The sequence below is a fragment of the Leptospira biflexa serovar Patoc strain 'Patoc 1 (Paris)' genome, assembly GCF_000017685.1.
In the GTDB taxonomy this organism is placed as follows: domain Bacteria; phylum Spirochaetota; class Leptospiria; order Leptospirales; family Leptospiraceae; genus Leptospira_A; species Leptospira_A biflexa.
On the sequence record NC_010602.1, the window covers coordinates 632,675 to 690,345 of the forward strand.

Annotated in this window: 51 protein-coding genes and 2 tRNA genes (2 of these 53 running past the window's edge); 25 read left to right on the forward strand and 28 right to left on the reverse strand. The window is 38.9% G+C overall.

Annotated features, from left to right (window positions below):
• The 4 genes in view from LEPBI_RS03095 to LEPBI_RS03110 are tightly spaced (at most 50 nt apart) and all read right to left on the reverse strand, a layout consistent with a single transcriptional unit that may run on beyond the window.
• On the reverse strand, window positions 1-2,003 hold the 5' portion of the coding sequence (locus tag LEPBI_RS03095) for an adenylate/guanylate cyclase domain-containing protein (RefSeq protein WP_012387651.1). 85 nt of this gene lie to the left of the window's left edge; the window shows 2,003 of its 2,088 coding nt (coding positions 1-2,003); it begins with the start codon at window positions 2,001-2,003; the stop codon falls past the left edge of the window.
• Complete coding sequence (locus tag LEPBI_RS03100; RefSeq protein ID WP_012387652.1) at window positions 2,000-5,737, reverse strand: adenylate/guanylate cyclase domain-containing protein; 3,738 nt, start codon at window positions 5,735-5,737, stop codon at window positions 2,000-2,002. Before LEPBI_RS03100 ends, LEPBI_RS03095 begins: the two co-directional genes overlap by 4 nt.
• A gap of 50 nt (window positions 5,738-5,787) precedes the next feature.
• The gene (locus tag LEPBI_RS03105; RefSeq protein WP_012387653.1) at window positions 5,788-6,786 is read right to left on the reverse strand and encodes an SPL family radical SAM protein; all 999 of its coding nucleotides are present in this window, start codon (window positions 6,784-6,786) and stop codon (window positions 5,788-5,790) included.
• The gene (locus tag LEPBI_RS03110) at window positions 6,779-7,645 is read right to left on the reverse strand and encodes a nucleoside phosphorylase-I family protein (protein ID WP_012387654.1); all 867 of its coding nucleotides are present in this window, start codon (window positions 7,643-7,645) and stop codon (window positions 6,779-6,781) included. Before LEPBI_RS03110 ends, LEPBI_RS03105 begins: the two co-directional genes overlap by 8 nt.
• Window positions 7,646-7,672: 27 nt before the next feature.
• Here LEPBI_RS03110 and LEPBI_RS03115 point away from each other — a divergent pair, with 27 nt between their 5' ends.
• The 8 genes from LEPBI_RS03115 to LEPBI_RS03150 all read left to right on the forward strand — a co-directional run bounded on the left by LEPBI_RS03115 (window position 7,673) and on the right by LEPBI_RS03150 (window position 15,009).
• Entirely contained in the window at window positions 7,673-8,215 is a 543-nt protein-coding gene (locus tag LEPBI_RS03115) for a glutathione peroxidase (RefSeq protein WP_012476137.1), read from the forward strand.
• Entirely contained in the window at window positions 8,199-9,074 is an 876-nt protein-coding gene (locus LEPBI_RS03120; protein WP_012476138.1) for a ChaN family lipoprotein, read from the forward strand. Before LEPBI_RS03115 ends, LEPBI_RS03120 begins: the two co-directional genes overlap by 17 nt.
• Before the next feature lie 15 nt (window positions 9,075-9,089).
• A complete protein-coding gene (locus LEPBI_RS03125) occupies window positions 9,090-11,672 on the forward strand; it encodes a transglycosylase domain-containing protein (RefSeq protein WP_012387657.1) in 2,583 nt (860 codons plus the stop codon).
• Window positions 11,673-12,659 (forward strand): hypothetical protein, encoded by a 987-nt coding sequence (locus LEPBI_RS03130; RefSeq protein ID WP_012387658.1) that lies wholly within the window; start codon window positions 11,673-11,675, stop codon window positions 12,657-12,659.
• Window positions 12,659-13,129, forward strand: coding sequence for a hypothetical protein (locus tag LEPBI_RS03135; RefSeq protein ID WP_012387659.1), 471 nt, complete (start codon window positions 12,659-12,661; stop codon window positions 13,127-13,129). Before LEPBI_RS03130 ends, LEPBI_RS03135 begins: the two co-directional genes overlap by 1 nt.
• Window positions 13,130-13,592: 463 nt before the next feature.
• Complete coding sequence (locus LEPBI_RS03140; protein ID WP_226992869.1) at window positions 13,593-13,868, forward strand: hypothetical protein; 276 nt, start codon at window positions 13,593-13,595, stop codon at window positions 13,866-13,868.
• A 486-nt stretch (window positions 13,869-14,354) separates the two neighbouring features.
• Window positions 14,355-14,669, forward strand: coding sequence for a nucleotidyltransferase family protein (locus tag LEPBI_RS03145; RefSeq protein ID WP_012476139.1), 315 nt, complete (start codon window positions 14,355-14,357; stop codon window positions 14,667-14,669).
• Window positions 14,659-15,009 (forward strand): HepT-like ribonuclease domain-containing protein, encoded by a 351-nt coding sequence (locus LEPBI_RS03150; RefSeq protein ID WP_012387662.1) that lies wholly within the window; start codon window positions 14,659-14,661, stop codon window positions 15,007-15,009. Before LEPBI_RS03145 ends, LEPBI_RS03150 begins: the two co-directional genes overlap by 11 nt.
• A gap of 411 nt (window positions 15,010-15,420) precedes the next feature.
• Here LEPBI_RS03150 and LEPBI_RS03155 read toward each other — a convergent pair.
• Window positions 15,421-15,502, reverse strand: a tRNA-Tyr gene (locus LEPBI_RS03155).
• Window positions 15,503-15,514: 12 nt separating this feature from the next.
• Window positions 15,515-15,589, reverse strand: a tRNA-Thr gene (locus tag LEPBI_RS03160).
• A gap of 84 nt (window positions 15,590-15,673) precedes the next feature.
• On the opposite strand from LEPBI_RS03160, the gene LEPBI_RS03165 reads away from it, so the two are divergent.
• Genes LEPBI_RS03165 through LEPBI_RS03180 form a run of 4 tightly spaced genes read left to right on the forward strand, consistent with a single transcriptional unit; the run spans window position 15,674 to window position 18,784 of the window.
• On the forward strand, window positions 15,674-16,063 hold the full coding sequence (locus tag LEPBI_RS03165) for a hypothetical protein (RefSeq protein ID WP_012387663.1): 390 nt from the start codon (window positions 15,674-15,676) through the stop codon (window positions 16,061-16,063).
• Window positions 16,064-16,072: 9 nt separating this feature from the next.
• Complete coding sequence (locus LEPBI_RS03170) at window positions 16,073-16,885, forward strand: transketolase (RefSeq protein ID WP_012387664.1); 813 nt, start codon at window positions 16,073-16,075, stop codon at window positions 16,883-16,885.
• A gap of 48 nt (window positions 16,886-16,933) precedes the next feature.
• Window positions 16,934-17,827, forward strand: a complete 894-nt coding sequence (locus LEPBI_RS03175; RefSeq protein ID WP_012387665.1) for a transglutaminase-like domain-containing protein — start codon at window positions 16,934-16,936, stop codon at window positions 17,825-17,827.
• A 3-nt stretch (window positions 17,828-17,830) separates the two neighbouring features.
• A complete protein-coding gene (locus LEPBI_RS03180) occupies window positions 17,831-18,784 on the forward strand; it encodes a polyprenyl synthetase family protein (RefSeq protein WP_012387666.1) in 954 nt (317 codons plus the stop codon).
• Window positions 18,785-18,808: 24 nt separating this feature from the next.
• Here the strand turns inward: LEPBI_RS03180 and LEPBI_RS03185 are convergent, their stop codons facing one another.
• On the reverse strand, window positions 18,809-20,995 hold the full coding sequence (locus LEPBI_RS03185; RefSeq protein WP_012387667.1) for an ATP-binding protein: 2,187 nt from the start codon (window positions 20,993-20,995) through the stop codon (window positions 18,809-18,811).
• Window positions 20,996-21,017: 22 nt separating this feature from the next.
• Window positions 21,018-21,728, reverse strand: coding sequence for an LIC10920 family plasminogen-binding lipoprotein (locus LEPBI_RS03190; protein WP_012476140.1), 711 nt, complete (start codon window positions 21,726-21,728; stop codon window positions 21,018-21,020).
• 88 nt (window positions 21,729-21,816) lie between these two features.
• Between LEPBI_RS03190 and LEPBI_RS03195 the strand changes: the two genes are divergently transcribed.
• From LEPBI_RS03195 to LEPBI_RS03210, 4 genes are read left to right on the forward strand one after another with little or no spacing between them, the layout of a single operon-like run.
• Entirely contained in the window at window positions 21,817-23,631 is a 1,815-nt protein-coding gene (locus LEPBI_RS03195; protein WP_012387669.1) for a chloride channel protein, read from the forward strand.
• Window positions 23,628-24,212, forward strand: coding sequence for an ATP-dependent zinc protease family protein (locus LEPBI_RS03200; RefSeq protein ID WP_012387670.1), 585 nt, complete (start codon window positions 23,628-23,630; stop codon window positions 24,210-24,212). The genes LEPBI_RS03195 and LEPBI_RS03200 overlap by 4 nt, the downstream gene beginning before the upstream one ends.
• A 1-nt stretch (window position 24,213) precedes the next feature.
• Window positions 24,214-25,800: a 7TM domain-containing protein gene (locus tag LEPBI_RS03205; RefSeq protein ID WP_012387671.1), complete on the forward strand. Its 1,587-nt coding sequence runs from the start codon at window positions 24,214-24,216 to the stop codon at window positions 25,798-25,800.
• Entirely contained in the window at window positions 25,797-26,747 is a 951-nt protein-coding gene (locus LEPBI_RS03210) for an alpha-L-glutamate ligase-like protein (protein WP_012387672.1), read from the forward strand. Before LEPBI_RS03205 ends, LEPBI_RS03210 begins: the two co-directional genes overlap by 4 nt.
• A gap of 9 nt (window positions 26,748-26,756) precedes the next feature.
• Here the strand turns inward: LEPBI_RS03210 and LEPBI_RS03215 are convergent, their stop codons facing one another.
• Complete coding sequence (locus LEPBI_RS03215) at window positions 26,757-27,269, reverse strand: DUF6580 family putative transport protein (protein WP_012387673.1); 513 nt, start codon at window positions 27,267-27,269, stop codon at window positions 26,757-26,759.
• 84 nt (window positions 27,270-27,353) lie between these two features.
• Here LEPBI_RS03215 and mazG point away from each other — a divergent pair, with 84 nt between their 5' ends.
• The 3 genes from mazG to LEPBI_RS03230 are packed head-to-tail and all read left to right on the forward strand — an operon-like array spanning window position 27,354 to window position 29,126.
• Window positions 27,354-28,226 (forward strand): nucleoside triphosphate pyrophosphohydrolase, encoded by an 873-nt coding sequence (mazG, locus tag LEPBI_RS03220; protein ID WP_012387674.1) that lies wholly within the window; start codon window positions 27,354-27,356, stop codon window positions 28,224-28,226.
• A gap of 36 nt (window positions 28,227-28,262) precedes the next feature.
• Window positions 28,263-28,655 (forward strand): LIC_13241 domain-containing protein, encoded by a 393-nt coding sequence (locus LEPBI_RS03225; protein ID WP_012387675.1) that lies wholly within the window; start codon window positions 28,263-28,265, stop codon window positions 28,653-28,655.
• Window positions 28,656-29,126 (forward strand): hypothetical protein, encoded by a 471-nt coding sequence (locus LEPBI_RS03230; protein WP_012387676.1) that lies wholly within the window; start codon window positions 28,656-28,658, stop codon window positions 29,124-29,126. It begins immediately after the preceding gene.
• A 133-nt stretch (window positions 29,127-29,259) separates the two neighbouring features.
• Here the strand turns inward: LEPBI_RS03230 and lpxD are convergent, their stop codons facing one another.
• From lpxD to LEPBI_RS18855, 4 genes are all read right to left on the reverse strand, one after another.
• Window positions 29,260-30,318: a UDP-3-O-(3-hydroxymyristoyl)glucosamine N-acyltransferase gene (gene lpxD, locus LEPBI_RS03235; RefSeq protein WP_012387677.1), complete on the reverse strand. Its 1,059-nt coding sequence runs from the start codon at window positions 30,316-30,318 to the stop codon at window positions 29,260-29,262.
• Window positions 30,319-30,411: 93 nt separating this feature from the next.
• Window positions 30,412-30,849: a DoxX family protein gene (locus LEPBI_RS03240; protein ID WP_012387678.1), complete on the reverse strand. Its 438-nt coding sequence runs from the start codon at window positions 30,847-30,849 to the stop codon at window positions 30,412-30,414.
• An 81-nt stretch (window positions 30,850-30,930) separates the two neighbouring features.
• Window positions 30,931-31,572: a RibD family protein gene (locus tag LEPBI_RS03245; protein WP_012387679.1), complete on the reverse strand. Its 642-nt coding sequence runs from the start codon at window positions 31,570-31,572 to the stop codon at window positions 30,931-30,933.
• The gene (locus LEPBI_RS18855) at window positions 31,569-31,808 is read right to left on the reverse strand and encodes a (2Fe-2S)-binding protein (RefSeq protein WP_325053133.1); all 240 of its coding nucleotides are present in this window, start codon (window positions 31,806-31,808) and stop codon (window positions 31,569-31,571) included. The genes LEPBI_RS03245 and LEPBI_RS18855 overlap by 4 nt, the downstream gene beginning before the upstream one ends.
• Window positions 31,809-31,877: 69 nt before the next feature.
• On the opposite strand from LEPBI_RS18855, the gene LEPBI_RS03250 reads away from it, so the two are divergent.
• Window positions 31,878-33,233, forward strand: a complete 1,356-nt coding sequence (locus LEPBI_RS03250; protein ID WP_012387680.1) for an MFS transporter — start codon at window positions 31,878-31,880, stop codon at window positions 33,231-33,233.
• Window positions 33,230-33,457, forward strand: coding sequence for a hypothetical protein (locus LEPBI_RS03255; RefSeq protein ID WP_012387681.1), 228 nt, complete (start codon window positions 33,230-33,232; stop codon window positions 33,455-33,457). Before LEPBI_RS03250 ends, LEPBI_RS03255 begins: the two co-directional genes overlap by 4 nt.
• A gap of 24 nt (window positions 33,458-33,481) precedes the next feature.
• On the opposite strand, the gene LEPBI_RS03260 is transcribed toward LEPBI_RS03255, so the two are convergent.
• The 4 genes from LEPBI_RS03260 to LEPBI_RS03275 form a co-directional block, all read right to left on the reverse strand.
• On the reverse strand, window positions 33,482-34,291 hold the full coding sequence (locus LEPBI_RS03260) for an LIC13212 family protein (RefSeq protein WP_012387682.1): 810 nt from the start codon (window positions 34,289-34,291) through the stop codon (window positions 33,482-33,484).
• A gap of 68 nt (window positions 34,292-34,359) precedes the next feature.
• Window positions 34,360-35,406: an alpha/beta hydrolase gene (locus tag LEPBI_RS03265; RefSeq protein ID WP_012387683.1), complete on the reverse strand. Its 1,047-nt coding sequence runs from the start codon at window positions 35,404-35,406 to the stop codon at window positions 34,360-34,362.
• Window positions 35,406-36,896 (reverse strand): DUF2779 domain-containing protein, encoded by a 1,491-nt coding sequence (locus tag LEPBI_RS03270; protein ID WP_012387684.1) that lies wholly within the window; start codon window positions 36,894-36,896, stop codon window positions 35,406-35,408. The genes LEPBI_RS03265 and LEPBI_RS03270 overlap by 1 nt, the downstream gene beginning before the upstream one ends.
• A 7-nt stretch (window positions 36,897-36,903) precedes the next feature.
• Window positions 36,904-37,893, reverse strand: a complete 990-nt coding sequence (locus LEPBI_RS03275; RefSeq protein WP_012387685.1) for a helix-turn-helix transcriptional regulator — start codon at window positions 37,891-37,893, stop codon at window positions 36,904-36,906.
• Window positions 37,894-37,956: 63 nt separating this feature from the next.
• On the opposite strand from LEPBI_RS03275, the gene LEPBI_RS03280 reads away from it, so the two are divergent.
• Window positions 37,957-38,739 carry an LIC13411 family adhesin gene (locus LEPBI_RS03280; protein WP_012387686.1) on the forward strand — a complete coding sequence of 261 codons (783 nt, stop codon included), beginning with the start codon at window positions 37,957-37,959 and terminating at the stop codon, window positions 38,737-38,739.
• Window positions 38,740-38,741: 2 nt separating this feature from the next.
• On the opposite strand, the gene LEPBI_RS03285 is transcribed toward LEPBI_RS03280, so the two are convergent.
• The 11 genes from LEPBI_RS03285 to LEPBI_RS03335 all read right to left on the reverse strand — a co-directional run bounded on the left by LEPBI_RS03285 (window position 38,742) and on the right by LEPBI_RS03335 (window position 52,044).
• Window positions 38,742-39,104: an LIC13410 family lipoprotein gene (locus LEPBI_RS03285; protein ID WP_012387687.1), complete on the reverse strand. Its 363-nt coding sequence runs from the start codon at window positions 39,102-39,104 to the stop codon at window positions 38,742-38,744.
• Between the two features lie 31 nt (window positions 39,105-39,135).
• Entirely contained in the window at window positions 39,136-40,389 is a 1,254-nt protein-coding gene (locus LEPBI_RS03290) for an MFS transporter (protein WP_012387688.1), read from the reverse strand.
• Between the two features lie 3 nt (window positions 40,390-40,392).
• Complete coding sequence (locus LEPBI_RS03295; RefSeq protein ID WP_012387689.1) at window positions 40,393-41,073, reverse strand: biliverdin-producing heme oxygenase; 681 nt, start codon at window positions 41,071-41,073, stop codon at window positions 40,393-40,395.
• An 80-nt stretch (window positions 41,074-41,153) separates the two neighbouring features.
• Window positions 41,154-42,284 (reverse strand): hypothetical protein, encoded by a 1,131-nt coding sequence (locus LEPBI_RS03300; protein WP_012387690.1) that lies wholly within the window; start codon window positions 42,282-42,284, stop codon window positions 41,154-41,156.
• Window positions 42,281-43,057, reverse strand: coding sequence for a GNAT family N-acetyltransferase (locus LEPBI_RS03305; protein ID WP_012387691.1), 777 nt, complete (start codon window positions 43,055-43,057; stop codon window positions 42,281-42,283). The genes LEPBI_RS03300 and LEPBI_RS03305 overlap by 4 nt, the downstream gene beginning before the upstream one ends.
• Before the next feature lie 242 nt (window positions 43,058-43,299).
• Window positions 43,300-45,006, reverse strand: coding sequence for a hypothetical protein (locus LEPBI_RS03310; RefSeq protein ID WP_012476141.1), 1,707 nt, complete (start codon window positions 45,004-45,006; stop codon window positions 43,300-43,302).
• Entirely contained in the window at window positions 44,993-47,821 is a 2,829-nt protein-coding gene (polA, locus tag LEPBI_RS03315; RefSeq protein WP_012387693.1) for a DNA polymerase I, read from the reverse strand. Before polA ends, LEPBI_RS03310 begins: the two co-directional genes overlap by 14 nt.
• On the reverse strand, window positions 47,818-48,924 hold the full coding sequence (locus LEPBI_RS03320; RefSeq protein WP_012387694.1) for a glycosyltransferase: 1,107 nt from the start codon (window positions 48,922-48,924) through the stop codon (window positions 47,818-47,820). Before LEPBI_RS03320 ends, polA begins: the two co-directional genes overlap by 4 nt.
• Before the next feature lies 1 nt (window position 48,925).
• A complete protein-coding gene (locus LEPBI_RS03325) occupies window positions 48,926-49,528 on the reverse strand; it encodes an ATP-binding protein (protein WP_226992870.1) in 603 nt (200 codons plus the stop codon).
• A gap of 93 nt (window positions 49,529-49,621) precedes the next feature.
• Entirely contained in the window at window positions 49,622-51,175 is a 1,554-nt protein-coding gene (gene gltX / locus LEPBI_RS03330) for a glutamate--tRNA ligase (protein WP_012387696.1), read from the reverse strand.
• Complete coding sequence (locus tag LEPBI_RS03335) at window positions 51,172-52,044, reverse strand: hypothetical protein (protein WP_012387697.1); 873 nt, start codon at window positions 52,042-52,044, stop codon at window positions 51,172-51,174. Before LEPBI_RS03335 ends, gltX begins: the two co-directional genes overlap by 4 nt.
• A gap of 80 nt (window positions 52,045-52,124) precedes the next feature.
• On the opposite strand from LEPBI_RS03335, the gene LEPBI_RS03340 reads away from it, so the two are divergent.
• From LEPBI_RS03340 to LEPBI_RS03350, 3 genes are all read left to right on the forward strand, one after another.
• Window positions 52,125-53,495 carry a DNA gyrase subunit A gene (locus LEPBI_RS03340; RefSeq protein WP_012476142.1) on the forward strand — a complete coding sequence of 457 codons (1,371 nt, stop codon included), beginning with the start codon at window positions 52,125-52,127 and terminating at the stop codon, window positions 53,493-53,495.
• A gap of 6 nt (window positions 53,496-53,501) precedes the next feature.
• Window positions 53,502-55,628 (forward strand): toprim domain-containing protein, encoded by a 2,127-nt coding sequence (locus LEPBI_RS03345; RefSeq protein ID WP_012387699.1) that lies wholly within the window; start codon window positions 53,502-53,504, stop codon window positions 55,626-55,628.
• A 167-nt stretch (window positions 55,629-55,795) separates the two neighbouring features.
• On the forward strand, window positions 55,796-57,671 hold the 5' portion of the coding sequence (locus LEPBI_RS03350; RefSeq protein ID WP_226992871.1) for a serine hydrolase domain-containing protein. The gene runs 23 nt beyond the window's last position; the window shows 1,876 of its 1,899 coding nt (coding positions 1-1,876); the start codon lies at window positions 55,796-55,798; the stop codon falls past the right edge of the window.

The window sequence follows — 57,671 nt, forward strand, 5'->3', positions numbered from 1 at the left end:
CCTTCTGGATCTCGTGAAAATTCGGGACGGAGTCTTTTTAAAAAATACATCCCCATTTCTCCTTTATTTTTTGCCTTTACTTTTCCTCTATATTCACATTCAAAAAAACGTTTCACTTTATCATAAGTAGTTTCTGATAAATTAATTTCACCTGCATCACTTGAACTTTCCATTCGACTCGCAGTATTGACCGCATCACCCCAAACGTCGTAAGCAAATTTTGATTTCCCGACAACTCCTGCAACAACTGGTCCAGTATGAATCCCTACTCGAATCTCCCAGAAATCTTGGCCTAACATTTGTTTAAAGGATCTAATCTGTGTCATAAACGATTTGATTTCCATCGCAAATAAACAGGCGTCAACTGGATGAGTAAAATTTCCTTGTGGAATGCCACCGGCAGCCATGTAGGAATCACCAATTGTTTTCAATTTTTCAAAGTTATGTCGTACGGCGATGTCATCAAATTGTGAAAAACATCCATCTAATTGTTCAATTAAATCTTCTGGAGATAATGATTCCGCTGCCTTTGTGAAGTTTTTAAAGTCTGTAAATAGAATACTGACTGATTCATATTCCATAGGAACAACTTCACCTTTTTCGATGAGTTCGTCTGCTAAGTCACCTGGTAAAATGTTTCGGATGAAATGAAGTGTTTTTTCACGTTCCTTTTCAAGGTCTCGTCTTAAATTTGCGTTATGAATTGCACCGGCAACTTGTTCACAAAAGGAAATGATTTCCTGGAATTCATTTTGAGACCAAGGTGATTCTTTCGTTAGGCGAGTGACACAAACTATGCCGATGGTGTTACCTTGTACGACGAGTGGGATATGGCCAAATAACTCTAATTTAAAACTTTCGACAATAGATGTATCGATAACTGTTAATTCTTTCCAACGACTGGATTTTTTTAAATAAATTGGTTTTTGTTTTGAGTAAGAACGATATAAGGATCCAATGGATGGTATCAATTTAGGTCGAAATGTTCTTAAAAAATTCGAAACAAGTAGGCCTTTATTAAAAACCTCCGCACCTTCCATAAGGGGGACAAGCGAGTTTGATTTTGGATCCACTAATAAAATGAATCCAAGTTCCACTCTATGATTGACCTTTAGATAATGAAAGACCTCTCTTGTGATGTCTTCAATTTCAGAAAAGGAATTGATCTTACGATTGAATTTATGCAGATTTTCTAGTTTTAATCGATTTAATTCTATATTTTCTTTTTCTTTTTGGATGGTAGAATTTACTGTTTTTAATTCATCCAAAAGATAACCTGTTTCGATTGTTCCTGCTATGTAATCAGCGATGATCTTTATTTGATTTAACTGTTGTTCGTTTAATTCAAAAATCCCGGAATAATCCAGTAAATCCAAAGTACCTATGAATTTGTTTCTAAGGTAAAGCGGAACAATGAGTAAAGATTTTAAATTTGCTGATTTTTTATTTTCTAGTTCTACACCTTCTGTTTTGTAGGATTCAAAATCTTGGATGTAAAAACTCCTTTTCCTTTTTCGAACATAGGCATGAGCATAAACTGTCACATAAGAATCTGAGACAGGTATATTTCTTCCCATGATTTCTGATTTTACCTGCTCTGTAAGTTCATCTGGAAAATTACTGTGAAAAAACTCTAGTTCATCTAACTCCTTTTTATAAACATACAAAAGATAATGTGGAACTTTAAATTTTTCGCGCACATAAAAACCCAAAATGTTGAGGATTTCCTTTAGATCTGTTGCGGAGTTAATTTCTCGGAGTAAACTATCTAAATCTGAAAGTTGGCCATACGAATCTACAAGTTTATTTGAAAACTCTTCGGAAATCGTTTTTGTCGTGAGTAGTTCTTTTTCTTTTTTTTCTAAATCTTCATTTAGAATTTTTACTTCTGATTTTAAAACTGTGATCGTGTTTGAATTTTCTTCATTTTGTTTGTATAATTTTGAAATCCAATAAAGGATTCCTAAAAACAAAAACCCAATCAAATATAAGGTATAAATCATTTGATTAGAATTTTTGCTCCACGTTTTTGTTGTGTATACAATCTTTCGAATTTATCATTTGGCAAAAAACCAGAATCATCAGCCAAATCTGATTTTAAAGTTAACAACTCATAAATGGGGAATTGTTCGCCTTCATAAGTGTTTACCATCCTTTGGTTATCGATATGGAATAAACGTTTCACTTTTTCCATCGTTTCTTGTGAGATGTTGATGGAGACACCAACTCCACCCCTTCGGATAGCTTGTGTTTGTGTAACGGTTTTGCCCCAAACATCGTAATTGAATTTTGATTTTCCTATCACACCAGCGACCACTGGACCTGAGTGAATGGCAATGGTAATTCCATTTGGTTTAAAAGGGATGTCTTTAAAATCTTCCATCATCCGATTGACTTCGTTTTTGATTTGTAAGGCGGCAAGGCAAGCATCCACTGCATGTGTGAAATTTCCAACAGGTAACCCACCAGCTGCCAAATACATATCACCTGTCATCCTTAACTTTTCCATTCCCTTTGTTTTGATGATTTCATCAAATCTAGAAAAGTATAAATCGAGTCCTTCGATTAATTCTTCTGGTGTGAGTAATCCTGTGATTTGAGAAAAACCTGGAAAACTTGTCATGAGCAATGTCACATTTTCGAATTCTACAGGATTGACTCTTCCTTTCTTTTGTAATTCTTCCGCGACGTTTTTTGGTAAGATATTGAGTAAAAGTGAATCGGATCTTTGTTTTTCCTCTTCGATTTTTTTCATTAAAAAGTGATTGTTGATCGCACTCGCAATGTGCTCAGATACACCCACGATGGAATCTACTTCTTCACTGGAAAAATGAATTGATTCATCATTGATTCCATACATTGCCATCGCTACCACTTCATCGTTATTGACGAGTGGAGAGATTAAAAATCCTTTCATGCCTGATTTTTCGGTGATTTGTTTGTCGATCTCATAAGGCATTGATTTTGGAACATGTTTCATATAAAAATGTCTTTTTCTTTTGTAACATTTATACACAAATCCACTTTCTTCTTTTAATGGGAAACGTAAGGTTTTGAAGAAATTTACATTCTCATCATTTAACAAATCAAAGCCAGAGTGATTCAAATATCGTAATTCATTGAATTCTTTGTCTAAAAAATATAAGACACAGTTCTCAATTTTGTAGTTTTTGCGAATGAATCCAAAAATTTCAGCGAGGATATTTTCTAAATTGTTTTGTGAGTTGATTGTTTTTGCAAACTCATTCATCTTTTGAATTTCAGCTTTTGCTTTTTCTGATCTTTTTCGTTCTTCTTCCGTCAATTGGAGTAATAACGAATTTTGAATCGCGCCCGCTATTTGATCACAAAATCCAGAAATACGTCTGAGTACTTCTCGACTCACATCCATCGGTTTTTGGTAAGAAGTGAAATACGCGATACCAATCACTTCGTTCTGCACGACAAGTGGGACTGCAATAAAGGAAGATAAACTTAGTTTTGAAAATATTTGTTCGTCTAACTCTGAATCGTATTTTTTGGGAGGTTTGGGAACAAAAAGTGCCTTTTTTCGTAAATAAGTTTTGTAGATGATGCCGCCCCTTTCATTCAACGGAACTCGAAACGATTTTGCAAAATGTAATTGTTCTTCGGTGGCATACGTTGGAATGGTCGTTTTATATGTATAAAGTTCTTTCTTTTTTGTGTCTATCAATTGGATGAGTGTAGCTTCGATTTCAAAACTTTTGAGTATGTAATCAAACATCTCATCAATGATTTGGGATAAACTTGATTCCGAATTGATTTTTTTAGTGAATTCATTGAGTTTGACAACTTCATTTTTTGCTTCTTCCATTTGCAAACGTGCGTTATCTGCAATGAACTTTTCACGATTCATTTCTTCCACAAGAATGGAATTGGTAACAGCAGTGGCGATATTTTCTGCAGTATTTTCAACCAACTGTAATTGTGCTTTGGAAAAACTGACTCCTTTTTGTTCGCTAAAAATCGCTAACATGGCAATGACTTTCCCCTGTGAGCTCAGTGGAATGATCATACCTGGATGATTGCCGATCTGTTGGATGAATTTTTGGTTGGACTCATTCAATCGAGATTCCCATACCTTTGCGAAACGGAATGGTCGATTCCGTTTGTAAACATGGTAAAATAAGCCAGCGCTGGTATCTAATGGAAAGTTCATACCACGGAATTTATTTTCTAATTGTAATGCAGAAGTTGAGGACACAACAGACGTATGGTATTGGAGTTTCCCGTTTTCGGAATCAACTAACAACAAGATCATGGAATCACAGAAGACTTCTTCTTTTAAATAGTCGAATGCTTTGTTGAGGATGCTGTCTAACTCAAGTGATGTATTGAGTGTTTTTGCAAACTCATTGAGTCTTTCAATATTTGCTTTTGAGATTTCTAATTCCTGTGTCCTTTCGACAACTATGTCCTCTAAGCCAACTTTTAGAATATTAAGTTCTTTGTTTGAGATTTCTAAACTTTCTTTGAGTTTTTCAATTGATAAATATGCCCTTGTGAATCCGTAAGATAGAATGTATCCTTGGAATAATATAAAACCCAAAAAGCCAAATGGCGTGATATTCATTGTATTGATGACATTGTTTTGGTATAAAATATCATGAACAACTGTTCCAAAAACAAAACTGAATCCAATCAGAGATAAGCCGGCTCCAACAGTATCGGATCGGTAGGCCATGATGATGGCGATGGTAATCCTTACACAGACCAAAATGAGAAAAATTTGGAAATAGTGGATTTGCGCGGTGAAGACAGAGACTGGTAAAAATAATGAACTTAAAAAAGGAGTGATTAAGATGTACAATACATACATCGTTTTTTGTCCAACAGTGTTTGGGAATACCAATCGATAAAAATAAGCAAAGACAATCGTTGCAATATAAATTGTTGCAAATTCAAGTCGGATGAGGGCATCCATTGGAAGGGATGGTAGGATATCTAAAATATTCCTCTCACCGATGGTTAAGAGCCGCATAACAATGAGTAAGCTAAAAAGTGCAATGAATAAACTTGCCTTGTCTTGCCTTCGCATTAGGAACAAACCAAGGTGGTAAAGTGCCCATAGGAAAATACTCCCAGCTAAAAAGGAAGTGATTTGGTAACTACGATTGACTTTGTCGTATAACTTCCGTCTTTCGCCTATCTCCATACTTTCCCAAAATCCGCCTTTGGAATAATGGAAATTTGAGATTTCATATACGATTTCTGTCTCACCTGAGACAGGTTCTAAATCGACCAATATCGATTTGTAAGAAGGTTCAAAATATTCTGGATTGATCCCAAAACTACCTTGTTCCACCACCAATTTGCCATTGATGTATAATCTATACGCAGATGATAAATCCAAATTATGAAAGGCTAACGTTGGCGTATTTTCAGGAAAAATCACCTTTAGTTTATATGTCGCATAACCATATCCACTTAAAGTTTCTCCAAACCAATCCACACCTTTCCAATTGGAAGGGACAACTTGGTAAATGAATTTGGGTTCTTTTCCTAGTTCTGTTTCAATTTGGATGCCACTTAGAGTCTCTTTCCAATAGAATTCCCATTCGCCATCTAAATTGATGTTCCCATCACGGAGGAAATCCCAAGAAGATAAGTCAATTTTTCCTTTTTCAGCGATTGGTTTGTTTCGATTGACTCCTCCGCATGTTAAAACTGGGACAAGTAGGATCAACATGACAATCAAATGGAAAAATTTCTTCATAGTTAGGCTACACAGCCTATGAGGATAAGATGGAAATGAAAAGGAAAAATTTAAGAATAACTCACTTTTATTTGCGATGATAAAAAGTGTTTTTGTAAAGCGGTGGTCATCACCTCTAAAATTTCTTTTGTTTCTTCATTTGAATAGGAAACTATTTTATCTTTTTTTTCAAAAGCATGAAATAAAATCGAAGAGTCCTTTCGTATATCGACGATTTGTTTCAAAAAATCTATGTTCATTCGAAATCCACCCACACTCAATTCACTAATCCCTTCTGGGTTTAGTTCTTTCCCTAATGTTTCGGCTAACGACTGGTAATGGGTTTTCCAATCAGGGACCCGGAGGATGGGATCGATACAAATCCTTACTTTCCATCCCGCTTGGATGGCTTTTTGAATGGTTTTGATGCGAGCTTGTAAAGAAGGAGTTCCGTGTTCAATGGAATCGATCACATTCTGAGGGCTAATCGTCCATGCGAGGACTATATTCGGATTGGGAGTTAGGTGAGAGATGGATTGGAAATTAGTCGATTTGGTTCGAATTTCCATGGTCAAATTTGGTTTATCGTTTGCAAATTGAATCCAACTTTCTGTTGCTTTGAAAAAAGATTCAAGTGCCAACAAATCCGTGTCATACGACAAGGCTAAATACAACGATCCATTCTTCTCCAAAAATTGTTTGGTTTCGCTAAAAAAATCTTCCCAATTCACAAATAAAACAAGATTTGCAGAAGGAAACATCCCTTGTAAGTAACAGTATTCGCAATCGTAAATACAATTGAGAGCAAGTGTATTATAATAAAAATGTGGGTGTGAGAAGTTCGGAGAGAAATCACTTCCAGGGTATAAATATTGGTCTTTTTTTTCTGCTAAGATCAGTTTCGGTGATAGTTTTTGGATTCTGAAATTTTGTGAGTTCCGGTTAAAACTATCTTTGTAATGGCGGATGGGAATTTTGATCGCATTCGGAAATTTTGATACAATTTCTTTTGTCCGAAAATGATCCCAAATCCCTTCTTCAATATAGATATGAGAAAAAGATTTAAACATGGAGATTTTTTTTCCAATCATCGATGAAACGTTTTAGATCGGTTTTAGATTTGAGTGTGGGAATGATTTCCATGTTTGGGAATGGGATTTGAGAATTTGGATATCGTAAATGGAAAAAACGTAAAGATCTTTTTAAATCATGTTTCATGGTTTCTGTTAGGCGAAGATCTGAAATTTGCGAAAGAATATTGGGCCAGAGTTTGCGATCGAATCCATCGTCAGTGATCCAAGGAATTGGTTGTATCCATTCTTCATACAAATTAGGCATCACTTTCTCCATGAGGGTTTCCACGGTTTCTTGTTGGCAAAAGGAACCTTCCAGATGGTCTGAAATGACTTTTCCAATCGCCAGGTTTTCTAACGGAAAGTAAAGTGAAGCAGCTTCGAAAAAACCGGAACCTTCCATATCAACAAGGGATATTGTCTTTAAGTCTTCATCGTTTAATACCAAAAAATGATTTTCATTTTTAATCTTGGCAATAGGTCGATCAAAAGTAGTTAAGTTGGTTTCTCTTGTGAACTGCGAAGATACAATCCTTTCGAGATAATAGTCTTTTTTAGATGCATGGTCAGAGATTTTATGGATCCAGAAATATTCACCTACGTCCCAATTCGGATTTGCGGATCCTGCAATGCCTACATTCCAAATTTTCATTTGGTTTCTTTCATCTCTTGTGAACCGATGTGCAAACTCAGACACGGCAAGGGCCATTGCCACTTTCCCAGTTCCTGCGATGACGATGTACATTGATTCATTCTGATAAATTCGAAATTTACCAGAATGAGGGACTGGTTTTGCTTTTGTTTTTTGGATCCAAGGTTTTGCTTCAGAAAGAACAGCAAAAAACAATGATGGCATAGTCTAAGGTTGGAGCAGGGGGTTCTTGTGCAAAGAAAAGTTTTGTTTGCTATTTTTCTATTTGTCAGTTTTAGTCTGATTGCTGGAGGAAAAAAAATGACTTTCCATGATTTAAAAACCATCACCATCCAAGGAAAAGAAATTTCGCTCGGAGAATACAAAGGCCACCCAGTGCTTGTGGTCAATGTTGCATCTAAATGTGGTTATACGCCACAATATGAAGGATTGGAAAAACTCCACTTAGCATACAAAGACAAAGGTTTGAAAGTCGTTGGTTTTCCATCCAATGATTTCGGTGGCCAAGAGCCAGGAACGGAAGCCCAAATTGCAGAATTTTGTAAGCTCAATTTTGGTGTTAGTTTTGATCTAATGAAAAAAACCAAAGTGCTTGGAAATGACAAGGATCCAGTTTACCAATTTCTTACAGAGAACGCAAAAGAAAAAGGGGATGTAAAATGGAACTTTGAAAAGTTTCTCATCGATAAAAATGGAAATATAGTGAACCGATTCCCTTCTTCTACCAAACCAGAAAGTGTCGAACTCAAACAAGCCATTGAAAGCATCTTATAAGAGAATTCTTTTCTTTTTAGTTGTAACATTTTCTGTTTACGGATTGTTTGGACAAGAAAGTCCAAACAATGTGCAAATTGTACGGACAAAAACTCCTGAGATCGTATCATTGGAAGAGATCTTAAAAGAAGTGAGTCAACATGATGTACTTGTGTTAGGCGAGGAACATGACAATACTGTCTTACATCGATTTTATGAAGATTTGGTTCGGCAACTTCAAACACGGCAAACATTCAGTATATCTTTGGAAATGTTGGAAAAAGACCAACAATTTGTCGTTGATGAATACTTAAACGGAACCATTTCCGAATCACAATTTTTGTCGTCCATTGTCCATTGGAAAAATTTCAAAACAGATTATTTGCCAATTGTGAATCTTTCAAAAGAAAAAAAATCTAGAGTCATTGCTGCCAATCCTCCCAGAAGGTATGTGAACCTTATCTCCAAAAAAGGACTTTCTGCGTATAAAGATTTATCGAAAGAAGCGCAAAGTTTACTACCACAAGCATACACACTTGAAAAATACCTAACCAAAGAATACAAACAAAGGTTAACCGAACTTTTTGGAGGGACAGAACATAACTCTGCTCACCAAATCAATATTGAGTTTATGGCCCTCGGGCAAGCCACCTGGGACCAAGGAATGGCAGAAGCAATTTCTTCCGAAATTTACAAAACGGGTCAAAAAGTAGTGCATTTGAACGGACGGTTTCATTCGGATCGAAATGGGGGAGTGGTGACTAGGTTACGGGAAATGGGCCATTCGGTCCTTGTTCTCTCTGGATTTCAAAAAGGAAGGGAATCGGCCGAAGATTTTGTGAAAATCGCTGATTTTGTAATTTTAACAAATGACCGATAAGAGTAGGGAGAACCTATGTCGGCACCGTCTCTTAAATACCTTTGTCCTCACTGCCAGAAAGCATCTCGTTTGCCAGAACCAACTCCGAAAGAAGGAAAATTCCAGCTAACGTGTGCTCACTGTTCCGAGAAGGTAGTTTTACAGTTTATTGACTATCGATTTGAGATTGTCCAAGTTTTGCCGAGTGCCATCGATGAATCCAAACAATCCTACCAAAGTTTTAAGATTCCAGTTCCAGGCATTTCCGCACAATCGAAAGAGAATTTTCCTTCCCGTTCCCCTTCCAAACCTTTCTTTGAAAAAAAAATAATCTGGGAAAAAGAATCGAAGAAACCAAATCCAAAACCGTTTGCTTTTTCGAAACGGATTCCTGTTTTGAAAAAAGATCCCAGTAAATTTTCCTATTGGAAAGTTGGGTTTACCATCACCTCGATCACTTTGTTTTTATTCATTGTTAGTTTTTCCTATTTTGTTGCGGGTGTCCTTGTTACCAAAAAGGAAGTTCCTCTCTATTTGGAATCTTTGTCAAAAAATATTCCCACAAAAATCTTGGATCGAAATGGACAGGTAGTGAGTGAGATTTTCCAAAAACGTACTTCCACCTTACATTTGCAAGACTATCCAGAAGATATGATCTCCATTTTGCTTAATATTGAAGATCAAAAGTTTTTTTTCCATGGTGGGATTGATTATTCTGCCATACTACGAGCCTTTTTTAAAAACATTGTGAATTTGAGTTACAAACAAGGTGCGTCGACCATCACCCAACAGTTAGCAAGGATTATCTTGGATGACCGTCGCAAAAGTTTGAATCGAAAATGGAGGGAAGCACAACTTGCCTTTGCTCTTGAATCCGTTTTAACCAAAGAACAAATCCTTGAGACCTATATGAACCATGTGTATTTGGGCCATGGTGCCTTTGGATTTGGAGAAGGGATCAAGTTTTATTTTCAGAAAAATCCTATGGAGTTATCCAAAGAAGAAATGGTGTTACTCGCTTCTTTGCCATCCGCTCCTAACAAGTATTCACCGTTAAAAAACCCTGAGGATTCATATACTCGTGTTCGTGCCATATTAAATATGTTTCGTAACCGTGGGATTTATCCGAATTTGGATCGGGATAAGTTGATTGGTTTGTATCACAATTTATCGACACGTTCTCCAAATGAAACTGTCTTCGGTTCAAGGCATGACATCGCACCATATGTAACAGAACATGTTCGCTCGGTACTTTCATCACTCGAAGGGGAAAAAAATATTTATGAAAGTGGTGGGTATACAGTGGAAACCACTTTGGATCGAAATGCCCAAGAAGTAATCGGTCCAATCGTCAGGGAATATTTAGCCAAAAACAAACGTTCTGGCAAAATCCAAAAACGACGGATTCGATTAAAACCAGAGTCACCATTGGATCTTGCCTTTCGCCAAAAGATGGAAGAAGTTTCTCTTCTTAATGAATTTGTTTGGAATCCAGACCAATTGGAATCAGATAAAGACCAAAGTATCGTCCAGGCGGCCATTGTGGGGATTCAACCTAACACTGGACAGGTGCTGTTTTTGCATGGTGGGGATGAATTTAATTCACAAAACCAGTTCAATCGTGCCACTCAGATGCGTAGGCAGACAGGAAGCTCCATTAAAGCTGTGTTATATGCTTCCGCAATTGATTCAGGGTCCATCCATGCTGGTATGAAAATCCTAGATGCTCCTTTGTATTACCGTGGAGGTGGGGGAAAGGAATGGGCTCCGGAGAATTTAGGTGGGAGTTTTGATGGAGAGATCTCTCTACGCACTGCCCTTGTGAAATCTAAAAACACAGCAGCCGTACAAGTCGCAGAGCGACTTGGGAGTGCGGGCATTGAAAAGTATTTTACGAAGTTCTTTTTTCCAAATGATGCTGAGAAAAAAAATCGATACCGTGGTGACCTTTCCTTGGCATTGGGAACACTTGAAATTTCACCACTGGAAATGGCTTCTGCCTTCACTAGTTTTGTGAACCAGGGGAATGTCAAACGACCATACCTCATCCAAAGGATTAAAAATGCCAAAGGAAATGTATTGTATGAAGTTGGTGCCAGTGATGAGTTCAAATTAAAATTACCAGAAGAACGCCAAGTGATTCGGCCTGACACGGCTGAAGTGATGGTGTCATTACTTCGAGATAGTGGAAGGGCGAGTGGTGTACGGAACGGCGGTTATACGGGAGATCTCATCGGTAAAACAGGTACCACCAATGATTATAAAGATGCATGGTTTGTGGGTGCACGGCCAGATCTATCGCTTGCCGTTTGGGTGGGGTATGATAACCCAAAATTTGGAATGGGACCGAGTGGACTCGGCGGAGCGGTCGCGGCTCCTCTTTGGGGAGAGATCCTAGCGACCATCGACAAAAAAAGTATCCTTCCCAAAATCCAATTTAGTTTGCCTGTCTATGCCAAAGCATATAAAATTTGTACCTTAACAGGCAAACAGGCTTCCCCCACATGTCCGAGTACTCAAGAATTGTATTTATCCGATTATCCACCAGAAGGTCCTTGTAATGATGATCATAAATCGACATCCTCAGATCACAAAGATTTAATGAAGGGTTTGTATTAATTGAATTCCTTACGAAGTAATTTTCCAAATACCACCAACTTATTACTGTTTGCCTGTATCCTTTTACTCGTTGGAGTCTTGCAACCAATCAATGCGAGTGGATTCTATGAAGAAGCCTATGAGATGGAACAAACGAATACCTTGTTTGCGATTCCTTTATATGAAAAAGCACTCAGCCAAAAACCAACGGGTAAATTACAAAAGGCCGTGGTTTCTCGTTTGTTTTTTTTGTATAAAAAACATTCCAAATTATTAGATGCCTTGTTTTTAGGAAGTAGGTATCCTTCACATATCCCTTCAAAAGACAGAGCCTGGATTTGGAACCAACTCTCTGAAATTTACAAACCCATTTCTATTTCCGACTTATCCTCGACGTATGTCTTCGCTGCAAAAGCAAATAGCGAAAATACACAAGAGCTTTCCGATCATTTAAGAAATTTAAATCTTCCCAAATTGTATGAATTTGCATCTATACTTCTATTAAAACGCAAACAATACAAACTGATCCTCATTCTCTATGAAGAAAATCCAACTATGTTCCTTTCTCCTTTGTTTGTAGGAATCTCAGAATTCAAATTAGGAACCGAACAAGGAAAAGAGTTTTTAAAAAAAGTATTGGCTGATTCAGAGAAAGAAAGATCGGACCAAGAAAAATCTGATATTTTGTATTTGATGGGTGTCCATTATAGACAATCCAATGAACACGAGTTATCTGCTCGGTATTTTCGCATGAGTGGGAGTTTTTATGCAAAACAAAGAGCAGATTTGGAAGCCAGTAAATCAATGGTTTTACAGGGGAAACAAAAAGAAATGTGCTCCACGTTTAAATTTGGTGCCTCTCCATTTGATGAGATCGAAACCATTTTGTATTACCATTGTTCCCCCACTGGATCCCAGAATCTAAGACCAATTTTACCTAGCATTCGCATCCTATCGGAAAGAGAGGGGAATGAGTTTTTACAAATATTGTTCCCAAAGGAAAGTTAATGGAATTATATTCTAAAATTCGATGGTCATTACTCTTCTTAGGTGGTGTCTTCGTTTCCATCTATCCTTTGTTCGCAAATTTTTTAGTCACGCCGGAAGAGATCCTTCGTTTGGAATTTCCTTCGAATGTTCGAAACCAAATCCGTTTTTGTAAACAAAATCCCATCCAAGTGTATGGCAGAAATCCAATTGGATCAGGGTCCATCTGCGTTACTGTTTTGGAAGGGGAAGTGGCAATAGAATCTTTTTTCACAGAGGACTTAGAAGAAACATCCGAAACTCAGTGGGCATTTTATGATTCGGTGGGCAAACAAATCTTTCCTTCTGTTAGTTGGGAGGGAAGTGAGCCAATGGTCTTTGTATCTCTTGTGCGATCCAAACGTGGTCAATTTGGCGTGCAGTTGCAAAGGAAAAAAGAAGGTGCCTATTATTTTTACCGAACCAAACTTTCGAATTGGGTGATTCTGTAAGGCTGCTTTTTACGAAAGCTTCGCGGGGTCGAAGACAAGCTCCTCTGTAAAAAACATCCTACCTATAAATTCTTAACTTCCTGCTAACAAAAGATCCAAACTAAAAAAAGTTTCTTAATACCGTTCTTTCTGTTCCAAAATCGTTCGAATTCCGCTCAAAACGGTTGGCACGGAAGATTTCATAGAAAAAGAAGTCGATCCATATGCTAATTTTCGAATATTTGTTCGTTTATATGAGAAAGCGAAAGATCCGAATGGAAAATACAGTTTGTAAAAAGAGAACCTTCATCGTTTTCTCGTTTTTTGGCAGATCAATATTGATTGCGTGCCTCTATAAAACCATCGAAGAACGGAAATGTGAAAAAAAATCGGAATACGTCCCACATTTCGGGTATTAGGGGGAATTGTGAAGCAAATTCGAACTAGATTATGTTTGGTGTTCATTGTGGCTCTAACCAACTGTATGGTTGGTAAAAAGGAAGATGCGTGTAAATACTATCTGGATAGGGATTTTAAATCATACTGTGAACAACTAGTTCTTTTATCGCCTACAATATTGAAAGAGGATAAAAATTTAGGACAAGCTATCGCTTCCAACTTTGTGTTAGTCGGTTGCGCCACCTACCTCAAAAAGAAAAAGGAATGTGAAAGAGAAGAAAACCAATACTTGCCCGGCTTGTATGGGATGAATTTCATTTTTGGAACAGCTTACATTTTTGTTAGAAAGGAGATGGTTTAAAAGTGGATTGAATGGATTTATAAATCATTTAAATCACAGGAATACGAAACTTTTTAATATTCATTAAAATTGGTAAAGGAATTAGAAATGGAAAAATTCAGGAATAAGGCATTGATTCTAATCACTATATTGAATGGATGTTTTTTTTGGATGTAATTTTAAGGAATAGTGTAAAAGTCATATCCCTAATGATAATTATGATGTTTGTTTTTTCTTACTTCAGAATTATCATAACGCTGACGAAGAACGGAAACAGAATATCAGAGTAGACTTGATTTTAACAAATTGCCTAATTACGTACCAGGACATACAAAAATGTAAAAAAGAACCAACGGCATGGCCAATACCAGCTGTTATCCATAAACGCTAAGATGTATATCTGAAGATATGGGTAAAATAAGAAAACAAAGGAAAAATTCAAAGAAAGAGACAATCATCTCCTCTTCAATCGCTTGACTTTTGAATGAAATAAACCAAACTATTGGTATGTCTGCGATAGAAGTTCTAAATTTTAATTTTATTCAAAACGCATTGAAAAAATATAAAGAGGAACTTGATTCCTTGGGTGTTGAAACGATTCACCTATTCGGATCAGTCGCTAGAGATGAAGCTAAAAAAAATAGTGATATTGATTTCCTGGTAAAATTCAAGCCTGGCAAGAAAAATTTTGATAATTTTATGAATCTAACTTTTCTACTCGAAGATCTTTTTAAGGTAAAAGTGGATCTACTCACAGTTGATTCTATTTCGGGTTCAATTAAAAATTCAGTTGAGAGTGAGTCAGTATTAATTGAAGTCTGATATCGATTATATTAAACATATCTTTGATGAAATTTTGTTTATTAAAAGCGAATTAACTAAAACTAACGAAGTTTTATTCCTGAATGATAATGTTTTAAAAAGAGCCTTTGTTCGCAGTATTGAAATTATTGGTGAGGCCTCCAATAAACTCTCCGATTCATTTAAGAAAAAATATAATGAACCTGAATGGAGAAAATTCTCTGCAACTAGAAACCATTTAATTCATGGTTATTTTATTGTTGATTATGAAATTGTATGGGACCTGGTTCAAAACAAAATCCCAATTCTTGAATCACAAATAAAACAAATTATACAAAAAGAAAAAACTCTTTTTGATTAAAAAAAGTGAATATGCATATCCTGAGACTTACCGTTTCGTTTTGAGGTATGCCCTAGCTTGTCCTTTGGTAAGTCCAGAAGCAATCGTTGATTGAATTCCATTTTGTGACAGTTTGACTGAACTAAAGTATCCTTCTTTCTAACCATTGGAAGCTTCAGAAATTCATTTCTAAATAAAGGCTTATGGTTGCGGAGATATTTTATAAGCAGGGAACGGACAAGCTCGGATACTGTCCTGTTCGCCCACCCTTCACTCCGCCATCCTGGCTACGTTCGCGCGGGCCAGTCACCGCTCGCTTTTCCGCATCCATGCGGAAACTTCTCCCTATGGGTCGAAGTCGCTCGGGTTCTATTCGAATCCTTCAGTTTGTTGTTAGTTGGAGATTTTGTTTCGTTGAATCGAAACTTAGTTTGGGCAGGGAAGGATTCGAACCTTCGAAGGTAAAACCAGCAGATTTACAGTCTGCCCTCGTTGGCCACTTGAGTACCTACCCGAAGAAGTTGCATGGAGCCGCCTGAGGGATTTGAACCTCCGACCGGCTGTTTACAAAACAGCTGCTCTACCACTGAGCTAAGGCGGCATGCATATCCAATTTTTGTGAAAAGCTGTTAAGGTCAAATAAAAATTCTTTGAGTGGTGGTGGATTCTTCCAGAATGACCCTAGATGGCACTGTTTTTTGTGAATTCATTGATGACCCTATCCATTCTAGGATTTTATACAGGTTATTTTTTTCGAAAGGCAAACGTGAAAAAACATCGAATTTTCAATTCGATGGGAATTCTGTCAAATTTAACGGCCGCTGTTTATCTACTATGCATCAAGTATCTGTTAGGTGGGATATCGGAATTTGAAATTTATCCCACGGCTCCAGAATTTGTCATCCATATCCATCGGTTTTTTGCTGCCATTAGCCTAATTTTGATGCTCGGGATGGGTTATACTGGTTGGAAAAGAATTCGTAATCTACATGTAAAATTGCATTACATCTTTTTGCCATTGTACACGATTGTTTATATCTCTGGTCTGTTTTTATTTCAATCAAAACCGCTTTAAGGAATGTTCATGGAAAAAGTTGAAGTCGCAAAGAAATTTGCAAAAGATATCCGAATCCAAGTAATCAAAATGGTTACAGCTGCCAATTCTGGCCACCCAGGTGGACCACTTGGACTTGCTGATATCTACGCTGCACTTTACACTTCCATTTTAAACCACGATCCTAAAAATCCAGAATTGCCAGAAAGAGATCGATTGATTTTATCCAACGGACACGTTTGCGCCGTTCGTTATGCCGCAATGGGACTTTCTGGTTACTTCCCAGTGGAAGACCTTCTCACGTTTCGTAATATCAATTCCTACTTACAAGGCCACCCATCCACTCGTTATATGAAAGGGATTGAGTCTAGTTCTGGTTCCCTTGGACAAGGTTTATCTGTATCGGTTGGACTTGCCCTTGGTGCAAAACTAAAAAAAGAGACATATAAAATTTATACATGCATTTCTGATGGGGAATGTGGTGAAGGGATGACTTGGGAAGCAGCACAATCTGCTGTTCACTTCAAAACGGATAACCTCATTGCCTTTATGGATCGTAACTACATTCAAATTGATGGTAATACAGAAGAAGTCATGAAGTTAGAACCACTTGATAAAAAATTTGAAATGTTTGGTTGGAATGTGATCAATGCAGACGGACATAATATGGAAGAAATTTTTTCTGCATTTGCCAAAGCAAAACAACATACAGGTGGACCAACGCTGATTGTCTTTAGAACCATTTTAGGGAAAGGTGTTTCTTATATGGAAAACAATCCGAAATGGCATGGCACTCCACCAAATAAAGAACAAGAAGCACAAGCTCTTGCAGAATTAGCTTAAAGTTTTTGTTTCGATTGACTTTTTCATTTTAAGTTAGATAGTTTTAGCATGGGACAAAACTCTTTTCCTGATTTTTACCCGGATGATATCACTCGTTTATTGTATGATTGGGAAGTTGCTCCTGCAGAAAAAAAACGTTTTCTCTTAAAACTCATTGCATCTCGTATTCCTTGGCAAATTCAATTGGAATCTGCCTTGGATGAAGTGAAAGATCCATACCTTCGAGTACAAGCTCGGAATCTTAAATCAGAAATCCTTCGCCATCGTCTTAGGCATTCCTTCTTCAAACTCACGTTACGTGGGAATACAAATCATTATAAAGATTTGGAAGAGATGGTGGTCCAACTTTCTAATATTGGATTTCCTGATCAAAATTATGCAGAGATCAAACATGAATTGGATCGGATTGCACTTCGCATTTCTGAGTTATACGATGATCATTCTGGTTATTTAACAGACGAACTCAAAGTACAAATCCTTTGCCAAGTGATGTTCCAAGAAGAGGGTTTTGTTGGCAACATCCAAAGTTATAATGATCCAGGAAATTCTTATGTATTCCAAGTGATGAAAAGTCGACTTGGCATTCCCATTTCATTATCTGTTGTGTATCTACTGGTGGCGCAACGGCTTGGTCTTCCTTTATATGGAACAAACCTCCCACTCCATTTCCTATTACAGTATGAATCCGAAGGCTATTTTACCTACATCGATCCATTCCATGGTGGCGTTTTATTAGATAAATTCACTTGTGAAAAATTTTTAGAAGCGAATGGATATACCAATTCTCCCAAGTATTTCACGAAAGCATCCACACTTTCTATGATCAAACGGATGTGTCGTAATTTACTCCATATCTATCGCGACAATCAGTCCAAAGAAATGGAACATATGATTAAGGATCATCTTCAGATTCTCGAAAGTCGATCCACTCATGTGGAATAACGGATGAAGTCAAAGATTAAGATCCAATCTGTACTGTCCAAATTTGATAAAAATTTAGACAGTATCATTCACGAAGACATTCCCATCCTTAAAAAAATAAAAAAACAAGTCATCACATCCGGAGGAAAAAGAATTCGACCTTTCTCCCATTATCTCTTTTGTCAATTTATGAATGTAAAGGATGTTAGTTGGTTAGATGTTGGAAGTGTTGCCGAGCTGATCCATGCGGCAAGTTTGTTACATGATGATGTGGTTGACAATGCCCCCATTCGTCGTGGAAAACCAACCATTGGTGCTAGTTTCGGTAACAAAACGGCAATCCTTGCTGGAGATTATCTATTGGCTTGTGGGATTAGCCGACTGAACTCACTTGGCAATCCTGATCTTATGGAAATTTTTTCCCAAGTGTTAAGAGATCTTTCTGTGAGTGAACTTTTGCAGATGGAATGGGAAAAAAATCCAAATATCACATTAAAAATCTACGATCAAATCATTTATGGAAAAACGGCTTCCTTATTCGGTGTTTGTACGGAAGCAGCAGCTATATTGGCAAACCAATCAAAGGAAAAACGAAAAGAGTTTCGTCAATTCGGTGTTAGGTTAGGGAAGTTATTCCAAAAAAAAGATGATTGTTTGGATTATTTTGAAGATTCCAAGGCAAGTGGAAAGGAATTTTTAAAAGATTTTAAAAACGGTCTTTTTACCTATCCTGTTTTGGTATTACGCTCAAAACTAAACCTTTTGGAAAAACGGAAGTTAAACCGATTGTTCCAAAAAGAAATTCGTGATGTAAAAGATGAATCTATAATTTTGGATTTAATGAATTCCAAAAAAATTCCAGCCATCCTGCACAAAGAATTGGAATCCGAAAAAAATGATTTATTACGATTCCTCAATCAGTTTCCTAAATCAGAGGAACGAGAACTCTTTATAGAACAACTGAGTCGTCTTACTTGAGTTTGGTTTTTTAAGAAAAATGATTCATTCCGTGGCGTGAGGGTCGATGAGTTCGATCGCAGGTAATAGAATACAAAAACAAGTCCTTCCTGGTTCTGATTCCACTGTGATTTTCCCAAAATGTTTTTCGATGATGGACTTCGTGATTCCAAGTCCCATACCCGTACCTTCCCCTTGCTGTTTGGTCGTAAAAAATGGTTCAAATATTCTATTTTGAATTTCAATCGGGATTCCAGGCCCATTGTCAATGACCTTTACTTCTACGTGCCTTCCATTTTTTTCTGTACTGATGGTTAAATTCCCTTTCGTTTTCATCGCTTCCAATGCATTGAGAATGAGGTTTGTCCAAACACGCATTAGGTCTTCTGGCCAACCAAGGATTGTAGCATCAGTTAAAAATGTTTTTTTTAAGGAAACTTTACTTCGCATTCTGTACTGATAGATCGTAATCACAGTTTCAATGTTATCGAGTAAGGTGAAAATTTTCCTTTGTTCTGAATGTGTGACTCTTGAAAAGTTTTTGAGTGCGAGGATGATTTTGGACGAACGATCCACGGCAATTTGAATGATGGATAAGTGAAGGCGAAAGTTTTTTTCTTCTAAAATCAAATCAGTGAGTTTGTCTTTCCCTTGTTGTAATAAATGGATTTGATTCTCTTCTAATTTCGTGATCCCAACATCTAGAAATTTTTCTAAGGTTGCTTCTTCATAATCCAAACCATTGTCTTTTAGAATTTTTTTGAGTTCTGCTTTTTTCTCTTTTCGCTCTGTATAACTTGCCACAAGCCCAAAGTCGGATTGGTATTGGAACATACGAGTAAGTGTTTGGATTTGAGCAATGTCTAGTGTTGAGTAGATATTTTCTTTTGTGCCTAAGTGAATGGTTTCATTTTGTTTCGATTCCATTAAAGTTTCAATCGATGCTTTGATTGCACTGAGTGGGTTATTGATTTCATGTGCAACTCCTGCAACGAGTTTACCGAGCTCAGTCATCTTTTCCGAAAGTGCCAATTGATTTTCTGTTTGGCTTAATTGTAAAATGGCATTTTCTAATTTTTCTTTTTGTAACTGTAATTCTTTGGTTCTTTCTGAAACCATAAATTCCAATTCTTCGTTTACTTTTGTTACCGTTTGTTCTTTGATGATCCTTTCTTGGATCTGAAATTTTGAGATAACAATTGTAAAGATTGTCATCTGGATTGCGGCACCAATTTCATTGGCTGAACTTAGGAAAGGAAAGGATGGCAGGTAACCCGTGTTTGTGAAGATGAGTAAGGTCGTACTAATTTGCCTAACCAAAAAAGCAAAAAACAATACATTTGCATGTTCCTTTTTTTGAATTAAACAATAGATCGAATAAGCAAATGTAGCGGTTGATAACATCAAACTATTGGTATAGATAAATCGGAAATAGAGTTGTAAGTCGAAGATCGAGACACCCATCGAAAGAAACATCATATAAATGTATACCATTACATAACGATCAAAGTTGGGGTGTTTTGTTTTGGTATGTAAAAATTCCCTTAGGAATAATACAAATCCGATTGGGCTAAGTGAGAGTAGTCCTGGTACATATCGATAAAACCAATCAAAATCACTAAAGCCATATTCATAAAAAAGACCTGAACGTAAAACGTTAGTAAATAAAACAGTGAAGGTTGCAAAGGTTAATAGAAGTGAAATTTTTTCTCGCAGAAGTATGTATTGAGCTGCAGTAAACAAACACAAGAGAATACAAAGTCCCAAATAGAGACCTTGCCATAAGGACAAAGATTTGGTGTATTGGAATAATTCTGATTCTTTTCGAATTCTAAAATTGATTCGATGTGTGTCATCCGACTGGATTCGAAAACGATAAATTCCCTTTTCTTTTGCGGGAAATAAAAAACCACCTGTATAGGAAACGTCTGGATTTTTTTTTCTCAGAAGCCCTGTTTGGAATTGTTTGGTGATCTTACCATCTTGGATCAATTCACAATCGAGTTCCGATAACATTCCATTTTCAAAATGAAAATATCGATTTGGATCTTCTTCTAGTTTGATTTGATAGTAGTGGCTTTCTTTTGTAAATCCAAAGTAATAAATGGATAACGAAGGTGAACTTCCTTCTAGCGATGCATTGGGATTGGTTCCTAAATGGACTAATTTTTGTTCCCCTTCTGCCCATAACAGAAAGGGAAAACAGACGAGACTTACAACAAGGCGAAGCAAATCTAAGGAAACAATCGATTATTTATTGTGGGACAATATTCGGAGCATTACATTTCAATGTTCCACGAATGATCACTGATTTTGCATCACTGGTAGTATTTTGAACCAAACAAGTTCGATTGTCGTTTGTAAAACACTGCGTTGTTGATGTTCCTGAAGTACAATTCACACCATCCAAAGTATTACAAGAATTGAGAATGTTTGTCGTAGAGGAAGCAGATGTACTATAAGTTCCATTCAATGTGATTTCTAAATTGAAGAAGGAGATTTGTTGGGCACTTTGTAAAGCAGTGTCAATATTGATCCCTTGGTTGAACCATTCGACAGTCCCTTGGGTTCCTTGCACAGTTTTACCAAATAATCCTCCCGCAAGGACAAAACCTTGTTGTGGGTCAATTTTCCCTTGGATTTGTGTGCTGTCGTATGTGAACCGTAAATTGAGAGTCTCTTTGGTTTTAAAAATAAGTTGTGAGATGACCGTGAAGCGAGTGTTATTCGTAGTTGACCCAGTAGAACCGGTTGATCCAGGTGTTGTGCCTGTGGTTCCGGTTGACGCAGTTGCCGGAGTCGCTTGTCCACAGCTTGTTGTGATATCGCTATCGACCTCTCCTAAGAAGTAGAGCGATGGTTCCCCATCGGGAAAAATCGAGACTTCTGCTTTGTTTTCATTTTTGAGACCACAGCCCCAAAAAAAAGAAGAAAGGACCAAAAAAATGGAAATCAATCGGAGCATACCATCCAACCGTCCTAGGAATTCCTTATTGGGTCAAGAGGATTCAGAATTTCCTTGGGAAATTTGGTGGAAAATCTAAGATTGACAAATGCGGCTCCCATTTGGTCTAAATGCTGTGCTTTCGATCCAAGGACCAAGGTCGATTTATGTCTTTTCTCTCTTGATCGGTCTACTTTCCGGGTTTGGGGCATACGGGTTCAATTGGGCCCTCACATGGACTGAATCCTTCACCTTCGGTAATCTCATCGGATATGACCCAGGTACTCCCGCAGGTGACCTAAATTTCCATTCGGTGGGAACCGTAGCGGTTTTATCTCCCTTATGGATCTTATTTTTGCCTGCCATCGGCGGATTACTTGTTGGAATCATCACCAGTTTTTTTTGCCCAGAAGCGCAAGGGGGAGGAACCGATTCCCTCATCCATTCCTTTCATTTCAATGAAGGAAAAATTCATACAAAGGTTCCGTTTTTTAAAGCAATTGCCACCATACTCACATTAGGTTCTGGAGGATCGGGGGGGAAGGAAGGTCCTACAGCTCAAATCGGAGCAGGATTCGGATCAAGTCTCGCTAATTTTTTAGGAGCTGGGGCAAGGGCCAGGCGAACTCTGATGCTTGCAGGAACAGCAGGAGGTTTGGGTGCCATCTTTCGTGCTCCGTTAGGTGGTGCGATCACAGCCGTGGAGATGGTATACCAAGAAGACATTGAAAGTGATTCGCTTGTTCCTTGTATTTTATCTTCTGTGACTGCATATCTGACATATACGAGTATTGCTGGCAGCGGATCCATTTTTTCCGTTCAAGAATACAGTTTGAATGACTACAGGCATATTCCCCTCTACATCGTGCTTGGTCTTTTGTGTTATGTGGTGGGTTATTTTTTTGTGAAGGTATACCACTTCGTTCAGGATATATTTTCAAAACTACCATTGCCAAATTATTTGAAACCAGCGTTTGGTGGTCTTATCGTTGGCTGTATTGCATTACTTTTTCCAGAAGTGTTAGGTTCTGGTTTTGGTCTCATCCAAAGAATGATCAATGGGGAAGTGCTAACATCTACTAGTTTTGGCTTTTCGGGGCCGTTTTTTTTACTCGCAGTCGCTATCTTTAAAGTGTTTTCAACTTCTCTCACTGTAGGATCCGGAAGTTCGGGTGGTTTACTTGGACCTTCTTTTGCCATCGGAGGAATGTTAGGTGCATTTGTGGGTACAATGGCAAATGTTTTGTTTCCAGAACTGAATATCATTGTTTTCCCATTTTTACTTGTTGGGATGGGTTCCTTTTTTGCAGGAGTGGCAAGGGCTCCCATTGCTGGAATGATTATGGTTTGTGATATGATTGGAAGTTATGCTTTATTACCAGCGCTTATGATTGTTTCCATGATCGCAGTGGTACTCTCTCATAAAATTTCAATCTACCGCAATCAAATCAAAAATCGATTTTTATCACCATCTCATCATTGGGATATGAACCAAGACATAATGGATCGCATTCGGATTTTGGATCATTTTACTGAGTTTAGAAAGTATGCAATGGTTTCAGAACATTTATCGTTAACCCAATTGCAGTCGAATGCTCCCGGCATCCAAGCAAGTGATTTTATTTTGATTGGATCCAATGAGGAATACAAAGGAATTGTTTCCCTCAGAAAAAATAGAATCCTTCCAGAATATGAAGCAGAGCTTAAAAATTTAATTACCTGCGGTGAAATTGTACAAGATGTGCCAGCCGTGTCTCAATCAGATACTTTGGGCAAAGCCCTTCGTATTTTATTGGAATATGATGTCGACAAACTCGCTATTGTTGAAGACAATCGATGTTTAGGATATTTACGTTATATTGATTTATTCAATGCATATCAAAACGAAGTCAAAAATAAAAACAAACAAAGAAAAGCTGTATGATACATTCCATTGGCACGAATCATTCTAAAATTATAAAATTCCAATTTCGATTCTATCGAATTTTTAACGTTTTTGTCATTTTGTTCCTGTTTGCCAATTGTTTTGGTTCGGGTCAAGTGGTGGAAAAAAAACCTGACCAACACATTAAACCCATCACCATTCCACCACAGTATTTAAAACCGATTGTTGGTCGAGTGGAATGGGTTGAGTTTCCTAATTGGAAGTTGAAACTACGGGCACGGATTGATACAGGTGCTTTGTCCTGTTCTATCAATGCAGTGAATATTGAAAGGGTAACAGAAAACGGCGAGACTTATATCTTGTTTGATACGTTTGTCAATGAGAAACCTGTGCGATTAAAAAGTAAGTTTGTCAAAGAAGCAAAAGTAACAAGTACATCTGGTGTTTCAGAAAAAAGAATTATGATCAGCGAAGTGATCAAAATTGGAAAATATAAAGAAGAAACAATGATCAACTTGAATGATCGTACCAATCTCAATTATCCAATTCTAATCGGAAGGAATTTTTTGCGTGGAAAATTTTTAGTCGATGTGTCTTTGTCACACCAATTAGGGGATTAATTTGGATCGAAAAACATACATAACTGTTGTTATATTAATCATAGTACCAATTCTTTCTATCTTGTATAAACTGAATGTCGCGGAATTGTCACTTTTGCCTGTTTCAGTCGATGATACTGTGAATCTTCAGGTAGTGATCTCTCCAAAAGAAAATGTCGCCATATCCGAAGTGAGTTTTCCTATTCCAAAACAATTCATCCAAGCGAAAGTATTGAAATCCAATACCAGGACAGAAGACTTAGAATTTCGAGCCTTAAAAAAACAATATGGCCATTTGGGAATTTGGGAAGGCGAAGATTGGAATTCCTCTGTTGGTTATTACGCCAAAATCAAAATGTTGCCTTACGAAAACAAAGATCCTGAACCTGAGATTCCAAGTCCTTCCAAAAAAGTTCTTACAAAAGAGCCATATTATCTCTCTCTCAAACAATTTACGACTGAAGAGCTAACACTCGCTAAAAAATTATATGAACAAATCCATCCTTATGATAAGGATAATGTTTCCGCTGCGAAACAAATTTATTATTTTATCTCTGAAGAGATCATCAATACACATAAAGATATCACTTTGACTGATACCATTCGAATCAATAGTGGAAGTGCTTATACGCAAGCATTACTTTTTTCCTTACTTTGTCGGATGCGTGGTATTCAAGCAAGAACAGTTGCTGGATTTGATTTAAACAAACAATCAGAAAAAGACAATAAAAGTAAAATCACCTTTTGGAACGAAATCAGATTCCATGGGAAATGGTATTTTGTTTCCACTTACAAACATGTTTTCGCAAGCACCGCAAACGGTTTCCTACCTATTTGGAAATCAGTCGAAGATAAAAGGAACTTGGGAGAAGACCCAGCAACCTTTCGTTATACGGCTTATATTACCAAATCGAATGTCAATCGATACAATTTTAAGGAGTATAGTGAAGAGATTGCTTCAAGTAATAGTTTTTTAAAATACTATTCCTTATATAGTTTGCCCACTCCCTTACAAAATTTATTTCGATTGGTGATTTTAATTCCGATCGGAGCTCTTGTTTTGTCTGTGGCAAGGAACATGATTGGAATTCCCACATTTGGGATTTTTACACCCATATTACTTGCTATGTTCTTTTATGAAACCAACCTTTGGTTCGGAATCGGTTTTTTCCTTTTGATGATTGGACTTGGTTTTTTTGAGCGTTATGCTTTAGACAAGTTTTATTTACTCGCGGTACCAAGGCTTTCGATTTTACTCACAATCACTGTCCTCACACTCATCTTGTTTTCGATCTTAAACGAAGAGATCACAATTTTTAACCAAATGAGTGTGACTTTATTTCCGATTGTGATCACAACTATATTTGTAGAACGATTTTCCATCATGATCATTGAAGAAGGAGTGATGCATACCATGGTCACTTTACTCGGAACATTGTTGATCGCTCTCATTAGTTATATGATCTTTTTCTTTGGTTCACTTCAGATTTTGTTTTTCACTCATCCTGAACTTTTGCTCATCGTCATTGCCATTCAGATTTTCCTTGGGTTGTACAAAGGATATCGAGTGTCTGAGCTCTTTCGGTTTAAGGAAATTTTTAAATCGTGATTTCTATTTTCAATCAGTTTGAATCAGAAGGAATTCTTGGCATCAATCGAAGGATTGGTGAATTCATTCTACCAAACAACCCTCGAGAGTTTTATCCACTCGTGGATGATAAGTGGAAAACCGCCGAACTCACAAGACAGTTCCATGTTCCAATGCCTAAACATTATGGTGTGATTGATACTTTTGGTGGGATCCAAACAACAAAAGAGTTAGTGAAGGATCATCCTGGGTTTGTTGTCAAACCTGCCAATGGCGGGATGGGCAATGGAATTTTAGTGATCAGTCGAACGGAAAACTTAGAGAATGGAAAGGTTCTCTTTCATAAATCGGATGGGAAGGTTGTGAAAGAAAAGGAATTAAACCATCATATCTCTGGTATTTTATCAGGTTTGTATTCTCTTGATGGCAATTCCGATACTTGTATCTTACAAGAACGTTTGGAGTGCCATCCTTTCTTCCAGGAAATTTCTTTTCGGGGTATCCCCGACATACGAGTGATTGTATACTTGGGTTATCCTGTGATGGCTATGTTACGTTTGCCAACTAAGGAATCAGGTGGTCGTGCCAACCTCCACCAAGGAGCTCTCGGTGTTGGTGTGGATCTAAAAACTGGAACCTTAACCCATTCTGTATGTAATGACAAACGTATCCATATCCATCCAGACACAAAACAAACATTAAGTGGAAGAATGATTCCCCATTGGAATGAAATTTTAGAGATGTCGTCCAGGTGTTTTGATATGTCGGGGCTTGGTTATCTCGGCGTAGATATCGTGTTAGACGAGACGAGAGGGCCACTTCTCTTAGAGATGAATGCACGGCCAGGGCTTGGGATTCAGATCGCCAATCGGATGGGACTTGTCAGTCGGTTGAAACTTGTGGAGAAAATCCGCAGTTCGGCAGATGGCCCAAAGGACCGAGTCCACCGAATGTTAAGTGAGTTGTAAAAAAAAAAATTAAGCGGTTTGTTTTGCTGTTTGGAACACAGTGCGATTGAGAAAGGCCATCGCTCCAAATAGAATTCCGGAATACACGAGGTCACCAAGGATGGAGTTTTGGAAAAAAGGAACTGCCATCAAAAAACATTGGCGAAGTCCAACTACATCCAAACTGTACATCCCACTTGTCGCCCAAACCGCAAGGTTTGTCACAACAAAGAAAAGAACCGAACCAACCACTGTGTAGCCAAAGGATTTGGAGAGGGATGTTCCGATTTGTTTTCCGAAAAGAACGGAAAGGATCATAAAACCGTACACAACCGGCATCAAGTCATGGAAACCGAGGAAAAGATCAGAGACAAACATCGCTGCGATTGGCACCACGAGGGCTAATCTTCTATCTGCCAAATAAGCACCAGAAAAGAGAGAAACAGCCAAAATTGGCGTAAAATTCGGAGGGTGCGGTAAAATACGACTTAGGACAGTAGCAATCACCATCAGAATGGCAACAGAAACACGAGATTGGAACATAGGGATAGACTCGTAAAGGGGGGGGGCTTTCGCAAGATAAAATTTGGATTTGCTTCCCGCGTGGATCGGGAAAAAATACAACGAGTGAACCCACCCAATTTTGATTCACCCATCCAAAATTTACTGCAACTTACCTCTGACCTCCGAAGTCCTGAAGGTTGTCCATGGGATAAGGAACAAACCCACCGATCGGTCATCCCCCATTTGCTCGAAGAAACCTATGAAGTCGTGGATACGATTGAAAAGGGGGACGACAACCACCTAAAAGAGGAATTGGGTGATTTACTTTTCCAAATCACCTTCCATAGCCAATTGGCGAAGGAACGTGGAGCGTTTGACTTTCAGGATGTCGCGAGTGGTGTCTTCCAAAAACTGGTCTATCGCCACCCTCATGTGTATGGAAACAAAGCCGGGATTGGAACAGGCGAGGAGGTCCTCACCCAATGGGACCAATTGAAACAAAAGGAAAAAGAATCCAAAGGGATTTTGCCTACAAATGGTAGCCTCCTATCTGAAATTCCGAAAGCTTTGCCCGCCATCCAACGCTCTGAAAAAATACAATCCAAAGTCACCAAACAAGGGTTTGATTGGCCAAACGTGGGGGGAGTTTTTCAAAAGTTCCAAGAAGAGATTCAGGAACTTGACACGGAACTCCAAAAAAAAGGATCCCTAACTTCAAAAAAATTACCCTATGACGAACGGATTGAAGATGAGTTAGGTGATCTTTTCTTTTTACTTGTGAATTTATCTCGTAAACTTTCCATCGATCCTGAAACTTGCCTCCGTCGTGCCAATGAAAAATTTGAATCTCGTTTTCGTTTGATGGAAGGGTATGTAGCAAAAACGGGAAAAACTTTAAAAGATCATTCCTTAGAGGAACTCGATACGTATTGGGATTTGGCGAAAGAAGAGTTACGAGTGAAATTTTTGAACCAAAACAATATGGATTCAAAATGAAAAGATCGGTCTAACTTAGCTGATAACAAGAGTCACATGAATTCCTTTGATATAAACGATCTACCAACTCTAAAAGAATTTTCGATCATTGCGTACAAGTGGTTGTCTGAAAACTATCCGAAGTTTGATGGCCAACTAAATATGGATGCAACTGTTGAACTTTCCTTTCCCATTCGCTGGAAAACCAAAATGGAAGGTGAGGTCTTTGAATGGGTGGTCTCAGATATGGGTTCCATCACACTGAGATTAGGTGGACTTGAGGGAAACAGGCGTAATCCTTCCCCCATTTTTTATTTGAGCCTTTTGAAAACAGAAGGAGTAGGGTTCCAATGGGCCGATCCCGAAGGGAATTCTGTTTCTTTCCCTGATCCTTCTATATTAGAAGAAGTCAAGTCAAGAGTGCAATTGTATTTGGATTCGGTTAGTTAAATGAAGAAAGAGATTGGAATCATGAAAGATATCTTTTGCCGTCAAATCAAGTGGAACTTGCATTCCAATCGTTTACTTCTTTTTGTTTTATTCATATTTCCTGCATACAACTTTGCTCTCAATAACAATAATCAATGTGATAGATTCCATGTTGGAACTTTCATTTATGAGAGTAAGGTTGGAAAGATCATCATCATAAGAAAAGAAAAGGAAGAGATTGATTACAGAGAATATCCCAATCATTTTATTCGGCAATCCGTTAAATGGATTTCTTCCTGTACAGCTGAGATAAAGACTCTGGAAATGAATGATCCAATTTTATCACCTGAAAGTATCAATAGAAGTTTAAATACCACAAGTTATTTGCATATTTTGGAAACCTATCCTGATGGTTATTTGTATAAAACAACGAATCGAAAAGGTGAAAGCGATAGTTACGGAAAGGTGCAATTGTATAAGGGCTCTCTATAAAGATATCTCCGATCGATTCTAAATTGAATTAAAAGTAGACTTGTATACGAGGATGAAGTTTGTCAAAGATCTTTGTTACAACCACAGCCTAAGATGTAAGCTGTGATGTATTTCAAACAACAGAATCAAAGGTTTACGATTCTTTAGTTTCAATCCCTACTTTTTTTTCGATGTTTTCAATTCGTTTGAGCCATTTGTTGAGATTCACAATGTTTTTAATGTTCACTCTGTACTTTTGGAATTCAGGGAAGGTAAGGCCTAAGTCCCACCCCACATAAACATCTTTTGTTTTTGGGGAGGTGCGTAGGCTTGAACCACCAGCTATGATCGTTCCATCTACCAGTGTTAAGTGGTCACTAATGGCACAAGCGCCACCAATGATGACATTGTTTCCAAGTGTCACACTTCCTGCAAGACCGGATTGGCCTGCTATGATGACATGGTCTCCCACCTTACAGTTGTGAGCAACGTGAACCATGTTATCAAATTTACACCCATTGCCAATGGTTGTGTCGGTGAGTGCACCTCGGTCGATGGTGCAATTACTTCCCACTTCCACATCATCACCAATGACCACACGTCCCACTTGGGGGATTTTGTTGTGTTTGCCTTCCGCATACACAAATCCAAATCCATCTCCTCCAAAGGTAGAGTTTCCAAACGCAATGAATCGTTTCCCCACAATGGTATCGTCAAAGAAAACGCAGTTTTTCCCAATGCGTGCTCCATCGCCAATTTGCACTCGGTCTCCAATTTTCACACCATCTTCGATGATGCAGTCATTCCCAATGATGGAATCTTTTCCAATGGTTACAAAATGTCCGATATCTGTATTGGATCCAATTTTAGCACTTGGGTCGATGGCAACTTGTGCACTTCGTTTTCCCGAAGGTTGTTTTTCTGGGAAAAACAAACGAATGATTTTTGCTGTGGTTAGTTCCACTTTTGAAACGATGATGATGGCTTTGTCGCTTAGAGCTTCTGCCGTTTCTTGAGATACAACGAGTAAGGAAGCTTTGGATGCTTTGGCTTCGTTCACAAACGTTTTTGAGGCAACAAAGGAAATGTCAGAAGGACCAGCAAGGGTTAAGGAAGTGAGGCCAGAGAAATTGATATCCTTTAGTGTTTCGGAATTTTGAAATGTAGCGTCTGGAAGAAGTGTTTGGAGTGTAGATAGTTTGATTTGAGTCATCTCCGATTCCTTATCAATGGATTTAAGACAAGGAATCAGAGAGGTGAAAGTTTGGCTAACACTATTAGCTAGTCTTAACCAACAAAGTAATGTTCACCCTTCGATTTTATGGGCAATGATATCATCTAAAGAGAACGAACCTGCCCCTTTGATGATTAATGGTATCGCAAGACCCACAGCAAGGATGTGGTACTCATATCCATAACCATTATTGTTTACAAAGAAACCATTTGGTAAGTGTACGAGAACTGCTGCAACAACCATTGTGGACGCAATTCCAAACGCTGCGAGGCGAGTGAAAAGTCCAAGAATCAAACCGATCGCACCAAAAAATTCTGCAACGATCGCGAGAACGCCAAAAAAGTAAGGGATGCCTAAACTTGAGAAAAATCCCATCGTTCCTTCAAAGCCGTATCCACCGAAAGCTCCGAGAACTTTTTGTGCACCGTGTGGCAGGATGACAACACCAAGTGTCACACGAAGGATCGTGAGAGTGATGTCTTTATTGGTTGCGAGTAATTTGTAAAACATAGAACCTCTTATTGCTGAATAGTTTAATATCAAACTATTTAATGATAGGGAAACAGGTCAATCCAAAAATTCCAATTTTTCTTATGATTTTTCGTACACGAGAAAGATCTCGTTTCCTTTGGTAAAATGTTGTTTGAGAGTCCAGTTTTGTTTGTCAAAGCCTGGGAGTTCTGAATTCCGATCCGCGATGCCGGCAAGACCCGTTTTTCCGATGATGTAGGGGACAACGGTGATATAAATACGGTCGACCAGGTCCGCTTCTAAGAAGGAAAAATTGAGTTTTGGTCCACCCTCGAGTAGGACATTTTTGTAGCCCTTTCGTTTGAGAATCCCCGTCACTTTTTTGGGGTCAATGTCATCGGAGTCCAAAGCAAAGATTTCTGCCTTATTCTCTAAACTGGTTTTGATCTCTTTTAAATTGGATTTGGTGCAAATGATGAGGGGGATATGATCGGATTCCTCAAAAACATGTTTGTCGGGTGGAAGGGTGCCTTTTCGGACTAGGATGACGGGCCTTGGGTTCAGAGCATTGGGCACGGCCCGGATTTTGACTATGGGGTTGTCATTTAGGATGGAGTTTTTGCCAATGAGAACGGCATCGGATTGAGAGCGGTAGACATCCATTTGGGTTTTGTCTTCCGAGGAAGTGAGGCCATACCAACGGCCATCGGGGCGAACTACCTTTCCATCCAAGGTCATCGCCATATTAATCGATAATTTCATGAAATTTTCCTCCGAGAGAGATTCTGCAATTCGCGCTGGAGGATGTGGTAGACTTGCATGGAGCAAGTCCCGCAGCCGGTAGAGGCTCTTGTTGTTTCTCTAATTTGTTCCATGGTTACGGCACCCGCATGGATGGCACGGACTAATTCTTCTTCCGTAACCATTCGACATAAACAGACCCGTTTTGGTCTCATTAGGGAATTTAAATCGAAAGGATCCATACCTGAACTAATCATTTGACAGATTTACGAAAGGGAGGGAAACTCTTTAATTACTTTCATCCAAGGAAAATTCTGAAACCCTCTATGTCCAAAGACAAAAACCCGGAAGCAAAAAAGAAAAAAAACCGTGAAATTTTTGGATGGTGTATGTTTGATTTTGCGAACTCATCCTATACCACCGTCATCATCAGTGTCGTGTATTGTGAAATTTTCACAAGACTCGTCGTTCCTTCCGAAGTTGGTTCGGACAATCCGTTCCGAATGGGGAATACTCTCTGGGCCTGGGCTCTTGCTGCCTCCTATCTCTTCGTTGTTGTGACAGGACCCATATTTGGAGCCATCACTGACTACAGTTCCAAGAAAAAATTGTTTTTATTCCTGAGTTATATCGGTTGTGTGATCGCCACTTTTTTACTCTATTATGTGGAACCTGGGATGATCTGGATGGGGATGATACTCGTTGCGTTCTCCAATTTTTTCTTTGCTTCGGGTGAAAACTTTGCTTCTAGTTTTTTGCCATTTCTCGGCTCCAAAGAAGACTTAGGCAAAATTTCTGGATACGCATGGGGGATTGGATACTTTGGTGGGATAGGGTCTGTTGCCCTTGCTACCACACTTGGTGATTACACCCTCGATAATTTCGAAAATTTAAAGTTAGTTGGGCCATACACCGCCATCTTCTTTTTGATTGCAGCCATCCCGACCTTCCTCTTTTTGAAAGAACCCCACCTTCCACTTGGGGTTTCTCATAAGGTGAATTATTTCAAAATTGGAAAGGACCGAGTCATCCAAACCTTAAAAGATGCACGTAATTTCAAAGATTTGATGATTTATCTTGTTTCCTTGTTTTTTACCATGGCGGCCCTTGCGATTGTGATCTCCTTTGCTTTTATTTATGGATCCCAAGAAATTCATATAGAAGCCGAACACAAACAAGCCATGTTTATCTTCATCCAAATTGCTGCCGCAATCGGTGCCCTTGCGTTTGGAGTGATCCAAGATAGTATTGGTGCCAAAAAAACTTTTAACCTTACGCTTGTTCTCTGGCTTGTGACTTGTGCCTTGATTTATTATGTACATGATCTCACATCCATAGCCAACGAAGTGCTTGGCAAAAATTGGACGGTACAATGGGTGTTTGTATTTATCTCCTCACTCGCAGGAATGGGCCTCGGTTCCACACAATCTGCTTCCCGAGCCCTTGTGGGTATCTTTAGTCCCGAATCCAAATCGGGTGAGTTTTTTGGGATGTGGGGACTTTCTGGTAAAATTGCCGCAGCAGCAGGACTCTTTTTGTTTGGATACATCCAAACCTTGGTGAGCTTACGAAATGCCTTTTTGGTAGTGGCTTTCTTTTACTTTTTATCACTCATCATTAACTTTTTTGTAGATGAAGAAAGAGGAGTGGAAGCCGCCAATCGGTTCCAAGAAAAAACATGATTGTAGAAGACGAGGACGATTTTGAATTACACCAGAGCCAAAGGAATTTGGCTCTCGCTACCATTGACGAATTGATGTTAACGAAAATGGATTTGTTAGATGCCGAGAAAAAGGTTCCTCGTTTTATCAATAATGCTTTGTCGTATTTAAAGAGGAAGTATGTGACTGAGGAGCAAACGATTTCGCAGCTCCTCATGAGTCGAAGGGAAAAACAACAAACTTGAGGTATTGTTTTTTGTTGTGAATTCCTAGTTTGTATTATAATCCAAAATTTTTGTGATCATTTGTTTTTGATCCAATTCCACGCTACGTAATTTGAAAGCAGTTTGTTTTGCAATTTTGCGTAACATCTTTTTATAAGACATCATAATGTGTTTTTGTTTGTCATAAGGGAGAGGATCCTTTTCATCATTTAACACCATTGCGATGTCTGCTTCCGCAGGTTGGACAGGATCATTGGGCCAAATGGTATCCGAAGTCAAAGACCGAAAGTATTCCAAACGGATATCAGAATTTGTATCCAATCTTGCTTCCCCTTTCTCATCTTTTTCTGTGCCTTCTGACTTGGGTGTTGGGTTGATGAGCCTACGCATTTCTTTTACATGGATGGTTCCATCTGCATTCACTCTTCTGAAGGAAAGGATGATTTTGTCTAAGTCGCTATAATCTTCTTTAGGATAAATGTATGCAATTCCATCATACAAAAACACGGATGGATAATCGATGTAGGATTGTCCTTGAGGGAGTTTGATTTCCAAATAAGGTTTTCCATCCTTGTCTTTTTTGTATAATTCTTTGTGTTCTTGTGGGGTTTGGGCTAGGTATTGGGCGGCTGTTTTGTCCACACCTAAGTCTTGGAGTTTTTTGATCTTCCGCAGATTCCCAATGATGTTTGCGTGAAGGGTGTCAATTTCGTTATCACCAAAACCATTTTTCCTTTGCAGATCAATTTGTTTTTGGGACTCCCTTTCCTTGAGGGTAGCGGAGGCTGGTTTTTCTGCAAAAAGAGCAGTCATTCCCAGAAGGTAACAGAGAAGAATGGAAAATCGTAGCATCATGACATACCTCTAGATGTTGTCCTTTATAGTATCGAATCTTTCTGTGTCGATTCTTGAATGGAAGTGAATTAGATTTTGATTTGGGAAAAAAATCGTAATAGGGATTGGAAGAGGTCCTCTTCTGCTTCTTTTGCCTTTGGAATGAGCCCCGACAATTGGATGTATCCGTGCACAAGGGAAGGAAAATGTCGTTCTTCCACCTTCACACCAGCTGTTTGGAGGTGTTTGGCATAGGTTTCCCCTTCTTCACGGAGGGGATCAAAGCCGGCAATGCCAATGTAGGTAGGTGGGAGACCCTTCAGTTCTTTGGTCTCTGCCAAAACAGGTGAGTTCTGTATCAAACTTCGGTCCTTGGTTTGGGGCAAATAATTTTGGATGAACCAGCGCATGAGCGTTTTGGTTAAGACATAATTTTCCCCAAAGAGTTCATAGGTGTCCGATTCTTTGGAAGTATCAAGCATGGGATAGAGGAGTGCTTGGTAAATGGGGGCTTGGACATTGTTTTTTTTGGCACGTAGGCAAAGGGTCGTGGCAAGGAGAGCGCCAGCGCTATCCCCGCAAACAGCAATGGCTTTCGGAGACCCACCAAAGATGTAAGCTGAGTTACGAACATATTGGTAGGCAAGCCAAGCATCATCGTGTGCGGCTGGGTAAGGGTGTTCCGGGGCCAAACGGTAATCGACTGCAATCACAATGCTTTTGGTATAATGAGACAATTTGCGACAAAAAGAATCATGTGTCTCTAAGTTGCCGATGGTGAGTCCACCCCCATGGAAAAAGAGGATGGTGGGGAGATTTCTTTTTTGAGGGTTGGCATTGTAAACGCGGATGGGAATGAAGGAAGCACTGGGAGTGGGGATCAGTTTGTCTTCGATATGAGCGATCGGAAATTCACCCTCTTCGAAGAGTTTCATTTGGTCCCGGTAATGTTTTCTCGCTTTTTCAGGACTCATATGTTCCATTTTCGGAAGGAACCTTGCGATGTTACAAGCGAGTGCACAACGTGGGTCTAAGGCATTGGACTCATTGGTATTGTTTTTTCGAGTGAGAGCAGAGATCCAATTCTCAGGTAACGAAAAGACAAGTTGTGCGACTGATTTTTTGATACCTAACATTAAATAACCGATAATCTTTCTTGTAACATTCTATAGATTAAAAACAAACCGTAACTATCTAATTTGCAGTAAGCTATCAAATCCTCCAAGACACGTTTTTTTTCTTCGGCTGTCACCTGCTTTTTTATCAATCTCAAATATTGGTAATTGGCATCCTGTCCTTCGCGAATGGTAAGTCCAAAATGGCTTTCTTGGCTAAAACAAGGTAGGATTTCCTTAAGTGATGCCTTCCCATTCTGGCCTGGGTGGTAAACCCAAAGTTTTTTAAACGGCAATGCAAGGTCGATAAACATCGATTTGACTGATTCCCAAAATTCTAAGTATTCTGGGACAACGTTCGCCGATTCTTGGATGATCAATTTTTCAAAAAAATCATTAAATGAAAAGATCGTAATGCCTCTTGGTAGGTCTTTTTGAAGGTGGAACAAAACTGCGCTCCGCGGATCTGTTCCTATATCCTCATGCATGTACGTTGTGTGCGTTAGTGTATCCGTTTCCTGGTCCCAAATGTGAAGTGAATATAAATATGGGATATGTTGGAAGGGTTTTGTTTCTGGGTAAATCGGGAGGTAAGGGTTGATCGACTCAAAATCCAAAAAAGCAACTGTTTTTGTCACATTAGAAAGATACTCGGAGAGTGTTTCCTTGTTAAAATGAACCTCTCCCGTTCTATGTGCCTCTTTTTGAATTTTTTGGATGGGTGAGAGTTCTGTATCCGGAACTGAATCGTACGAATTGTACCCAGAGGCAAACCATTGTTTTGCTAGTTCGGAGCTATCTCTATATTCAAAGATCTCTTTGGCTGATTCTCTGCCTTTTGCACAATGGGAAGGGGAAAGGCAAGTTTTGAGAGAACGACAACTGGGTTTTGTTTCCAAAAAGGAATAAAGAACCGATTTGCCTTCTGCCTCTTTTTCCACTTCTTGGAATGAGTTCCATTCTTCTTCCCGAGTTCCTGATTCCGATTCCATGCGCGATGTTAGGTCATCGATGAGAAGGAATTCTTCTGGAAGGATGGGGCCACCTTTGTAAACAAATTTGGTTTGGATGCGGATGAGTTTGAATCCATGTACCCGAAGTCCCATGCCTTCCGCAATTTTTTTGTAAAAGAAAAACGATCGTAGGATGTCTTGTTTGATGGAACCAATGGGCCGAAAGTCCCATAAAATCCAACCATCTCTCTCTTTGTCATATTCAATGAGTTCAACACTACAAACAAAATTTTGGAAACGCAGATGGGATCCAAAATGGGACATTTGTTGTTTGATATAAACTTCAGACGCTAAAAAACTTTCTTCTCGGTTCTGCGATTTTTCCACAATCGGAGTGTTTGGAAATTGGCTTCTACATAGAGAAAGATAATCTCCCCATTCCAAATACCCACCAAAGGATGCGGTGGATGGTTTTTGAACAACTCCATCTCGTATCAGATGGAATGCATTTTGGCATCTTAAGAATTGTAAGTATAAAGATTTGGTTACGGGAGTCAAAGTGCTATCATACGAGTTGGTATAAATGTTCCCAATCTTTTAAGTGTCGGACAAATGATTCCTTCCATTCAGGAAGGCATTCCACCAATGCTTCTGGTAAAATCACAAAAAATTGAAACAGTGCATTTTGGTTCGTCGTCAACACTTTGTATTGGTTTTGAATGGTTTCATATTTGGCACCTTCCAAAAAAGTTTTCCACCGATCCTCGTACTCAGGATGGATTTGGAAGGAGATTTCTTTTTCGGGGTGTGTTTTGATTGAAAGGGGATGAAAATTTAAATCATCATCGGAAATTTTGACATTCGAAAAAAACTCTTCTTTGGTTTCTTTTTTCACTGAAATTTTAGGAAGGATGAATCTACGTAAGGACTTTTTACTTCTATCATAAGCTAACACATAAAAGTCGGTTGTATTTTTTCGAATCAAACGATAGGGTTCGATTGTCCTCTCTTTCTCTTCGTATCCGTAAAGGATTGTGATGGCACGTTTGTCTTTGATGGCTTGTAAAATTTTTTCTGTGTTTCCTGTATCCACCATATCTTCGCCTTCAGTGGATACGGGAAGTTTGGAAAGATTGGGAATCAAATCCAAATGAAAGGAAAACAGTTTCTGAGACAAACTCATCAAATCTTTCGTGAATTCAGTAGCAAAAAGAGTTTTGGATAAGTGTTCCAATTCTTCTTTGGAAAATTTTAAGGATCGATCGATGGATTCTTTTTGAATGTAATAGGGAAAAAAATCTTCAGATTGGTATCCGTACTGTGCCACTTTGATATTGAATCCAAGGCTTTTCAGTTGGTTTAAATCTCTATAGAGTTTTTTACGATCCGACTCAATGTCTTCGTTTTTATAAAAACGGGGCATGATGTTTCGGAACTTCTGGAAACTAATTCCTTTTGGTTCTCGCAAAAGATTGAACAATAAACTGAAAAGTCGAACTTCCGTTTCGTTCATTTTTTTCACTTCGATCATGGGAAAATCTTCAAAAGAAGCCATATCTTCCCAAAAAGTTTGTTTTTTTGATTCCGAAAAGTAGAAAATGAAAAAAATTGGAAAAGAATGCGTTCCATCGGCCTTATCCTTTGCCTTTTGTATTTTTTGAATTGTGCCACCTATTGGAAAAATCGTAAAAATGATTTGAAAGATATTGTTACGGTGGGTGCCGAAACTCCTATGTATGGAGCGGCTGTTAAAGTAGGACCCCTTCCCATTGGATTTGTTTTCCAGGGTGGTGAGTCGAGTTTGGGGAAACGTGATTTAGGTCGTGGGGTTGGAATCCGCGGTGGCGAGATTGGAGGTTATCATTCTCAACAGCTCGTCTTTGGTATCTTAGGTGGGGAAAGTTTTCATTCTGGTTCTCCTGTGCTTGATGCCAAAGGAAATTGGCTTGTGGACAAAAAAGGAATTCCACTTACAAACGATGAAAGGGCCAATCTCAAAAGTTATAAGATGCGATATTATTCGTACTTCTATGATCCTGTGAAAGATCGAAAGGCTCGTAAAAAAGAGTATTTTCGAAGGGAACTTACAAAAGACATCGTGGCAAACACCGGCCAAAAAGAATTTTTGATCTACCTTCCTAAAGAAGATTTAAAACCATTTGGTTACCCTCCAGGTTATTCCTGGAATGTAGAAGTTGTCGGAGGAGTGTATGGTGGTGCGAGAGTTGGTTTTAATATTGCAGAAGCGTTTGATTTTTTATTGGGTTTTACCACCATCGATTTGTTAGATGATGATATAGAGGGAAAGGAAAAACCAAGTTTCCCTGGTTTTCCGTTCCCGGCACCTACGGATGTAGAATCTGAATCAGAAACGGACTCAACATCAGAAATTGCCCCTTGATTTTATAGTTTAAAATCTTTTGCTGTGATTTTGTTTTTAGGATCAAATGTGAGTTTTAAAAACTTTTCTACAACATCTGGTTTTTCTTTGAGAGTGTAGTATTGTTCGGGAACATCTCGGTCTTCTGCAAAGTACCAAGTCATGACTGTTCCACTTGGATCAGACGATTTTTCTGTTGGTTTTCCAAGGACTGCTTCTGTTTTTACCAAACCATCGCCTACTTTGATCATATCAATTTCGAGTTTGCGGAGTGCCGTGTGTGGGTGAACTTTTGTGCTACCAGCTTGTACTTTGTTTCCTGAGGAACAAGACACAAGGAATAGAACCGAAGCGAGTGTGCTAAGAATCAGTAATCTTTTGAACATAAACCTTTCCTAAGATGGATTAGGAGAAATTTTACAGGATAGGATCTGGATTGGCAAGTGTAATCTTTTCTCTTTCTTCGTCGATTCGGTTCATTTTGCTTAAAATCTTTTTAAAAAATGGAATTGTCATAAAAACAAGTCCTATCTCTAAAAATCCAAAAAAGAAAGAAAGTGCCGAAAAACTATATTCTTTCGGAAGTAAAGATTCGAATACTGTTTGCATTTGGACAGAAACGATTGGGCCCAACATAAATCCAAGTGAACCCACACCAGTGAAGGCAGACATCGTAGTGGCAGTCAGTCCAGGTTTTGACATCTTACTTGCTAACATCATGGAAGGAACGAACATCACACCCGCTCCAATCCCACAGATCAATAGAAATAAAAATAAATACGAGTAATCATTGGTTGTTCCAGACAATCCCAAAAAGATTCCATAAACCGTGGATCCAACTAATACTAGAGGAAGAACGCCTGTTTTGCGAGAGAGTAATGCAGATGGGTAAGACAACAAACTCATTGGTAGGAGCACAAGTCCTAGGAAAACTCCAAGCATTCCTGGGTGGAAGGCCAAAGTTTCTCGTAAATGAATGTTAAACGAGGAAATGATAAACCCAACAGTAAATCGATCGATAAAATTAAACATAAAAGGCACAAACAGAAAGGGATTTTCAAAAATTGCCAATTTTAAATCACTCAATTTAAAATCTTTGACAGTGTGAATGCCTTTGTCTTTTAACAAAAGAAAACTCATGATCCCGACAAAAATAAGAATGCTCGATCCAACATAAAAGGGCAATAAAGGATTACTCCTTCCGAGGATTCCTAATGGAAGTCCCAAAGCACCACCCAAGGATAAAAACATCCCTGTGATACCCATAAGGATCCCTTTGCCATAATATCGTTTGTTTTTGGGATCATTCTCTTGGTCAGCAGCGGAACTTAATAGTAACCCGATGATAAAGATATGCGCAGCACCTTCCAAAAATCGTAGGAATAAAAATAATCCCATGTCAGTGGCGACAGTTAAGAGGTAAAAAAGTCCTGCATCTAAAAAACAAAAAAAACTGATGAAGAACTTTCTGTTTTTGAAACGATCCGAAATGATTCCCGCAACAGGAGCAAACAAAAAGGAACCTAACATGGGTATGCTTGTGAAAAAAGCCACTTCCCAGTTGGATCCAAACAAACGATCCTTTACAATGTCTTTGACTACCGGCACAATCATCGTGACCGGCAACATCGATAAAAATACAAGTGTTACGAGTGTATACGGGAATCCCAAAAATTAACCTGCTGGCAGAAGAGTTTGGTAACGTTCCATTCCGATATTTTCTTTTAAATCGGAATCGAGTTCGATGAACAAAAATTTGTTTAAATCAAACGTTGTTTTGGCTTCTTCTAATAGTTCTGCTTTTTGCGAATCATTTAATGGCAAAGTATCCAAATTCTGACGGTAAATTCCTTTAAACGCCATTAGGTCTTCGATCTCTGGGAATTCATAAAAAGCAGTTCCTTCATTTCCCTCGAGACCAAAGGTTTTTGCCACTACTTTTTTGATCGCTTGGCCACCGGATAAATCTCCCAAATAACGCACGTAAGCTTGTGCTACCAGAAGTTCTGGTTTGGATTGGGCCGTGGTTTGGATGTGGTTGATGTAGTTTTGTGTGGCCTTGGAAACTTCGCCTCTGAGTTTTGTTCCAAACTTTTTTTGGAAGGTAACGATGTCTTCTTGTAAGGACTTTTCTCGAAATAAACTGGGGAAGTATAATTTAGAAAGGATGGGATTGTCTTTGTTTTGGCGGTAAAGTTCTTCCATCACTCGGTAGACCGCAAGAAGGCTTTCTAATTGGTAAGTATATGTTTGGGCATCGAGTCCCCCACGGAAAATGGCACGGATATAGGGAACTTTTTCAGTTTCCTCATGTTTTTGCGCCGTCCCTTCTCGTAACATCATTGCAACTGACATAATGGCTCCTAATCTCTGTATGTGAGAATCAATCTCATATATGACACTACCCTGACAATCAGGGGAACTGTCAAAGAGAATTATAGGGAGTCTTCCTGATTTGTTGAGTTCCAGAATTCGAGGGGAGCGGATTGCCTTTGCTCTGGGTATAGGAAGTAGGAAAGGAAGAATATGAGGATGGAGACTACGATCCCAATTGTGGCCAGGACCACATCTTTGCCCACTTTACGGAAGGTATCCAGATAGGGTAGGTCTTTGTAGGTAATCACATTCAGAATGATCTCCCGGCCCGCAAGGAGCCCAAGGAAGGCCCAAGTGGTGGACATGGGAATGTTACTGATTGCCTGGAAAAAGAATAACAAACTTCCATAGACCAAATCCACGATGGTAGCCGCTTTTGCCCATTGGATGTCCGATTTTTCGGAGACCACTTGTTGGATGGTGCCACCATTCGTGCGGATGATGATGAGAAGGGCAAAGATCAGGATAAAAACGGCCATCAAAAATTCAAACAGTCCCAATTGTCTTGGTAAAAAAACCGCGATATTGGCAGTGTCTTGGAATAACCATGCCACCCAGAGATACATCGTGGAGAACCACTGCAAACGAGACCAACGCCTTTCGGAAACTGGATCGGGCGTATGGACTTCATGGTATTCATGTGGGTCAACTTTCACAAGGATTGCCCAAACAAAAATTGCAACGAGGAAGGCTAAACCGTAACCAAAAAAAGATTTGGTTAACATTTGGTCGATGCTTTTGCCACCAAACAAACCTAAGACGAGAAAAGTTGTGGAGACAGGAGCCCGGAGCCTTGTGATCACAACAAGTAATACGGGTGCGAGTAATTGGAGTAAATTGAATTCTTTGGTTTCTGGAATGGAATCCAATCGATGAAAGTGGATTTCACCCCCATGGATGAACCATGCAAATAAGTGGACTACAAATAAAAGACCGCCGAAGACGAGGATCTTTTGGGACCAATGGACTGATTTTTTGCTTTCGATAAAAGTTCCGATGGTTTGGACTGCATCATTTCCTGCCACAGAGAATGATGCAATCGCAAAGGAAAACCATCCGAGATAATACCGAGGGATGCCGAGAAAATAACCAAGAGTGATTCCAATCACCAAAACAAAGGTAAACGCGAAAAATCGAATTTGATCCTGTTTGGATGGGTGTTGGTAATCAATTTCTTGGTTTTGTTTCATGCATTCATATAGTGTTTTGCATATCTCTCCGTAATTTCCTTGCGGTCGAAAAGAATGAACACGTCTGTAGTACCAAAAACAGAATCCAGTGCAGGAATTCCACAGATTTTAGCTCCCACACGAAGGTATCCTTTCAAAAGTGGAGGGATATTTTTGGAGATCGTTTTTGGATCTTCTACATAAAAATTGGCATCAAAACCAGGAAGGACGTAATCTGGATTTGGATACACTCTAAATTCCTCTGGTGCAATGGCATCTTTTGCTTTTAAAAAACCGTAAGATTGAGAAGCAACAGAAGCATCAGTAGAGTGGATGGAACCACAACCCATCAAATAACGAACATTATGTTTATTCATGAATTCTGCAAGACCTTGCCATAACAAAGAAATGACCGAACCATCCCGATAATCAGGGTGAACACAAGAACGACCTACTTCTGCAATTTCATCCGGCAAGTTGTAAATGGATGTAATATCAAATTCGTTTTCACTATAAAACCCAATTCCGTTTTTTGCATTTTGGCGTGTGAGGATTCTGTAAGTTCCGACGATTTTTTTATCGTCAGTGGATTTATCAATCACGATCAAATGGTGGCAGTATAAATCGTATTCATCACGATCTTTTCTCGTCGCAGAAGATTGTGGCAGACCTTCTCCCATTTCTAAATTAAACACTTCATATCGTAGTGCTAGGGCTCTTTCGATTTCGAGTTGGTTCTCTGCCAAACGAACTTCTAAGATTCGTTCTGTTCTGTTGATTGTATTTGGTTTCATAGGATTTTGTTTCCTCGTTTTTATCTACAACATAAGCTAAAAGATCTCGGTTACGATTATGTGACATTCCAGTGAAATTCCAGGAAAGAATGTCGATTCTGTAGCATTACAAATCGGTGACACAAAGGATTTGATTCGTTTCAAAAAAGGGAACGAAGGAACAAAAACAAACAATCTCGATTGTATCTCTAATCTTGAAAAATGAGTGTGCCTTAAAATGTAATCTTGTAAAGAAATTTATTTCAACGAAATTTCATTTCACATTTCCAATCCACCTTGGGATTTGTCATGGTAGATTTCCAAAGAGAATACCTTAGTTTGATTGATTGGTAATCCTTGTCTAATGGCACCGCCAAATACCCATTCCACGAACATGGTTTTACATTGGATAAATTGATCACAAAACCCGGGTGGAACTTTTGGTTGAAAATGAGCAGTTGGTTTTTGGAAAGGGGACCGAATGTATACGTATCTGGTTCCCAATCGATCGGTTGGATTTTTTGGTAAGATGGGTATAAATAGAATTCACCATGGTATTCTTTATTTTGAATTGATTGATTGTGATGGTAAAAGGTTAGATTTTCATAAATGTCTTTTGTGCTAAGGTTGTTTCTCAGAGCTGGTAACATTTGTGAGTCTGATCCATAGTTGGGAACTGAGTTTACCGTGATGGGAAAGGTTTCCTTGTTTTGGATATTGAGAATGGGAGGATTTAAAACAAAAATTTCAGGGAGATACTTTGTATTCATCCTTCTTACATCCAATGTATGATAGGTGAGTGACAAAAAAAGAAATGCGGAAAAATGAACCTTGTATGGTTCACGAAATTGGTCGTAAAATGTTTGAACCACCAACGCCAAACACCAAACAAATAAAAAGGCAACACTGAGACTCCACCGTGGATACACTCTCTCCCATGAATAAATGGGAAACTGTTCTAAAATCGTAGCGGGCGAGAACCAATTCCCTTTTCCAAACATAATCCAAATAGTGACCACCAAAAGGAGAAGAACAAACCACAGTTTTCGTTTCGTAAAAACAAGCAGGGGTAAGCAGTAAAGGAGAAGTTGCCCTAAATAATTTCCGTATTCCCAGAAGCGGTATTGCATTTTGGAAAGGGATTGGGAAAGCAGAGGGTGCTGGGATGATCCAAAAAAAATAGAATAGAGATCGGAAAGGTTTAATGGGAATTGGTCAGGGACAAAATACCGACCGACGTGATGGACAAAGAGAAACATCGGAACCCATTTAATGGAGAGAACCAAAAGCAAAAAAAAGCTAGTCAAAATGAAACGAACGAAAGATTCTTTTTTCCTCTCCGAAATAAAAATTTCCCGACCACTCAATAAAAAAATGAGAAACGCCCCTTGTGTGAGAGTGTAAATGGCACCTTCAGATAACAGGATATAGGTGATAAGAGTCGTAAAAGCGAATATCAGATAATTTTTATTTTGTATCAAATACAAAAAATAAAAGATCAGAGCCGGTAAAAACAAACCTTGGGTTTGGTTCAGATGGCCCGCATAAAATTTTTGGAAAAAATAACCTGAAAATTGGAACAGGCAAACAAACAAAATGGAAATCAACCAATTTGTTTTGTTATAAATTTGAAAGGCATGGAAGTTTAAAATCCCTGAAAGGCCAAAGTAAAAGAGAAAACTAAATTTCAAAGCGAAAAGAGACGGGAAGAAGATCGCAAATAGATGGGTGAAACTTCCGATTTTGCTCGTTGGGTTTTCCCATACTGGAAACCCAGCACCATAATACGGATTCCATAATGGAAAACTACCAAACTCTAAATACGATTTTCTTAAAAACTCTACATGAAAGGTGTATAAATCCCAATCAAATTTTCCTAAGAGATCACCTGTTTGAAAAACCTGAGGAAAATTCCAAAGGTAAAGAACAAAGAAGAAAGTTAGACCGAAATACGGCCTAATGCGCTTCATCCCAATTTCCACCAAACTTCCCTTGTACGACGATTGGTACTTTGAGTTTCATAGCAGATTCCATTTCTTCTTTTGCCATTTGGAAAAATTCTTTTTTTTCTTTTGGGTCCACTTCAAACACAAGTTCATCGTGTACTTGTAATAATAGTTTGGAACGAAACGATTCCTTTTTGATTTTTTCATGAATCTGTATCATCGCGATTTTGATCATATCCGCCGATGTACCTTGGATTGGGGAATTGATGGCAACTCGTTTGGCACCTTCACTCACCATTTTATGTGAGGAATGGATGTCGGGGAGGTAACGTCTTCGACCAAGAAGAGTTTCCACATAGCCATTTTGTTTGCAGAATTCTACAATTTCTTCCATGTAGGTGGCGACACCTTTATAGGCGGCAAAGTATTTCTCTATAAACTCTTTTGCCTCTTTGCGACTGATCCTTAAATTATTGGATAGGCCAAAGGATGTGACTCCATAAATCACAGAAAAATTAACAACCTTTGCTTTGTTTCGCATATCCGGTGTTACCTGGTCTTCTGGCACACCAAAAATCCCTGCAGCAGTTCGTTTGTGAATGTCCGCACCAGAATTGTAGGCATCAATCATATTGGGATCATTGGAAAAATGCGCCATGATTCGTAGTTCAATCTGGCTATAATCAAGTGATAAGATCTCATACCCTTTTTTGGCGATAAATCCTTTTCTAAGTAATCTTCCTTCCTCATCTTTGATAGGAATGTTTTGTAGGTTTGGATTGGTAGAAGACAAACGCCCAGTTGCCGCAATGGTTTGGTTGTAACTTGTATGAATTCGTTTGGTTTTTGGATTCACAAGTAAAGGCAATGTGTCTGTATAAGTGGATTTTAATTTTGAAAATTTACGGATCGAAAGTAAATCATCGATGATAGGATGAGTTCCCTGTAAAGACTCCAAAACGGAATGGTCTGTGGAGTATCCCGTTTGTGTTTTTTTTTCAGCTGGTAGGCGTAAGTCTTCAAATAATACCGTTTGTAATTCTTTCGTAGAATTGACGTTAAACTGCCTTCCCGCATAAAAATGAATGTTCTTTTCATGTTCTTTGATTTTGGTATCAAATGTACCAGACAATGATTCAAAGTATGATTTATCGACTGCAATCCCTTCAAATTCCATGTCTGCCAAAGTGAGTAAAACTGGCATTTCCATCTCATAAAATAATTTTTTATGAATGTTCTCGTCCATTTTGGGGGAGAGAACATTGTGAAGTTGTAAGGTGATGTCAGCGTCTTCACAAGCATACTCTGATACTTTATCTGGATCGATATCATATAGGTTTTGTTTCTTTTTGCCTGTTCCAACTAACTCTTCGTATGTGATTGTTTTGTAGTTGAGGTAATCAACTGCCATATCATCCATATTATGCCTTCTTTCCCCTGGGTTTAAAAGGTAAGAAGCAAGCATGGTATCAAAATAAATTCCTTTTAATTCTATCCCATAGTTTTTGAGAACGAGAAGGTCATACTTTATATTTTGACCAATCTTTTTCCAATTGGAATCTTCTAACATTGGTTTTAGGATCTTCAGTGATTCTTCAGCCGAAGGGAGAAGGTGGCTATATATGGATTCGGAATGAGAGAATGCAATGTAATAGGCAACACCAGGCTCTTCTGAAAAAGAGATCCCGAGTAACTCGGCCATCATTGGATCTTGGGATGTTGTTTCTGTATCAATTGAGATGGGTTTTTTGGAATTTAGTTTGGAGACTATTTTTTTTAGTTCATCGATGGATTGGATCCGTTTGTATGATTTTTTAGCGACCACTGAGGTGGCGGCATCAGTTTTTCCTTTTTTGGATCCATCTGCAGATGCTTCGGTGTTCGATTCTTTTTTTCCCTTGGTGGTTTTTTTAGAAGTCTCTGATTCTTCTTTTGCATCACCATCACTGACAATGGGAATCCCTGCTTGTTTTGCTAAATCGCGGTGAAGGACATTATACCCTTCATCCTTGAAATACTGCACTTTTTTCGGATCGTAATAATTTGGAAGTTTTAGGTCAGATTTTTTGATATCAAGTTTGAGATTGGTGACAATGGTTGCCAGCTTCCGTGATAAAAATGCATTTTCTTTATCAGCGATAAGTTTATCGATGAGGGATTTGTTTTTGACCTTATCAATTTTTTTATAAATGGTTTCCAAATCTCCAAATTCTTGGATGAGTTTGGCGGCACCTTTTTCACCAATCCCTTTGACACCAGGGATATTATCTGAAGCATCACCAAGTAAAGCCATGTAATCGGTTACTTGTTCTTTGGTGATACCAATATTGGTTTTGACCCATTTGGGATCTATTTTTTCAAATTCGGATACACCTCGTTTCCCACGTAACATATGTATGTTTTTGTCCAAAACTTGGTATAAATCTTTGTCACTAGACAAGATCACGATTTCTTCAAAATCCTTTCCAAATTTTTTACATAAGGAACCAATGATATCGTCTGCTTCGATCCCATTGATTTTGTACATAGGAAATTCAAGAGCTTGTAACATCTCATATATCTTTTGAATTTGAGGTTTTAAATCCTCAGGCATCGGTTTTCTGTGAGCTTTGTATTCTTCATAAAGATCGTTTCGTTCCAATCTTGTGCCTGGGTCAAAGGTGAATGCAATATGAGTCACATGTTCATCTTGTAGGAGTTTGAACAACATCCTCCAAAATCCAAAAATGGCACCACTAGGAAGACCTGTTTTGGAATTGGTTAAATTAGAAGCGGCAAAGGCAAAATAAGCTCGGAATGCAAGGGCATGTCCATCAATGATTAAAAGTCTTCCACTCATTTCCCTTCTCCATACAATGAATCACCTAAAAAGGAATAATAGATGAGTTTGGTTTTATCGATTGTTTTGGTAACTGAAAATCGTTTCACAGATGTTTTATTAAAATTACCAAATTGATTTCGTAGTTCTTCAGACGAAACCAGTTTATCAAGTCCTAATGCAATGGATTCTGAATCACCCACAGGGCATACAAACGCACCTTCATTATGGTCTAACATCTCTCCAATGCCACCACCATTGGTCGCAACAATTGGTAAGGAACAGGCCATTGCATCAAGTACTGCTGTCCCAAGGCCTTCTTCTTTGGAAGTGAGTGTGAAAATATCGAATAAAGAAAGTAAGGCGGGAATGTCTTTTCTGTAACCTGTAAATATAATTTTATCGTTTAGGTTTAAACCTTCCGCTTGGCTTTTTAGTTTTTTTTCTAATTTCCCTTCCCCAACTATCATGAGTCGGAAATCAATATTTGTTTTCATCTTGGAGATGGCAGAGATCAATGTTTCTTGGTCTTTGTGATCCACAAGTGCCGCCACATTTCCAATCACCACAGCTTTCTTCGGAATGTTGAATTCCTCACGTAAGTATTCGTGCGGAGTTTGTTTCGTGAATCGTTTCAAATCAATTCCGGAATAAACAGTGATGATCCTTTCTGGTGCAATTTTACTGCTCATCATCACTTCTTTGATTTTTTGTGAGACTGGCAGGTAATAATCGTTAGCTGGGTGTTGGTATTTCCATCTTGAAAAAAAACTATTTTTGGGTTTAAAATCAACCCTTCTAGAAACGATCAACGGGATTTTGAGATGGTTTCGTTTGGCTAGTAAGGCTAGGGTATGCGCATGGGCCGTGTGAGTGTGGATGAGTTTGATATTGTTGGATAAACAGAGAGATCGAATATTCTTATATGCTTTTCTATCCCATTCACCTCGCATCTCAATGGGATAAAAAGTATACCCATTGTCCTTACATTTTGTTTCTAAGGGAGAACCAGGTTGGCCAACAACCATTTGTGGAATTTTGTAATTGGCTAAACCTTGTACGAGATAATAAAGCTGTTGTTCGCCACCGCGCCATTCGCGAGATGTGTTGATATGTAAGATCAAATTATAAGTGTTTGGAACGGTCGTATTCGAGTGCGATGATGGAGCCCATTACTTTGAACCCCGCCGGAGCTTCGTCTACCATTCCTTCTCCGTGAAACATTACTTTAACGGAGTCCATCATGGCATTGATTATTTTCAATCCTTTTCCCATGTTCTTATGTTTTTGGTCGGAACCATTATAAGGAAGGGTATCTGGTTTTTTACTTTGGTGGTTTTTGATATGATCGAGGAAGGTAGAAAAACATTGGGATTGGTTTTGTCGTAGTAATTCTTTATCGTTATCAGGAACAGGAGACTCACCTGATAGTCCTGAACCATAATCCAATATGTACAAAGTGAACTTTGCGGAATCAATCCGCCATCGGCAGATGATGGTTTCATCACAGTCACAGGATACATTGGCAGCCACGGCATTGGTCAGCGCTTCATCAGCGGCGAGCTCGATTTGTATGATGTTATCGAAGCTAAATCCATTATCTAACAAAGTTCGTTTGAGTTCCTGTCGGAACTGTTTGACAGAAGACATATCGGGAGGTAAAAACATGGCGTACGAACCCGGTGATGGGCTTAACAGATAGGGAATCACTTCAGATGGTGCTGTCAATGGCCGCCTTTTCCTCTCTCTCATCATATTACACGATGCGAAGTGAGAAAAAAAGTCAAAAATACCCGAAAACCGAACGAATCTGTAAAAAATTTACCTAAGCGAAATGCCTAAGATGCCCGCCAATTGTTCCATCCGTTTGACCATCTTTTCCTGACCGAGTAGGCTAAAGAGAATCGGAAGCTCCAATCCATGGGATTTCCCAGTTGTGATGGCTCGGATCGGCATAAAAAGAGTTCGTCCCTTTTCTCCCGTGATTTCGCCCACTTTTGCCATGGATTCCTTATAGGCATCTGGAGTGGTAAGTGAGCTCTCCTTGACAATGCGGTAAAACTCTGCGACCACTTCCTTCCCTTTGCCTTCGAGCACCAATTGTTTGGCTTCATCGTTTTCAAAGGACAGGTTTTCCAAAAAGAATTCCTCAATATAAGGAGGGGCTTGGATGAGTCGGTCCAAATACACACGTACCGAATCTAAGATGGAAAGGAGTTGTGGGTTCTCTCCTGACTTGAAGGCTTCCGGAATTTGGCAGTCTTTTAAAAAAGGTTCTAATGCTTTGCCAAGGGTTTCAATTTTTGTGTCACGGATGTATTTGTTCGACATCCAATTGAGTTTGGATTTAGGGTTTAGGTATTCGGCAAGACCAAGGATCGTGAGTTTATTAAAATCAACGGATTCTTTTTCTTCTTCTTTTAGTTTTTTGAAGACATCAAAGGTAGCAGGGGACTTCGAGCAGCGTTCCACATCAAAAACAGAACACAACTCTTCATCACTCATGTATTCTTTGCCGTCAGGAGAAGTCCAACCAAGAAGAGCCATATAGTTTCGCATGGTTTCGCTGGAGTAACCTAAATCACGGAAGGCAAGAACGGAAGTGGCACCGGCACGTTTGGAAAGTTTTTTTCCATCAGTGCCTACAATTTCACTGGCATGAGCAAATCTTGGGAGTGGGAATCCAAATGCTTCAAAGATTAAAATTTGTCTAGGAGTGTTAGAGAGATGGCCCACACCACGAATCACGTGTGTGATCTTCATCAACGCATCATCGATCACCACAGCATAGTTATATGAAGGAAATCCATCCGATTTGACTATGATAAAATCACCAATGAGTTTGGATTCAAATTTCACTTTCCCTTGGATCATATCATCTACGATGACAATTTTGTGTGGTGTTTTGAATCGAACCGTAAAGGGAATTTTTTTCTCGAGTTGGGAACCTATTTCTGCATCGGACAGATCAGAACATTTTCCATCATAGATGTAAGGAATTCCCATGGCGTCGGCTTGTTTTTTTTTGCCTTCGAGTTCTTCCGCTGTACAAAAACAACGGTATGCTTTTTTTTCTTGGATCAGTTTGTCAGTGTATTCTTTGTAGATGTGAATTCGTTCTGATTGCGTGTACGGTCCGTTGGGTCCACCCACACCAGGACCTTCGTCCCATTCCATACCCAACCATTTAAGAGATTCTAAAATGATTTTAAAAGATGCTTCCGTGGATCTGTCTTGGTCAGTATCTTCGATGCGTAGTAAAAATTTTCCCTTTTTGGCCTTGGCATACAAATAATTGAATAAGGCAGTCCTTGCTCCTCCTACATGAAGGAATCCGGAGGGGGATGGGGCAAAACGGGTACGAACTTCTGTCATTTCATTTCCTCTTTGAGTAAAAAATCTCCCATTCGTTTATAACCAAATGGTTCCTTAGTTTTGGTTGTGAGACCATTGGTATAGGGAGGAACAAAGTATAATTGTAGGTTGTTTTCTTTAAAAATGGGTTTGAAAAACAGTTTGTCGGGTTCTGTTTCGTTCCACTCAAAACTCAATTGGTGGTAATCATAATGAGTCGAAGTATGTTCTGTAACAACTGTTTGGTTGTTAATTTTAGTGTATGTACTCGAAGAAGTGAAAAATTGATTAGATCCAAGATTGTGAGACCATCGATTTTCTCCACCAATTTCAGAACGATTGCCTTCTTCCAGAAGTGTGGCTGTATCGCCACTCAACTCAAATATTTCCAATTCATCAATGGATGATTTGTTTTCTTTATATGCAATTTGATTTTGAAGGAGTGATTCAATTGTATCACCTTTGGTTTCTTTAAAAAACGAGTCTTTGTAGACAAAGATGATTTTTTTTTCAGACTTATCTCTTTGGAATTTTCCAACCTTTCGGTTCCAAATGAGTTTGTAGGATTCTACTGTTTCATTCCCAAACTCAGAATTGATTTTTGTGATAAAACTTGGATCATACGCAATGAAACTAAACTCGATTTTTTCCACATATCCCGTGGATTTTCCTGGTTCCCATTGGATACATCGGTAGTGCGCAGAGCCATCACGAAAGAAAGTCGTATTCATTTTTCTTGGTGATTTGAGAAAGAGAATTGAGGCTGGGATTTCAGACTTTGGGTCTCTCGAAAGGAGAGAATTTAGGTTTTGGCAACTCCATCCAGAAAAAAAAATCAAGAACCAGATAAGCCAATGAAAACGGGAGTATTCTTGAGTTTGTGGGGACATAGATAGGTGCGTATCGCCAGTCTAAAAAGGGAAAACCGCTTGACAAGTCAATTCATCGCACCCCTGTGTCATTTGGAACCATGAAGAACGAAGAACAGTATCCGAAACGCCCCTTTGAAGACCAAGTAAACGACGACCAAAGGAAATACTCCCGATATGTGTGCGATTCGAGAGCCATACCGCAAGAAATTGATGGCCTAAAGCCTGTTCAGCGACGAATTCTATGGGCTATGTGGAATTCAGATGCAAGAAACCGTCATACAAAAACAGTAAAAGTCGCGGGGCTTGCGATGGGATACCATCCACATGGAGACAGATCCATCCAAGATGCTCTTTCCCAAATGGCACAAGACTTTGCCTTTGCGAATAATTATCCTTTGGTACATGGAGAAGGAACTTTTGGTGATGTCCTTGATCCCAATGCAATTGCATCCCCTCGTTATACAGAAGTCAAACTTTCTGACTTTGCAAAAGACTTAGGTTTTTTTGAAAGTTTGCCTGACATTGATTATGTAAAAAACTACGATGAAACAGAAGACGAACCCATTCATTTTGTAGGAAAGGTTCCTGTCGTTTTACTCAATAACATCCAAGGGATTGCAACGGGTTTCCGTTGTTTTATTCCAGCTCATAAACTGAGTGATGTGATCGAATCCCAAGTCACTTATTTAAAAACTGGTAAACCAAAAAAGATCACTCCATGGTACAAAGGGTACGGTGGAGAAGTGAAATTGTCAAAAAATGACAATGGAAACACTGTGATGTCCACCACATTCGGATTCAAAAAAGAAGACGGGAAATTGTATCTTGTTGATTCTCCGATGAATTGGAACCGAGAAAAAGTGGTGAACTACTTAGATGATTTGATTGAAAGAAAAGACAATTGGTTGAAAGACTACGTGGACCATTCCAGCCAAACCTTCAAAATCGAACTCATTGCTAAAAAAGGCGAAGAACCATCCGAAAAAGAAATTAAAGAACTTTTTACCAAAGAAAACAATGAAGTGCTTACAATCAACGTCATCACTCACGAAGGAAAACTTCGTAACTTTGGTCCAGAAGAGATCATCAAACGGTTTTGTGATTTCCGTAAAACCCATCTCATCCGTCGTTTCAAACGATTGGCGGGACTTGAAAAAGAAAAAATTGATCGAAACTCAGAACTCATTCGCTTCATCAAAGAAAGATGGAACGAAAAAGTAACAGGGATTAAATCCAAAAAAGAATTTGAAGATAAGTTAAAAGCAGCCAAGTTCGTCTACTTCGAATGGTTGAGTTCCATTCCCGTTTATAGAATGACTTTGGAAGAAGTTCGTAAATGCGAAGATGCGATCGTGGAAGCAAAAACCAAATACACCGAATACACAACCTTACAAAAAGATGATAAAAAACTCACTGGTTTTATGACCGATGAGTTAGATGAACTGAAGAAAAAATGGGATCCGAAATAAATATCTATGGCTCAAAAAACTGAAAAAACCTCAGGAAATTCGCGAAATTTTAAAAAATTATCTCACGTAGAACACGTTCGCATGCGGACAGGGATGTGGCTTGGCCAAAACTCTTTGTCTACCTTTGAACAACATTTTTTCAAAAGAGACAATGCCGGAACGTACGAAGTGTCCCATGAGGAACTATCAGACATTCCAGCTAAAATCAAATGTTTAGATGAAGCTTGTATGAACTGCGTGGATGAATATCGCAAAAACCTAAACGATAAAGCCATTCCCGAAAAAGACAAAATGAACAAACTCATCGTTCAATTGTCTACAGATCGCAAACGAGTGACCATCCAAGACAATGGTCGTGGAATTCCTGCCGACAATGCGGAAGGGGTTTACCTCCACTTGATGTATGGAGAAAACTTTGATGATTTAGCGAAAGAAGACCACGTAGCAGGACAAAATGGTGTGGGGATCTCACTCGTTCGTATGGTCTCTTCTTTCTTTCGAGTCAAAACCATCAATGGTGGCAAAGCATACAAAAAGATGTTTAGCATCCATGATGATGTAAAAAAAGTCATTCGCAGTTTCAAACTTTCAAAAGAAGATACAGAACGTGTTCACTTATATTATGATGAACATGGAACCTTTGTGGATTGTCCTTTGCTTTCCGCAGACCAAATCAAACAACTAAAAGCACCTTGCGACAAAACAGGGATGACCGCCGTTGTAGAAACAGCCAAAAAAGAAGACCACGGGACTACGGTGGAATTTGAACTCAATTCTGCATACTTTAACAACCTGGATACTTCCTTTAACATCAACTTGGTGAAACAATACTTACAAGACATCGCAATGTCTAATCCTGGTTTGGAAGTGGTTTTTATCCACAAAACAGGGAAAGAAAAGTATAAATTCAAAAAAGGTTTTGATGAGATTTTTAGTAACTCTGAGATGGTTTACTATAAATTAGATTATTCTGATAAGGCTTCCGCTTCACAAATCCATATGGATACGTATGTGGTTGTGGGCCAAAACAAAAACCTAACTTGGGTAAACTCAATTTTTTGCCCTCAAGGTGGATCTGCCATTGAGTATTTGGAAAACAGGCTTTGTGATGAGATCCGTAAAAAATCTCAAATTGTCAGTTTAGAAAAAAAACTGAATACACAATGCACTCGTAATGATGTCAGAAGTTGTTTTCACATGTATGTGAACCTTCGGATCCTAAACCCTCGCTTTAAATCCCAGGACAAGTCTTATCTCATCAATGATTTGAATGAAGACATCCGTAAGTCCGTTGACAAACATTTGGACAAACTTTTGAAAAAAACTGGCCTCATCGAAGAAATTAAGATGGTGATGGAGCGCAGAACCCAGATGAAACAGCTCGAGGATGCGCAGAAAGGCCTCCGTAAGGCGTCCCGGAACAATATCCCTAAGCTGATGCCTCCGACAGGCAAACCAAACGATCCAGGCCGAATTCTCTTCGTAGCAGAAGGGGACTCGGCGATTGCGGGACTACGTCCAGCAAGGAATCCTAAATTACACGGACTTTTCCCACTTCGAGGGAAACCACTCAATTGTAAAGGGATGTCTCTTGCCAAGGCATTACAAAACGAAGAGATGAAAAACATCGTCGCCATTGTGGGCCTTCCTCTGGACCAAAAAGTAAAGTCCATTGATGAACTGAACTATGACAAAATTAGTATCATCACCGATGCGGATTTTGACGGGTATGCAATTCGTTCCCTAATGTTATCTTTCTTTTACGAGTATTGGCCAGAGCTCTTTGAGTTAGGTTTTATAAATATCTCTGCGGCACCATTGTATGAAGTGGATGTGAAGTGGAAAGATGCCAAAAAAGAAACTGTTTTCTGTATTGATGACTCCGACTACGACAAGTTAGTTGCACGAGTCAACAAACAAGGTGCGGAAATCACTCGTAAAAAACGGAACAAAGGACTTGGAGAAACAGGGAAAGAAGCCATGAAGTATGCTGTGGATCATTGTATGACCACGATCACCATTGGTAACAAAAAAACTGCCAAAACCACCCAAGACTTATGGTTCCATAAAGATTATGCAGAAAAACGTAGGGAAGCCATTTCCGAATACTCGATGAGTGTGATCCAAGACTAAAACAGATTGCCACTCCTCTAGAATCGTTCCAACAAACAGAGTCCAGACGAAAGGACTCGATTGTTGTTCTTTCTCTTTTGCATAGCGATCACTCCCCAATCCGTAGGTTTGGGGAGTTTTGTTTTTTATGGGCTTGTTCCAGGATCGAATCCTTTTTTTCTTGGGGTATGAAATCGAAGAAAGTGCAAAAGATTCATTCTCATCACAAAAAGGAAACCGAATCCTTACCAAAAATAAACCCTTCCCGAATTGAATCTGTAAAGGCCAAAGCCAAAACCAAATCTCCGAATCTCGATCCCATTTTCCCTTTCCGACTCATCTTTGTATTTTTTTTCACACTGCTTATCCAATGCCAAACCAGTGGAGATTCATCTCTTCCCCTCGCCACACAAAAGAAAAACCAAATCCATAAGGAAATTGTATCGAAATGGGAATCCCTTTCACCTTCATCGATCAAATCCTTAACCTATCTTTACATTATGGGAGATGGAGAAGTCCATTCAGGTCAAATTGGGAATCAGACGGAAGGCAAAGTGGATCGTTTTAAAATTGGGAGCATTTCAAAACTATTCACAGGGATAGCGATCTTGCAGTTACAAGACTCCGGTAAACTCAAGTTAGATGATCCTGTATCCATTTATCTCCCTGAAATCAAAATGGTAAAACCAAAAATACAAGGTTACCGTGAAATCACCATCCGCGACCTTTTGACCCACCAGTCAGGCCTTCCTTCGGACTTGGCCAAGGGATTTTTTTTACCACCAGATGCCAAAGAAGAAACCATCTTAGAATCCTTTCGAGCTTTACCAAATTCTCTTGCCAGTATGGAACGAAATGAACCTGGAAAAATTCACTCCTATTCCAATTTAAGTTTTGGTCTTTTGGGGAATATCATTGAACGCTCGTCAGGTGAACCGATCGAAGTTTATTTCCAAAAACATATCTTTGAAAAGGCGGGGATGAAACATACGACCTTACTTGAGTCCTTACCAAATTCCGAATTGATTTCTGGGTATTCCGGTTTGTTTTGGAAAACCCAAACCATCCGTCCTGTGATCCGCGATTTGACAGCGGGTTCCATATCGACAACGGGAGAAGATATGGGTCTTTTTATGAAGGCATTTTTTAAGAGTAAAGAAAACAAAGGCCTTTTCAGTTCAGAGAGTTTTGAAGAATTCCACAGGTCACAACCTGGCCCCACCTCCAATTTTGACATGAAACTTGGGTTACCCGTTCTCAAAACAAGTTACGAAGCAGATGGCAAAATCATTTGGTTTTATGGACATTCCGGATCCTTGCCTCCATTTTTTGCTGACTTAATTTATGATCCCCAAACAGAAATTGTATCCTTTGTTGCTGGCAACACTCTTGGACTCCAAACTGGAAGTTTAAAAGAAACCAACACAAAGGTGATGGAGCTATTATGGGAAGAAAGAATGGGGCTTCGTCCAGAACCAAGTCCGCTTCCTACACCACAAAACAAAGAATTAGTGAAAGGAGAGAATGGTTTTTACATCTCTCCTTTTGGAATCCATGAATACAAAGAGGGAACTCCACCTACTCTCAGTTTAACGGGGTTTGATCTGGGCCTTGTGGAAAGGGAAAAACGATATGGCATCGATTTGCGAGTGTTTTTTGGCCTCATTAAAATCAATGATCCTCAACTGAACGAAATTCGGATCGAATTTGAATCTTGGGAAGGGAATCCCATCTTTACATTGTATTCCAAAGGTTTGCCAAAAGGAACAGCCGGGATTGGTGTGAAATTTCTCCCAGACCATAAGTTCCCTGATTCCCAATTTTTTGGAACCTTTGTGACAAAAGAACCCTATGCCATTGTTCCCAAACTCAAATTGGAAAAAGACAAACGTGGATTTCCGTTATTAACGATCTACTATATGTTAGGTGGAATGGAAAATACAATCCAAGTCCCTTGCCAATGGGAAGGAGGGAAAACTCTTCGTATTTTAGGCTATGGTAGGAATTTGGGGGAGCGGATCGAACTTCGTGAAAAGGATGGAAAATCAATACTTTTGTATTCAG

What these genes read in the sequence shown, in the direction of transcription:
- LEPBI_RS03100 (WP_012387652.1), bottom strand. Translation starts at nt 5,737, where the DNA reads ATGAAGAAATTTTTCCATTTGATTGTCATGTTGATCCTACTTGTCCCA.
- LEPBI_RS03105 (WP_012387653.1), bottom strand. Translation starts at nt 6,786, where the DNA reads ATGTTTAAATCTTTTTCTCATATCTATATTGAAGAAGGGATTTGGGAT.
- LEPBI_RS03110 (WP_012387654.1), bottom strand. Translation starts at nt 7,645, where the DNA reads ATGCCATCATTGTTTTTTGCTGTTCTTTCTGAAGCAAAACCTTGGATC.
- LEPBI_RS03125 (WP_012387657.1), top strand. Translation starts at nt 9,090, where the DNA reads ATGTCGGCACCGTCTCTTAAATACCTTTGTCCTCACTGCCAGAAAGCA.
- LEPBI_RS03135 (WP_012387659.1), top strand. Translation starts at nt 12,659, where the DNA reads ATGGAATTATATTCTAAAATTCGATGGTCATTACTCTTCTTAGGTGGT.
- LEPBI_RS03140 (WP_226992869.1), top strand. Translation starts at nt 13,593, where the DNA reads ATGGTTGGTAAAAAGGAAGATGCGTGTAAATACTATCTGGATAGGGAT.
- LEPBI_RS03145 (WP_012476139.1), top strand. Translation starts at nt 14,355, where the DNA reads ATGTCTGCGATAGAAGTTCTAAATTTTAATTTTATTCAAAACGCATTG.
- LEPBI_RS03165 (WP_012387663.1), top strand. Translation starts at nt 15,674, where the DNA reads ATGGCACTGTTTTTTGTGAATTCATTGATGACCCTATCCATTCTAGGA.
- LEPBI_RS03170 (WP_012387664.1), top strand. Translation starts at nt 16,073, where the DNA reads ATGGAAAAAGTTGAAGTCGCAAAGAAATTTGCAAAAGATATCCGAATC.
- LEPBI_RS03175 (WP_012387665.1), top strand. Translation starts at nt 16,934, where the DNA reads ATGGGACAAAACTCTTTTCCTGATTTTTACCCGGATGATATCACTCGT.
- LEPBI_RS03180 (WP_012387666.1), top strand. Translation starts at nt 17,831, where the DNA reads ATGAAGTCAAAGATTAAGATCCAATCTGTACTGTCCAAATTTGATAAA.
- LEPBI_RS03190 (WP_012476140.1), bottom strand. Translation starts at nt 21,728, where the DNA reads ATGCTCCGATTGATTTCCATTTTTTTGGTCCTTTCTTCTTTTTTTTGG.
- LEPBI_RS03195 (WP_012387669.1), top strand. Translation starts at nt 21,817, where the DNA reads ATGCGGCTCCCATTTGGTCTAAATGCTGTGCTTTCGATCCAAGGACCA.
- LEPBI_RS03200 (WP_012387670.1), top strand. Translation starts at nt 23,628, where the DNA reads ATGATACATTCCATTGGCACGAATCATTCTAAAATTATAAAATTCCAA.
- LEPBI_RS03215 (WP_012387673.1), bottom strand. Translation starts at nt 27,269, where the DNA reads ATGTTCCAATCTCGTGTTTCTGTTGCCATTCTGATGGTGATTGCTACT.
- LEPBI_RS03225 (WP_012387675.1), top strand. Translation starts at nt 28,263, where the DNA reads ATGAATTCCTTTGATATAAACGATCTACCAACTCTAAAAGAATTTTCG.
- LEPBI_RS03230 (WP_012387676.1), top strand. Translation starts at nt 28,656, where the DNA reads ATGAAGAAAGAGATTGGAATCATGAAAGATATCTTTTGCCGTCAAATC.
- lpxD (WP_012387677.1), bottom strand. Translation starts at nt 30,318, where the DNA reads ATGACTCAAATCAAACTATCTACACTCCAAACACTTCTTCCAGACGCT.
- LEPBI_RS03240 (WP_012387678.1), bottom strand. Translation starts at nt 30,849, where the DNA reads ATGTTTTACAAATTACTCGCAACCAATAAAGACATCACTCTCACGATC.
- LEPBI_RS03245 (WP_012387679.1), bottom strand. Translation starts at nt 31,572, where the DNA reads ATGAAATTATCGATTAATATGGCGATGACCTTGGATGGAAAGGTAGTT.
- LEPBI_RS18855 (WP_325053133.1), bottom strand. Translation starts at nt 31,808, where the DNA reads ATGATTAGTTCAGGTATGGATCCTTTCGATTTAAATTCCCTAATGAGA.
- LEPBI_RS03250 (WP_012387680.1), top strand. Translation starts at nt 31,878, where the DNA reads ATGTCCAAAGACAAAAACCCGGAAGCAAAAAAGAAAAAAAACCGTGAA.
- LEPBI_RS03255 (WP_012387681.1), top strand. Translation starts at nt 33,230, where the DNA reads ATGATTGTAGAAGACGAGGACGATTTTGAATTACACCAGAGCCAAAGG.
- LEPBI_RS03260 (WP_012387682.1), bottom strand. Translation starts at nt 34,291, where the DNA reads ATGATGCTACGATTTTCCATTCTTCTCTGTTACCTTCTGGGAATGACT.
- LEPBI_RS03265 (WP_012387683.1), bottom strand. Translation starts at nt 35,406, where the DNA reads ATGTTAGGTATCAAAAAATCAGTCGCACAACTTGTCTTTTCGTTACCT.
- LEPBI_RS03275 (WP_012387685.1), bottom strand. Translation starts at nt 37,893, where the DNA reads ATGGCTTCTTTTGAAGATTTTCCCATGATCGAAGTGAAAAAAATGAAC.
- LEPBI_RS03280 (WP_012387686.1), top strand. Translation starts at nt 37,957, where the DNA reads ATGCGTTCCATCGGCCTTATCCTTTGCCTTTTGTATTTTTTGAATTGT.
- LEPBI_RS03285 (WP_012387687.1), bottom strand. Translation starts at nt 39,104, where the DNA reads ATGTTCAAAAGATTACTGATTCTTAGCACACTCGCTTCGGTTCTATTC.
- LEPBI_RS03295 (WP_012387689.1), bottom strand. Translation starts at nt 41,073, where the DNA reads ATGTCAGTTGCAATGATGTTACGAGAAGGGACGGCGCAAAAACATGAG.
- LEPBI_RS03300 (WP_012387690.1), bottom strand. Translation starts at nt 42,284, where the DNA reads ATGAAACAAAACCAAGAAATTGATTACCAACACCCATCCAAACAGGAT.
- LEPBI_RS03305 (WP_012387691.1), bottom strand. Translation starts at nt 43,057, where the DNA reads ATGAAACCAAATACAATCAACAGAACAGAACGAATCTTAGAAGTTCGT.
- LEPBI_RS03310 (WP_012476141.1), bottom strand. Translation starts at nt 45,006, where the DNA reads ATGAAGCGCATTAGGCCGTATTTCGGTCTAACTTTCTTCTTTGTTCTT.
- polA (WP_012387693.1), bottom strand. Translation starts at nt 47,821, where the DNA reads ATGAGTGGAAGACTTTTAATCATTGATGGACATGCCCTTGCATTCCGA.
- gltX (WP_012387696.1), bottom strand. Translation starts at nt 51,175, where the DNA reads ATGACAGAAGTTCGTACCCGTTTTGCCCCATCCCCCTCCGGATTCCTT.
- LEPBI_RS03335 (WP_012387697.1), bottom strand. Translation starts at nt 52,044, where the DNA reads ATGTCCCCACAAACTCAAGAATACTCCCGTTTTCATTGGCTTATCTGG.
- LEPBI_RS03340 (WP_012476142.1), top strand. Translation starts at nt 52,125, where the DNA reads ATGAAGAACGAAGAACAGTATCCGAAACGCCCCTTTGAAGACCAAGTA.
- LEPBI_RS03345 (WP_012387699.1), top strand. Translation starts at nt 53,502, where the DNA reads ATGGCTCAAAAAACTGAAAAAACCTCAGGAAATTCGCGAAATTTTAAA.